Origin of the sequence: Nocardiopsis sp. NPDC050513 (assembly GCF_044457925.1) — a bacterium.
Classification (GTDB): Bacteria; Actinomycetota; Actinomycetes; order Streptosporangiales; family Streptosporangiaceae; genus Nocardiopsis.
In genome coordinates this window covers 1-55882 of the sequence record NZ_JBITHK010000021.1, presented here as the reverse complement: position 1 = coordinate 55882, position 55882 = coordinate 1, and the positions used below count along the sequence as shown (strand labels likewise).

Below are 55882 nucleotides of genomic sequence, written 5' to 3'. Positions count from 1 at the left end.
GCGTACTTGTTGGTCAGCACGGTGCCCTGGGCCTCCAGGACCGCCTGCGGAGCGAAGTTCTCCGAGGCGATCATCTCCAGGGTGTCACGCTGGCGACGCAGCTCGTGGGCGACGGCCTCGGCGATCTCGGGGTCGAGATCGTCCAGGGCGCGGTCGAGGGCCTGGACGCCGGGTGCGGTGGAAGGCAACGAACATACCCCCTATTTGTTGCGCAATACGCAACGCATTCCGTGATTCACAACACGTGTGGATCACAGTGAGGGCTACCCGCAGGTCTGTCAATACCTGAAGGGATAGTTCGCGCGACTTAATCGTCGATTAATCTGAGACTGATATATTAGCGGTTCCGAGCGGGACCCGCCCGCGCCCGGCAGGGCCCCTCACCGACCCACGTAGGCCATCCGCTCCGACAGGTCACGTGCCCCTTGGCGCAGCTCCTCCACGACCTCGGGGATGCGCTTCTTCGAGAGCCGGTACGCGGGGCCGGACGCGCTGATCGCCGCGACCACCTCCTCGCCCGGCCCGAACACCGGCACTGCGATCGCGTGCAGACCCGGTTCCAGCTCCTCGAAGGAGGTGGCGTACGCGTCCTCGGCCACCCGTTTGAGCAGCTCGCCCAGCTCCTGCGCGTCCGTGATCGTGCGTGCCGTGTAGGACACGAGGTCTCCGGCGAGCAGCTCCTCCAGCTCACCCGGGGGCATGAAGGCCAACAGCACCTTGCCGCTGGCCGTCGCGTGCGACGGCGTGCGCTGGCCGATCCAGTTCTGCGCCGCCACCGCCGAGGTGCCCAGAGCCTGACTGACGTTGATCGCGTTCGCCGAGTCGAGCACGGCGACGTTCACCGTCTCGCCGAGACGCTCGGCCAGTTCCTCGCACACCGGATTGCCGATCTGGACGATGTCGAGCTGACCGGCGACGGCGCCGGCGAACCGCAGCATGCCGATGCCGATGCTGAACCTGCCGCGCTCCCCGTGCTGCTCCACGAGCCGTCTCGCCTGGAGTGTGTAGACCAGCCGCGACGCGGTGGACTTGTGCACCCCCAGCTCGGCGGCGATCTCCGTGACCCCCATCTCGCCGCGCGCGAGGAGCTCCAGGATGGTGATCGCCCGGTCCACCGACTGGACCGGCGCCGGCTCACGTTCTTCCGCAGTGTTGCTCATTGTGCAACCATAACCGATACACGCAACTCACCGAAAAATGACCCTGGACAGTCCTTGACGCCACGCCGATGGCCTACCCATCATTGTGTTGCGCATCGAACAAGTCGTTCCTTATAGCGCAACGGAGGTCACCATGATCCCTGCATGTGCCGTGGCGGACCTGCCCGAGGGTGAGGCGGTCCGCATTCCCGGTGAAGTCCCGATCGCGGTCTTCAACGCCGACGGCGAGTTCTACGCCGTCGACGACACGTGCAGCCACCAGGACGCCTCGCTCTCCGAGGGGTGGCTCGAAGGATGCTTCGTCGAGTGCCCGCTCCACGCCGCGAGCTTCGACCTGCGCACGGGCATGCCCACCGGCGCCCCGGCCAAGAAGCCGGTCCGGACGCACAAGGTCGTGGTCGAGGACGGCGTGGTCTACGTGGTCCCGCAGAACCAGGAGGCAGTCGCATGAGAACCGTCGCCGTCGTCGGGGCATCGCTGGCGGGACTGCGCGCGGTCGAGGAGCTCAGGGGGCAGGGATTCGACGGCCGGATCGTGGTCGTGGGAGAGGAGCCGCACCAGCCCTACGACCGTCCGCCGCTCTCGAAGGCCTACCTCGCGGGAACCTGCGCTCCGGAGAGCCTGAGCCTGGCCGACCGGTCCGACCTGGACGACCTGGCCGCGGAATGGCGTCTCGGAGTCCGCGCCGACTCCCTCGACCCCGCCACGCGGTCGGTACGGCTGTCCAGCGGGGAGGAGGTCGTCGCGGACGGGATCGTCGTCGCCACCGGCGGCCGGGCCCGCCAGCTGCCCGGTTCGGAGGGGCTGGCCGGAGTGCACACCGTCCGCACGGTCGAGGACGCGGCGGCCCTGCGCGCCGACCTGGACGACAGCTCGACCGGAGTGGTGGTGATCGGTGCGGGCTGGATCGGCTCCGAGGTCGCCTCGACCTGCCACGCGCTCGGGCGGCAGGTGACCGTGGTCGAGGCGAACCCGACACCGCTCGCGCGCGTCCTCGGCCCGGGCATGGGCGCGATCTGCGCCGCGCTGCACACCGATCACGGCGTGGCCCTGCGCACCGGCGTGGGCGTCGCGTCCCTGACGTCGACGGGCCTCGGCCCGTGGAAGCGCGTCAGCGGCGTGACGCTCGCCGACGGCACGCACCTGCCGGCGGACGTCGTCGTGGTCGGCATCGGCATGCTGCCCAACGCCGAGTGGCTCGCCGGATCCGGGATTCCGGTCGACGGCGGCGTGCTCTGCGACGCCGGATGCGTCACCCCGCTCCCGTCCGTCGTCGCGGTGGGCGACGTCGCCCGTTATCGCGGTCCCGGCGGACCGGTCCGGCACGAGCACTGGACCAACGCCTCCGAGCAACCCGCCACCGCCGTGCGCAACCTCCTGGCGGGCGCGACGATCGAGGAGTACCGGCCGACCGGCTACTTCTGGTCCGACCAGTACGGAACCCGGTTGCAGGTCGCCGGGCACCCCGCGGACGCCGACGAGGTCACCGTCGTCGACGGTTCGCCGAGCGATCGCCGGTTCGTCGCCGAATACCGCCGCCGGGGATCCGCCGTGGGCGTGCTCGCGATGAACAATCCCAAGCTCTTCGGTCGCCTCCGCCGACAACTGCGTGGGCGTGCGGCCCTGGCGTGACACGGCGGCCCCGACCGCGGAGCACGAACGGCGCCCGGCGGCGCCTCGCGGGATCCCCGCGAGGCGCCGTGTCCCCCGCCGCGCCCCCTTGACCCTCCCATCGGTGTGAACGTCGATGATGGTGGGAGAAGCACCGCTCACACCGAGGGAGCACCGATGTCCGACCCCGAAGCGCCGTTCGACCCGCGCGCCCTGCTCGCGGAGAGCCGACTGGGCGTCCTGGCCACGATCAGGTCCAACGGACGCCCGCAGCTGTCCCCCGTCATGCCCTTCTACGACCGGGACGCGGAGGTCCTGTACGTGTCGATGACCGAGGGCCGGGCCAAGACGGCGAACCTGCGCCGCGACCCGTGGGCGGCGCTGGAGGCCACCGCCCCCGACGGGAGGGCATGGGCCACCGCCGAGGGCCCGGTGGTCCTGACCGGCCCGGGCGCCGACCCCCGCGGACCCGAGGTCGAGGCGCTGGTGGACTACTACCGCCGCGCCGCCGGGGAACACCCGGACTGGGACGAGTACCGGTCGGTGATGGTCTCCGACCGCCGGGTGCTGATGACCATGGCGGTCGAGCACGTGTACGGAGACAGCATCCGCTGAGCCCGCCCGGGACCGGGGCGGCCCCGGGTGACCCGTGCTGGCGCACGTGCGCCAGGATCTCCCCCATGCCCTTCACCCTCAGCCACGCCGCGGCCGTCCTGCCGCTGGCCCGCACCCGGCTGCCCACGGCCGCGCTCGTCGTCGGCGCGCTCGTGCCCGACCTGCCGTACTACCTGCCGCTGCCGCTGGCGTCGGCGCACACCCACCACCCGTGGGGCGTGGGCACGGACGTGCTCATGGGCGCGGTGGTCCTGGCGCTGTACCGCTACGTCCTGCGGGCGCCGGCGCGCGCGCTCACCCCCTGGGGCGGCGCCGGGACCGGCGGTCGGCCGGGACCGCCCCTGGGCAGGGCGGCGCTGACCGCGGCGGCGCTGGCGGTCGGGGCGCTCACGCACATGGCGTGGGACTCCTTCACCCAGCTCGGCGGGGCGGCGGTCCGGGCGTGGCCGGTGCTGAGCACGCCGGTCGTCGGCCCGCACCTGCTGTTCAACGTGCTGATGTACGCGAGTTCGGCGGGCGGCCTGGCGGCGGTGGCCTGGTGGGCGGCGCGCCGCGCCCGGGCCGGGGAACGGGGCGACGCGGGGCTGGGCCCGCGGGTGCGCGGCGCCGTGCTCGCCGGGATCGCTCTGTGCGCCGGTGCGGGCGCGGTCGTCGGGGTGCTGGCCTCCGCGCCCGCTCCGAGCCTGTACGACGCGGTGCGCGACGCGCTGATCGGCCTGGTCACCGGCGGCTGTGCCGGGCTCGGCGGCTACACGGCGGCGTGGTGGGGGTGGCGCGGCGCCCGTGCCGGGTCCGGGGCCCGCGGGCGGGGACCGTCGGGCTCGGCGCCCGGCCCGCCCGTCACCCGTCCCGGCGTGCGGTGACCGCGTCGAAGTCCCGCACGAAGCGCGTCAGGAGCCGGGCGAGCGCGGCGCGGTCGTCGGCGGGCCAGTCGGCCGTGGCCTCGGCGACGGCCCGGCGGCGGAAGTCACGGATCCGCGCCAGGACACCTCTCCCCTGAGGGGTGGGCGCGAGCAGGGAGCGGCGCCCGTCGTGCTGGTCGGCCACGCGGCGCACCAGTCCGGCCGCGACGGCCTGGGCGGCGAGGCGGCTGGAGCGGGGTTGGTCGACGCCCAGGACCGCCGCGGCCTCGGTGACCGTGAGCGCCGTCTCCTCGTCCGCGGCGGACGCGACGGCGTCGAGGAGTTCGAAGACGCCGTCGGGGAGTCCGGTCGCGGTGTGTTCGCCGCGCCGTTCCGCCAGCCGTGCCAGCGCACGGCGGCGACGGGATCGGTGCAGGGCGTTGACGGCTGCCTCGATCTCCGCGCCGTCGACGTCGGGGTTGCCGTCCACGGCACCTCCATGCATAGTAGAAAACAACTACATGTCATTCTACATGCATATCTGCGCGGAGGCGGCGATGGACGTGCCCAGACCCATCGGATACTGGCTCAAGCACCTGCACGACCTGCTGGAGAGGCGGTTCGAGTCCACCCTCGACGACCTCGGCCTCGGCCGTCGGCACTGGCAGGTGCTCACCACCCTCAGCCGGGGCCCGTCCTCACGTGACGACCTGGAACGGGACCTGGCCCCGTTCCGGGCACGGGGCGCCGCGGACCTCGACGCCGTGCTCGCGGAGCTGGCCGATCGGGGGCGGATCCGGCGGGACGGGGACGGCCTCGCCCTCACCGACGAGGGCCGTGCCGTCCACACGGCCGCCGCGGCACGCGTCGAGGACACCCGCGCCGCGCTGCTGACGGGTGTGACCCCGGAGCAGTACGCCGAGACCGTGCGGATCCTGTCGGTCATGGCCGCCAACGCCGAGGCCGGCCTCCTCGCCCGGTCGCACCCCGAACGCGAACCGCGCCCGGGGCCCGCCCGATAGGGGCGGGAACGGGGGCACGGACATCGTCGGCCCTTGCGCCGTGGACGGGATTGCTCCACGATCGTCACCAGCCCGCTCCCGGCGCCGCCGGGGTGGGCGCCACCGACGACCCGCGACGGCGATGGAGTCCCACGTGCCGAACCCCCTGAACGACCGGGAGTCCGCGGCCGGGCTGGCGCGGCTCCAGTCCCTGGCGGAGGACGTCCTGGCGAACCTGGCCGAGCTCGAACGCGACCTCCCCGGGTTCGTGGACGGGTTGGGCGAGCGTCTGGCGGCCGAGCGCACCGGCCCCGCCCGGATGTACGCGCTGCGGGCCAACGCCCTCCTCCCGTCCGCCCTGTACGCCGAGGGTCTGGCGAGGTTGTCCCGGAACGACCACGCCGGAGCGGAGATCCTCCTGACCGCGGCGGCCCGCCGCCAGGACGAGGCGACCTCGCGGCTGCGGGCCTGGTCCGAGGCGGTCCCCTCGCTCCGGAACGAGGCGGAGGCGAGCGAGCGGCGCGGGTGGACGATGCGGTGGGAGACCAGCAAGGCCCTGCGCGGCCTCGGCCGGTGGCACGAGGCCCATGAGGTGCTGTCCGCCGTCCTGGAGCACGTCAGGCTGGACGGCCGCTTCGGCGAGGTCGGCAGGGACCTGGAGCTCGTGGAGGCCAGGATTCGCCAGGCGGACCTGGCGGCGGGCGGGCGCGGCGTGCGGGCCGCCCTCCAGGGGATGCGGCCCTCCTCCCGGAAGGCGGGCCGCCCTGGGCTCACCCCGGAGGGGTACGTGACCGCCACGGGGGAGGCGCCCCGGAGCCGCTCGCCCCTTCTGAGCACCCGCCCGCGGCCCGAACGCGAGCTGCGCCCGAGACGGGCGCGGTAGGGAGCGCCCGCCGGAGCCCGCCCCTCCTCCCGCCGCGGGCTCGGTGATCCCTGGAACCCCTGCGGTGACGGGCTTCCGGCCCCCTCCCACTCCGAGATCACGTCTTCGCAGGTCAGTGGCTTGCCCTGGTGAACACATGCGCTAGAATTCGTACATAAGTTCGATTTCGGTACTTCTTCCCCACCGACCACACCAGTGCCATGACCCGGGGAGGGAGTCCATGCCGCACGACCTCGGGCACGTGGACTTCGCGCACCTCAACGCCGTCTCCTCGGCCTCCATGCGCCACGGCGCCGTCGCACCGCACCACCTGGTCGAACGCGCCGCCGAACTCGACATGGACCTGCTCGCCCTCACCGACCGCGACGGCGTCTACGGCGCGGTCAAGCACGTGCGCGCCTGCCAGCGGGCCGGGCTGCGCCCCGTCCTGGGCTGCAACCTCGCCATCGCCTCCCCCGGCGGCGGGCGCGTCACCCTCCTGGCCCGCGGCGCACGCGGCTGGGCCTCCCTGTGCCGCCTGGTCACCCGGGCGCACACCGCCAAGCCCGCCGCCCCCGGCGCCGTCCCCGCCCTGTCCCCCGGCCTGCTCGCCGAGCACGCGGAGGGGATCGTCGTCCTGGTCGGCCCCGACTCCGACGTGGGCGCCGCCCTGGCCGACGACCGCCCCGGACGGGCCCGGCGCCTCCTGGAGCGGTGGCGGGCCAGCGCGACCACGGCCGTGGAGATCGTGGACCACTACCTCCCCGGTCAGCGGCGCACCGCCCGGGCCCTGCTCGACCTGGCCGCGGACACCCGGACCCTGGCGGTCCTCACCAACGCCGTGCGCTACCCGCGCGAGACCGACGCCGAGATCGCCCACGTCCTGGACCAGAGCGTCCAGTGGAAACCCGGCGGCGCCCGCCCCGGGCCCGCCACCAACCAGGCCCACCTCAAGAGCGGCGCCCACATGCTGGAGGTCGCCGAACGCGTCTGCGGCGACACCGCCCAGGCCCGCCGCCTCATCGCCCACACCCTGGCCCTGGCCTCCTCCTGTGCCCTGGACCCCGACGCCGACCTGGGGATGGACCGCGTCCACCTGCCCGACGTCCCCGAACCCCGCGAGCGGCTCTGGCGCGACTGCGACGACGGCCTGCACCGGCTCGGCCTGCACCGCGACCCCGGCGCCCGGCACCGCCTCGCCCAGGAACTGGAGGTCATCGAGTCCAAGGGCCTGTCCGCCTACTTCCTCACCGTCGCCGACGCCGCCGGGCGCATCCGCGACAAGGGCATCCGCTGTTCCATCCGCGGATCGGGCACCGGCAGCCTGGTCAACCACCTCCTGGGCGTGTCCGCCGTCAACCCGCTCGACCACGGGCTGGTCATGGAGCGCTTCCTGTCGCACAGCCGCACCGGGCTGCCCGACATCGACCTGGACGTGGAGTCGGCCCGCCGCCTGGAGGCCTACGACGCGGTGTTCGCCGCCTACCCCGACACCGCGTGCGTGTCCATGGCCGAGACCTACCGCGCCCGCAGCGCCATCCGCGACGTCGGCGCCGCCCTGGGCCTGCCCCCGCACGAGGTCGACACCCTGGCCAAGTCCTTCCCCCACGTGCGGGCCCGACAGATCCGCGCCGCCACCGAGGACCTGCCCGAACTCCACCACCTGCGCCGCGGGGAGGGCGGCGCCCCGGCCCACGCCCTGTTCCGGCTCGCCGAGCGGCTCGACGGGCTGCCCCGGCACATCGCGATGCACCCGTGCGGACTGGTGGTCTCAGGACCCTCCCTGCGCGACCGCGCCCCCCTCGAACCCAGCCGCGCCGGGTACCCGATGGTCCAGTTCGACAAGGAGGACGTGGAGGAGATGGGGATGATCAAACTCGACGTCCTCGGCGTGCGCATGCAGTCGGCCATGGCCCACACCCGCGACGAGGTGGAGCGCACCACGGGCGAGCGCCTCGATCTGGACGCCCTGCCCCAGGACGAGGCCACCTACCGGATGATCAGCGCCTCCCGGACGCTGGGCTGCTTCCAGATCGAGTCGCCCGGCCAGCGCGAACTGCTCAGCCGTCTGCGGCCGTCCGCCATGGGCGACCTCATCGCCGACATCTCGCTCTTCCGCCCCGGCCCCGTCAACAGCGACATGATCACCCCCTTCCTGTCCGCCCGCGACGGGCTGACCCCGCCGCAGCACCCCTCCCCCGTGCTGGCCGAGGTGCTCGCCGAGACCGGCGGCGTGGTCGTCTTCCACGAGCAGGTGATCGGCGTGCTGCACGCCATGACCGGCTGCGGGCTCGACCAGGCCGAGACCATGCGCCGCCAACTCAGCACCGAGGAGGGCCGCGCGAGGGTACGGGCGACGTTCACCGCGATGGCCGTCGAGTGCGGGCACGGCCGGGACACGGTGGAGAGGGTGTGGGACGTGCTGTCCTCCTTCGGGTCCTTCGGGTTCTGCAAGGCCCACGCCGCCGCCTTCGCCCTGCCCACCTACCAGTCGGCGTGGCTCAAACGGCACCACCCGGCCGCCTTCTACGCCGGGGTCCTCACCCACGAGCCCGGCATGTACCCGCGCCGCGCCATCGTCGAGGACGCCCGCCACTTCGGCGTGCCCGTGCTGGGCCCCGACGTCAACCGCTCCGACGCCCGTTGGCGGGTGGAGCCGGTGGACGGCCCGGCCGGTCCGGTCTGGGGGGTGCGCGCGTCCCTGGCCGACGTGCGCGCCATGACCGGGGCCGAGGTCGAACGCGTGCTGGCCGAGCGCCCCTTCCACTCGCTCGCCGACACCGCCGACCGCGCCCGCCTGTCGCGCGGGGTCCTGGAGAACCTGGTGCGGGTGGGGGCCTTCGACGCGCTGTACCGGATCGGCGACGACCCCGCCGCTCCCCGCCGACGCGACCTGTTGTTGCAGGTGAGCGCGTTGGAGCGGGCGGGGCGGACGGCCGCCGATCCCGGTCAGGTGCCCCTACCGATCCGGGACGGCGAGCGGCACCCGGGCGCGCGGACCCTGCCCGGGATGACCGACGACGAGGTGGTCCGCGCCGAGCTGGAGGTCCTGGGCTACGAGATCGGCCGCCACCTGCTCGACTCCCACACCGGGCTCCTGTCCGCCCTGGCCGCGGGGCACGGCCTGGTGCGCACCCGTGACCTGCACCGGGTGCCGAACGGCCGGGAGGTGCTGGTGGCGGGGGTCAAGGTGGCCACGCAGACCCCGGCGGTGCGGTCGGGGCAGCGGATCATCTTCAGCACCCTGGACGACGCCACCGGGCTGGCGGACCTGACCTTCTTCGAGTCGGTGCAGGGCCGGTGCGCGGCCACGGTGTTCGGTTCGTGGCTGCTGGTCGTGCGCGGACGGGTGCGCCGGGCGGGGTCGGGGATGGCCACGCTCACCGCCACGGACGCCTGGGATCTGAACGACCTGTCCCGGGTATGGGAGGAGGAGGGCGCACCGGGGTTGGACCGCGCGCTGCGGTCCACGGCTCCCTCCGCGCGCCTGGCGAGGGTGGGCGGCCACCGCATCCGCTACGCCAGCGGGTTCCGGGTGTCGGCCTACGCCGACCTGCGCTCGCCCGGCACCGCGCCGCGCGGACTGTGGCACGCCAGCCCCGGGAGCTCCGGCGGCTAGGGCCCGCTCAGGAGGCGGGCGAAGGCCGCGTCGACCGCTCCGGGCAAACGCGCGGGATCGTCGGCGGCCTCGGCGCGGCCGGTGTGGAAGCACGCGAGCGCGAGCTCGGAGGCGAGCACGGCGGTGCCCGGGTCGACTCCCTGGTCGCGCAGCATCCGGTCCATCGCCTCGGCGTAGAGGCGGTACTTGGTGAGGCTGCGGGCGACCAGTTCGGGGTGCGCGGCGACGAGGCGCTCGTGGCGCAGGTAGACGTCGTGCTCCTCGACCAGTCGGGAGACCAGGGCTGCCACGACCCAGCGCAGGTGGACCAGCGCGGCCTCCAGGGAGTCCCCGACGGGCTCCTCGGCGGGCGCGACGAGTTCGCTCAGGACGGCGGGGTCGGGCTGCTGTCGCGCGCTGAAGATCACCTCCTGTTTGTCACCGAAGTACCGGAAAAACGTCGCCCGGCCGACCTCGGCCCGTTCGGCGATGTCGTTGACGGTGACCCGGTCGAAGCCGCGCTCGGCGAACAGCGCGTGGGCGGCTTCGATGATCGCTTCACGGGTGCGCCGTTGCTTGCGCTCGCGAAGTGACTCTGGGCGTGGGAGCGGTCGTTCCATGTCACCATCCTAGAACTGGAGACCCCGACCCAGGAGATATCGAGTATCACATGGGGACTCGTCGCGCGTCGCGCAGGCACCCCCTCTCCCGTCCATCGCACCACTCCCCGTCGGCGAGCGGGAGCGGGTGTCGGCCCCCTGCCCGGCCGTTGGGGACACCCGGTGGTGGATGACCCGGTCGCCCGCGTACCCGCCGCGTCCGCGATCCGGGACGCGGGCTCCCTTACGCCCAAGAATACGCCGGTCGGCCCGGCCGCGACCCGCTAGTGGTCGTCCCAGTGTCCGTCGTGGAGTGCGTGCCGGTGCCCGTCGTGGACGTAGTCGACGTGGTCCTGGTGCGGGACCGCCACGTGGCCGCAGCCCTCACCGTGTTCGTGCACGTGTCCGCTGTGGGCGGTGTGCTCCGCGCCCGGCTCGCACTCGTCCACGTGGTCGCCGTGCTGACGGTGCAGATGCCCGTCGTGGGCGTAGTCGACGTGGTCCTGGTGCGGGACCGCCACGTGGCCGCAGCCCTCACCGTGACGGTGGGTGTGGCCTTCGTGGACCAGGTGCTCTGTCGCCATGTTCTGTCCCCTCAGAACGCGGGCGAAGCGAGAACGAGGGCGCTCCGCCCTCCTTTTCTCCAGCGTAACAGCGGGCTCCGGAAAGCGCGGAGAACAACATTCGCCGCACATCCCGGCAAGAATGGTTGCCCGTCGCATTCATTTCCGTCACCGCTCGCAGGCGGGACAGACCCCGAAGAGTTCGAAGGAGTAGTCGACCGACCCGAACCCGCTCGCGCGCCCGACGCGTTCGACGACCGGTGTGAGCTCCCGGGGTTCGGGGATCTCCTCCACCCGGCCGCAGACCCGGCAGACCAGGTGGTGGTGGCGGATATCGCTGCCGCACAGGCGGTAGAGGCGTTCGCCGTCCGGCGACTGGACGGTGTCGAGGACGCGTTCGCCCGCCAGGCGGCGCAGTGTGCGGTAGACCGTGGACAGGCTCGGCGGTCGCGCGGCCCCGGCCAGCGCCGCGGCGACGAGCACGTGCACCTCCTGCGCGCTGCGGAAGCGGGGATCGCGCCCGAGCGCGCGCAGGACCGCGGCGTCGTACCTGGCCAAGGAATCCTCCGGACATCGCGCGCCGAGGCGGGCCCGTTCCGCGCCCGGGGGACGTCTGCGCGGAGCGGGACCCACATGAGAATGATAATCATATCTATACGACGCGGCGCTCCGCATCCCGGTCCTCCCGCCGCGTCCGCCGGTTCCGCGTCGGTCTCCGTCCCCACCCGCCAGGGGGCGTGAACGCGGGACGCCCGCCCGGGGGAGCAGGCCGGGCGGGCGTCCACAGGGGGCGGGGGTCCTCGGGGCTATCCGACGAGCTCCTCGGCCTCGTCGCTGCGCCGGTCCTCGCCGCGCAGGTGGGCGAGGAAGCGGGCCAGCTCCTTCTTGACGATCGGGGCCAGCAGGTACAGGCCGATGATGTTGAACAGCGCCGCCGCGAACACCAGGGCGTCGGCCATGTTCAGGACCGAGCCCAGGGTGAGGACGGAGCCGACCACCAGGGCCCCGCAGTAGACGGTGAGGTAGGCGCGCTCACTGCGCCGGCCGGCGCCGAACAGGTGCGTCCAGCCCTTGAGACCGTAGTAGCACCAGGTGATGACGGTGCTCAGCGCGAACAGGACGACCGCGACCGTCAGGATGTAGGGGAACCACGGCATGACGGTGGCGAAGGCGTCGGAGGTCAGGCTCACGCCTCCGGGCAGCTCCGCGCCGCCGGCCGCCGCCTCGCGGGCCGCCAGCCACGACTGCGGGGAGGCGATGACGATGGTCACCGCGGTCATGGTGCAGATGAGGACGGTGTCGATGAACGGGGCCAGCATGGCGACCAGGCCCGCGCTGGCGGGGTAGTCGGTCTTGACCGTGGCCAGAGCGATCGGGGAGGACCCGATCCCCGCCTCGTTGGAGAAGGCCGCGCGCTGGAAGCCGACGATCATCGCGCCGAGGGCACCGCCCGCGACACCGGTCGGGGAGAAGGCGCCGTCGACGATCTGCGCGATCGCGTCGGGCAGCAGGGAGACGTTGACGCCGATGACGACGAGGCAGCCCGCCACGTAGATGAGCGCCATGGCCGGCACGAGCTTGCTGGTGACCTTGGTGATGCTGGCGATGCCGCCGATGACCACCACGCCGACGAGCACCGCGAGGACCACGCCGAAGGCGAAGGAGCCGAGGCCGCCGCCGAGCGGACCGCTCTCGCCGCCGGTGACCGTGCGCAGCTGTTCGAGGGTCTGGTTGGCCTGGAACATGTTGCCGCCCGCGATGGCGAAGATCAGCACGAACAAGGCGGTCAGGCCTGCCAGGGCCTTGCCGAGCGGGGCCATCCCGAGCTCGGCGAGCCCCTTGGCGAGGTACTTCATCGGACCGCCGCTGACGCGGCCCTGGGCGTCGATCTCGCGGTACTTCACGCCCAGCGTGCACTCGGCGAACTTGACGGCCATCATCAGCAGACCCGCCAGGATCATCCAGAACGTGGCTCCGGGGCCGCCGATGGTGACCGCGATCGCCACACCGGCGATGTTGCCGAGGCCCACGGTGCCGGAGACGGCGGCGGTCAGCGCCTGGAAGTGGGTGACCTCGCCGGGCGCCCTGCCGCCGAGCCCGCGCCGGGCGATCCGCACCGCGGTGAGCGGCTGCCGGAACTGGAGGAATCCGAGGTAGAGGGTGAACACCACGCCCGCCCCGATGAGCCAGGCGACGATCCAGGGGAACTCGGTCCCGAAGACGGGGACCTTGGCGAACACCACGTCGCTGAGGAGGGTCGCGATCGGGTCGAAGACCGCGTCGACCGCGCCTTCGACGGTGTCGCCGATGCTCTGCTGGGGAGCGGCGTCAGCGCTGGTCATGGAGCGCACCTTTCGGCCGGGGAGGACGGTCGGAGCGACTCCGCGGACCCGGTGTGCGGGCCGCACGGGACCCTTCGGCCGCCTCGTGGGCGGTCGGCTCCGGTCCGTCGAACGGGCTTGGCGAAGTCCGGTGCCGGGGATGGCCGGGCGTTTAGCGCACCTACGGGCACGCTTTAGCCGAACTTCACTTTCGGGATCCTAAGCCCGAAAGAGTGGCAAGTGACACAAAAGCCGCGAAGCTTTACTTTCACCCCAAAAGACACACTGGGCGGACACGGTGTGTCATCACTGTTGACTTCGGAGTGGCCCGGAGCACGGCAGGCCCGGCGGGGCGGGGGCTCCCGCACGCCGCCGGACCCCGCCCGCCACCGCGACCGGATCGCACCGGCACGACCTGGCGGTATACCGATTCGTTATCCCGCGTGCCCCCGCCTCAGGAGCCCTGGGCGGCGCGGACGAGGATGTCGTAGGTCTGGGTCGTGTGCTCCAGCCGGACGCCGAGCCCCCGGGCCCACGCGTCCAGCTCCGCCTGCACCGCCGAAGCGTCGCGGTCGTCGTCCGCGACCACCTCCAGTTCCAGGAAGGCCCCCAGGTCCGCCACCTCGTCGACGCAGACCAGCATCTCCCGCAGGACCCCGATCCGCCGGTACTTGACGATGCGCAGGCTCGGCACGTACCCCATGCGCAGCACGGCGGCGTGCATCTGTCCCCGGTCGGCGACGGCCGTCTCGTGCTCGGTGTGCTCCATCGGGTCGGCCGTCGGCGTCTTGGTGGTGAAGACGTGCAGGCCGTCCTGGGTCCGCAGGCGGCAGAACGTCCGCCCGATCCGGGGCGCGCCCGGCTCCCAGTCCGCGGGGGCGTAGGCCTGGTCGTCCTGGAGGACCGCCTCCCCCATGGCGACCCCGGCCCGTTCCAGCGCGACCAGCAGCGCGTCGGGATCCGCCACGCGGTACCTGACCTCGATCTCCCGCATCGCGAGCCCCCTCGCGCCGCCTACCATCCCGAGCCCTCGACGAGAGCGCGCAGGGCCGGGCGGGCGGCGTCGAGCACGGTCGGGAACCACACCGAGAACGGCCGGTCGCCCATCATCCGCTCCAGTTCGGCGGGGTCGACGAAGGCCGTCTCGGCGATCTCGTCCGGGTCCGGACGCGGTTCGCCGGCGACCAGCCCGACGAACAGGTGGTTGTACTCCTGCTCGACCAGCTCCGAGTCCGGGTCCCGGTGGTTGTAGCGCACGGTCCCGGCCTCGCGCATCAGGGCGGGCGCCGCACCCAGCTCCTCGCCGACCCTGCGGGCCGCGGCCGCGAACGGCGGCTCCCCCGGGTACGGGTGGCCGCAGCACGTGTTCGACCACACTCCGGGCGAGTGGTACTTGCCCAGGGCGCGGCGCTGGAGCAGCATGCGGCCGCGGTCGTCGAGGAGGAAGACCGAGAAGGCCCGGTGCAGCCGCCCCGGCGCCCGGTGGGCGGACAGCTTCTCGGCGGTGCCGATGGTGACCCCGTCCTCGTCGACCAGTTCGAGCATGATCGGCTGGTCGGCGCCGCCGTCGGGCGCGGAGAAGGCGGTGGGGCCGGTGGTGGCGGGGCTCGTCGTCATAGCGGTCTCTCGTGTTCGGCGGCGGGGCTGGGACGGGGGGCCGGGTGGCGCGGGCGCCCTCGACTCGGGTCGGAGGGCGCCCGCGCCGCCGCCGGGTCAGACCCGGTCGGCCGCGATGAGCAGGTAGTGGAAGCTGCCCTCCTTGTAGGCGGTCAGGAACGGGTCCTCGACCCCGGTCGCCACCGAGGACTGCGCCCGCAGCTCCCAGTACGGGATCGTCTGGTCGGTGAGGTCGACGACGTTGATCGGGACCAGGTTGTTGGCCGCCATCGCCCGGAAGTACGCGCTCCGCGGGTGGATGTTGCACGTGTAATGCTCGTCGATCCGGCTGACCGCCTTGGAACGGCCACCGGTGACGTCGTTGTAGCAGCCGGTGATCGTGACGTAGCGGCCGCCGTACTCCAGGAGCCGGGCGTGCTCGCGGAACAGCTCGAAGAGGTCGACGTACATGGTGGACTCGTTGTTCCAGCTGGCCCTCAGGGAGCCCGACGCGAAGCCGGTGTCCAGCATGTTCCGGAAGTGGAACGCCACCTTGTCGGCGACGCCGCGCTCCTCGGCCTGGGCGTTGGCGAAGTCCACCTGCTTCCGGGAGATGCTCACGCCGTCGACGTGGCAGCCGAAGCGCTGGTTGGCCATGAAGCTCGTTCCGCCCCGGCCCGAACCGGTGTCCATGATCCGGTCGTCGGGTCCGACGTCGCCCAGGTGGTCGAGGAGCACGTCGGCCTGGGCGGTCTCCAGGCGGTGCAGCTCCTCGATGATGCGCGCGTCGCGGGTCTCCTCCGGGCCCTCCAGGACGGACGGGTCGTAGTCCCCGACCCCGTAGTGGTGGTGGAAGAACCCGTCGACTTCGCCGAGGCGGATGTTGACGGGGTCCTGCTCGGCGTTCCAGTACTCCGCGACGGACTTCTGGTAGTCGGTGCGCAGGACGTGCTCGGAGGAGGGCATGGTCGACGTCATGTAGGAGACTCTCCTTGTCGTGATGTCAGGGTGCGGCCCGGTTCGTGCCGGGCCGGGAATCGGGGCGCGTGCCCCGGGAACCCCCGGGGGTTCAGTCCTCGCCCGTGCCGTGGTAGCGGGCGCTCGACGCGTGCCATTCGCGGCTGCCGCCCAGCCAGGCCCACGTGCTGGCGAAGAACCGGCGCAGTTCCGGTGATCCGGCGGCGGCCAGGGCGGACGCCTCGGCCTCGAAGGTGTGCATGAGCTCGTCGTGGATCTCGACGGTCCGTTCGACGGCCTCGCTCAGGGAGCAGCCGTCCTCGGAGGCGATGAGGCGGGGCAGGCTGAAGTCGCCCGGATCCTCCTTGCCCATCGAGTACAGGTCGTTGACGATCACCGTGGCCGTGCCCGCCAGGGTGAACGCCCTGCGGACCCGGGGGTCGGCGAACTCCCCGTAGGGCAGCTCGTAGCCGGCGATCGCGTCGACCAGCACCATGCACGGGATGAAGCTGTTCTCGTGCCGGTGCATGAGGAACTCCCAGACCGGCGGCCGCTGCCCGAGGTTCTGCCACACGCCTTCCTGGTTGTAGGCGACGAACATGATCCCCAGTTCGTGGCGCAGGCGCCGCACCTGCGACGTCGTCGCCATGGTGGCCAGGTTGTTCAGCGCCGACCGCAGCGCGACGGCCACCGGGTCGGCCCGTACGACCCTCTCCAACTGCGGCGCGTACTTCATGGGCAGGTTGGCCTGGTCGATGACGGAGTGCAGGATGGCCAGGCGCTGACCGAGCAGCTCCGGGCGCGCCTCCTCCACCTCGCCGTCGACGCAGTGGTCGTCCACGGCCCATTCGGACAGGCCGCACCTGGCCGCCGCGAGCAGGCGGTCGGGGTCGTCGGTCTCGGGATGGGCGAGCATCATCAACCGCCCGAACTCGGCCCTCCTGACCTTGTCGAGCTGGCCGGGGTAGATGCCCACCTCCTCGGCCCACTCGACCAGGCGGTCGTCGACCTCCTTGCCCAGCGCCGGGTCGTCCCGCAGCGCCGGAGGGCAGTACAGCACCAGGTCCTGGCGGCCCTTCCGGGGGAGCGGCTCGGCGGCGGGCGGCTCCGCGCGCTCCCTGACCCGTCCGGCGCGGCCCGGCAGGGTCGGCCCGGGTGGCGCGGCCGGGATCCCCGGCATCGACCGGCCGGGGGCGCCGTCCCCGCGCGGGGAGCGAACCCCCGCGGGGACGGCACGCGGTGCCGGTGCGACGCGCTCGGGGAGCAGGGCCGTGGCCGCCGCGCGGCCGAGCCCCGTGGGTCCGGTGGGCAGCCGGGTCGCGGCCGCCCCCTCCTGGGCCCCCTGCTCGGCCGGGGCGGTCGCAGGGGCGAGCAGATCCGGTCTGGCGGGCCGTTTCGGGTCACGGAGCAGGACGTCCACCAGCTCGACCGCCGCGTGCGTGGCGGTCGAGGCGGACATCCGGGACAGCAGTGACACCGTCTCAGTCCTCCTTCCCTGTCAGCGGCGGTCGGTCAGTCACGCGGACGGACCTCGACGTTCTCCAGGACGCCGAGGGCGTCCGGCACCAGGACCGCGGCGGAGAAGTAGGTGCTGACGAGGTAGGAGATGATGCCCTTGTCGGAGATCCCCATGAACCGCGCGTTGAGGCCGGGCTCGACCTCGTCGGGCAGGCCGGTCTGGTTGAGGCCGATGACGCCCTCGTTGTCCTCGCCGACACGGACGGCGATGATCGAGGAGGTCTGGCCCGAGGAGATCGGGATCTTGCCGCAGGGCAGCAGCGGCACGCCGCGCCAGGCGGGCAGGTGGTGGCCGTTGACGTCCACGGTGCCGATGGGCAGGCCGCGCTTGTTGCACTCCTTGCCGAAGGCGGCGATGGCCTTGGGGTGCGCGAACATGAACTGCGTGTTGCGCCGCATGGTGATGAGGTCGTCGAGGTCGTCCGGGGTGGGCGGACCCTCCTGGGTCTGGATCCGCTGCTTGAAGTCGGCGTTGTGGAGCAGACCGAACTCGCGGTTGTTGATCAGCTCGTGTTCCTGCCGCTCGCGCAGGGCCTGGATGGTCAGCCGCAGCTGCTGCTCCGTCTGGTTCATCGGCTTGTTGTAGAGGTCCGCGACGCGGCTGTGCACCCTGAGCACCGTCTGGGCGACGCTCAGCTCGTACTCACGCGGCTTGAGCTCGTAGTCGGCGAAGGTGGTGGGCAGGTCGGGCTCGCCGACGTGGCCGGAGGCGAGCGCGATCTCCGCCTCTCCGTGGCTGTTCTGCCGCTGCTGGGGCAGGCTCTGGACGCGGTGGATCTGGGCCTGGAGGCTGGGCGAGTCGTCCACCAGGGCGATGAACTGGTCCCGCGGAATCTCCAGCAGCGTGCCCGAGGTCGCGGCCTTGACCGTGAACTCCCAGTTGGGCTGGTGGTCGAGCAGGTAGCGCTCGCCGAACTTGTCGCCGTCGGCCAGGACGCCCAGGCGGGTGGTCTCGCCGTAGGGGCCCTCGGTGGTCTTGTGCACCCGGCCGTGCGCGATCAGATAGAGGTGGTCGGCCGGGGAACCCTCCCGGGCGAGCACGTCGCCGGGCTCGAACTCGCGCTGGGTGAAGCGGTTCGCCAGGGCGTTCAGGACCTCCATGTCGTCGTAGCCGCGCAGGAGGGACAGCTCGCTGAGCTCCTGGGGGATGACCCGGACGTCGGAGCCGTTCTGGTTGAACTCGATCCTGCCGTCGCCGACGGTGTAGGTGAGCCGCCGGTTGACGCGGTACACGCCGCCGTCGGTCTGCACCCACGGAAGCATCTTCTGCACCCAGCGGGAACTGATCCCCTGCATCTGGGGCGCGGACTTGGTCGTGGTGGCCAGGTTCCGCGCCGCCGCGGTAGCCAGGCTCTGCTGCTCGTCGGTTCGCACCTCAGGAGCTGAGTCGATCGACATCCGCCCTGTGTCTCCTCGTCGTTGGTCGCGGGCCCGCCGACGGACGCGTTCGCGTCGCGGCGGGAGGTCCACGGGAGTTGCTCGGGTCGGTCCACGCACGCCGAACCCGCGTCTTTGCTGGTCAGACGCGCTCCGTAAACCGGTGGACACACTAAGAGACGAAACTGCGGGGGCACAAGTGATTCACGAGAATTGACGGCGAACTCAGGAACCGCGCTGTCCGTTTCCCCGTCCCAATCCCGCGGAATGGCGGAGGACCGACCACGTCCTCCGCCAGAACGCCCGCGCCCGACCGACCGGGCTGGGCCACCACGGCCTGCGGCTTCGCATTCTCGACACACGCAGGACACTCAGGGATCACCCAACGCAGGGGGACCGATTTGCGCCGAATATCACGACAAAGACCGTGCTTATGGAAGGGATACCACAGGGATTTTGGGCCGCTGCGGGAAACGAGCTTCCGGCCAAAACGCCCTGCGCATCCGAAGTCGGCAGGAACGACGCGAACACCGCCTCCGTTCCAGCTCGGGGCCCGGACCGGAGAAAACCGGGTGCGCCCGTCGCCCGCCGGAGCTACGGTCCGGGCATGGAACATGGCGACGGATACTTCGGCGAGGCGTGGCGGCCACCTACGACGAGGAGCCGGCGGAGATGTTCGCGCCCGCGGCGGTGGGTCCGGCGGTCGACGTCCTGGCGGAGTTCGCGGTCGGCGGGCGGGCACTGGAGTTCGGAATCGGGACGGGACGCCTCGCCCTGCCGCTGGCCGGGCGAGGCGTCCCGGTGCACGGGATCGACCTGTCGCGGGCGATGGTCGCCCGGATGCGCGCCAAACCCGGCGGCCGGGCGATCGGCGTGACGGTCGGCGACTTCGCCACGGCCCGGGTGGAGGGGACCTTCTCCCTCGCCTATCTGGTGTTCAACACGATCACCGACCTGACGACGCAGGACGCCCAGGTGGACTGCTTCCGCAACGCCTCCCGCCACCTCGCGCCCGGCGGGCGCTTCGTGGTCGAGGTGGGCGTGCCCGACCTGCGGCGTCTGCCCGAGGGGCAGGAGGCGGTGCCGACGCGCGTGAGCCCCACCCGCTGGGCCTTCGACCGGTACGACGCCGCCACCCAGTCGATGAGCTCGAACTGCGTCGAGGTGGTCGACGGGCGCGGCAGCTACTGGTCGATCCCCTTCCGCTACGTGCGGCCGGCCGAGCTCGACCTCATGGCCCGGCTCGCCGGAATGCGGCGCCTCGCCCGGTGGGACGGGTGGACGCGGGCCGCGTCAGGCCAGGGCCCGCAGGGACTCGGCCAGCGGCGTGGTCGGACGGCCGATCAGCCGGGCGAGCTCGCCGCCGGTCGCGGCCAGCTCGCCGTCGCGCGTGTTGCCGTCCAGGGCGACCACGAACCCCGCGGTGCCTTCGTCCAGCCCCGCGCCGGTGAGCACGGCCAGGTGCTCCTCGGGGGTGACGTTCCGCGCGGCCACCTCCCGGCCCAGGACCTCGGTGAGGGCGGCGGCGAACTCGTCGAGGTTCCAGGCGCTGTCACCGGACAGCTCGTAGACCGCGTCGGCGTGCTCGGCCGGGTTCCGCAGGACGACGGCCGCGGCGGCGGCGTAGTCGCGGCGGGCGGCGCTGGCGACACGGCCCTCCCCCACGCTCGCCACGACGGCGCCCGTCTCCCGGGCCTGGTGCACCTGCTGCTCGTAGTTCTCGTGGTACCAGCCGTTGCGCAGGATCGTGTACGTCAGGCCCGACGCGGTGAGGATCTCCTCGGTCGCCTTGTGCTCGGGGGCGAGCACCAGGCTCGTGGTGGTGGCCCTGGGCGCGCTGGTGTAGACGAGGTGGCCGACCCCGGCGGCGCGGGCGGCCTCGATGGCGTTGCGGTGCTGCTCCACGCGCTTGCCGACCTCGCTTCCGGAGACGAGCAGGACGGTCTGGGCGCCCTCGAAGGCCGCCTTGAGCGAGGCGGGGTCCTCGAAGTCGATGCGGGCGGTGGCCACACCGCGCTCCGCGAGCGCGGCCAGCCTTCCGGCGTCACGTCCGGCGGCGGTGATCCGGTCGGCGGGGTGGCCGGCGGCGAGGAGTTCCTCGACGACGAGGCGGCCCAGGTGTCCGGTGGCCCCGGTGACGACGACGCTCATGGTGTGGTCCTTCCACGGACGGACCGGGCGGTTCCCGGTCGCTGTCTGGTGGCAACCGGGCCCGTCATCGACACATTCCAAAAGTCTTGTACCCACTTTTTGGTAAGTTAGGAGCATGAGCGACGACGCACCACCGCGCATCCTCGGCACGTGGCCCCGCGGACGGGCCCTGGCCGCCGACTGCCCCTCCCGCCGCCTGCTCGGCGACGTCACCAGCAAGTGGGGCGTCCTGGTCCTGGTCTCCCTCCACCGGGGACCGCTGCGCTGGAGCGAACTGCTGCGCGGCATCGGCGGCATCAGCGAGAAGATGCTCGCCCAGACCCTGCGCACCCTGGAGCGCGACGGGATCGTCCTGCGCGAGGCCCGGCCGGTCGTGCCTCCGTACGTGGAGTACCGCCTCACCGACGAGGGGCGGGAGGTCACCGACCTGCTGTTGCCCCTGCTCGACTGGGCGGAGACCCACGTGCCGCTGGTGGTCGGCGGCCACGGGGCGCCCGAGGACGGGGGATAGGGCCCCCGACCCCCGCGTCGACGAGATGAGTTGGTTAGGCTAACCTAACGGCGTGCGGTCGGCGTCCGGCCGCGTCCCCCGTTCAGGAGAGAGGCCCCGTGCGCGTCGAACAGCCCAGCCATCGCGCGATGCTCCGGACCCGTGTCGTGCGCACGGAGCGGACCAGCAAGAACTTCGTCACCGTGACGCTCGGCGGTGACGACCTGGCCGACTTCCCCTACCTCGGCCGCGACCAGTTCGTCCGGATCTTCCTGCGGCGTGAGGGCCAGGACCAGCTGTACATGCCCTCCAGCGCCGACCGCCGGTGGGTCGTGCAGCTGTACGCGATGCCCAAGAGCAGACGCCCGCACGTGCGCAACTACACCGTGCGCCGGTACGACGCCGAGCGGTGCGAGCTGGACATGGAGTTCGTCGACCACGGCGACGCGGGCCCCGCCTCCGCCTGGGCAGGCGCCGCGCGCCCCGGCGACGAGATGGGCATCCTGGCCGAGGGCGTGTACTACCAGCCGAGCGCGGGCACCGACTGGCACCTGCTCGTCGGCGACGAGAGCGCCGTCCCCGCCCTGGCGGCGATCCTCGAACAGGCCCCCGGCGACCTGCGCGCCCAGGTCTACCTGGAGGTCCCCTCCGAGGACGACGTCCGCGAGCTGACCGCCCCGCCCGGCGTGTCCGTGCACTGGCTCCCCCGCACGGACCCCCACGCCGTCCCCGGCGCCCTCGCGCTGGAGACCGTCCTGGCCGCCGACCTGCCCGAGGGCCGCCCCTACTGCTTCGTCGCCGGGGAGAACGCGCTGCCCACCGGGCTGCGGCGGCACCTGGTCCGCGAGCTGGGAGTGCCCAAGGCCGACATCTCCTTCATCGGCTACTGGCGCCACGGCCGCGCCGCCTCGGACTGACCCGCCTCCGGGTCCTCCGCGCCGAATCCCGCGGTTTCCCCACGCCGCGCGGCGTCCTGGGCGACAATGGCCCGAGTCGAGGTGGATCGGGGGACCGGGGATGGAATCCTTCAACGGCGCCGTGGACCCGGAGCGGGCCGAGCACATCCAGGCGCGCGCCAGGGCGGCCTCCCTCCTGCCGGGGCTCGTCGCGGCCGAGGCCGAGCACGAGCTTCCCCTGGTGGAGTGGCGGCTGGGCCCGCGCGGATCGCTGCTCGGCACGGTTCCCGGCGGCGGCGCGGACGCGGCGCACGCGTGGGCCCATTTCTTCGGCGCCCCCGTGCACGACGTGCCGGACCTGGACACGGGAGCGCCCACCCCGGAGGTGGCGACCGGTCTGGACGACTACCGGGGGGTCACCGTGGTCGTGCGGTCGCGGCTGTGAGGCCGCGCCCGGTCCCGGTGAGCTGACGCGGCGGTCGCCCCGGTCATCCGTGCCGCTCCCACGCGGGTCGACGCGGTGCGACAATGCGGGGTGTGACACACCAGCGCTCCGCACAGCCCGACCCCGCCCAGGACGACCCCCGGGTGGGACCGCCCAGGACGAGCGCCGTGGGTCTCCCGGCCGTCCTCAACAGCGTCCGCCAGGTCGGCGAGCACGCGGGGGTGCGGCGCGGGGTGCCCGCCATGCTCGCCGTCAACCAGAAGCGCGGGTTCGACTGCCCGGGGTGCGCCTGGCCCGAACCGGAACGGCGGCACCGGGCGGAGTTCTGCGAGAACGGCGCCAAGGCCGTCGCCGAGGAGGCCACGACCAGGGCCCTGACCGCCGACTTCTTCGCCGAGCACCCGGTCTCCGAGCTGGCCGGACGGTCCGGCTACTGGCTGGGACGGCAAGGTCGTCTGACCGAACCGATGTACCTGGCCGAGGGCGCCACCCGCTACGAGCCCGTGACCTGGGACCGGGCCCTGGACCTGGTCGCCGAGGAGCTGCGCGGGCTGGACTCGCCGGACGAGGCCGTCTTCTACACCTCCGGGCGCACCAGCAACGAGGCGGCGTTCTGCTACCAGCTGTTCGCCCGTGTGCTGGGGACCAACAACCTCCCCGACTGCTCGAACATGTGCCACGAGTCGTCCGGGTCGGCGCTGACCGAGACGCTGGGGGTCGGCAAGGGGAGCGTGTCCCTGGCGGACGTCCACCGGGCCGACCTGGTCATCGTGGCCGGGCAGAACCCGGGCACCAACCACCCCCGGATGCTCACCGCCCTGGAGCGCGCCAAGCGGTCCGGCGCGCGGATCATCACGGTCAACCCGCTTCCCGAGGCGGGGATGCGCGACTTCCGCAACCCGCAGACCGCACGGGGGCTGGTCGGGCGCGGCACCGAGCTCACGGACCTGTTCGCGCAGATCCGGCTGGGCGGCGACCTGGCACTGTTCTCGGCGGTCAACCGGCTGCTGCTGGAGGCCGACCGGCGCGGGGAGGAGGTCCTGGACCGGTCGTTCGTCGACACGCACACGCACGGGTTCGAGGAGTTCGCGAAGGAGCTGCTGTCCGAGCCCGAGGAGGAGTTCTGGCCGCGCGTGGAGCGGGCCACCGGGCTGGACCGCGGGCTGGTCGAACGGTTCGCGCGGATGGTGACCGAGTCCGAGCGGATCGTGGTCTGCTGGGCGATGGGGCTGACCCAGCACAGGCACTCGGTGCCCACCATCCGCGAGGTGGTCAACTTCCTGCTGCTGCGCGGCAACGTCGGGCGGCCGGGCGCGGGCGTGTGCCCGGTGCGCGGGCACTCCAACGTGCAGGGCGACCGCACGATGGGGATCTTCGAACGCCCGGCGGACGCGTTCCTGGACGCCCTCGGGGCGGAGTTCGGGTTCGAGCCGCCGCGCGAACACGGACTGGACACCGTCGACTCCATCCGCGCGATGGCGGAGGGCCGGGTGCGGGTGTTCTTCGCGATGGGCGGCAACTTCGTGGCGGCCACGCCCGACACCCTCGTCACCGAGGACGCGATGCGCCGGGTGGGACTCACGGTGCACGTGTCGACCAAGCTCAACCGGTCGCACGTGATCACCGGAGCCCGTGCGCTGATCCTGCCCGCGCTGGCCCGCAGCGACCGCGACCTGCGCGACGGCCGTCCCCGCTGGGTGACGGTCGAGGACTCCATGGGGACGGTGCACGCCTCGCACGGGGTGTTGGCGCCGCTGTCGGAGCGGATGCGCTCGGAGGTCGACATCATCCGCGACCTGGCGTCCCGGGTGCTCGGCGAGAGTCCGGTGGCCTGGTCGGAGCTGGCCGACTACGACCGCGTCCGCGACCACGTGGAGGCGGTCGTGCCGGGGTTCGACGACTTCAACGCCCGCGCACGGCGCCCGGGAGGGTTCGCCCTGCCGCACGCGCCGCGCGACGACCGGAGGTTCCCCACCGCGACCGGGCTGGCCAACTTCACCGTCAACGGACGGTACGCGCCGGAGGTCCCCGAGGGGCGGCTGCTGCTCCAGACGCTGCGCTCGCACGATCAGTACAACACCACCGTCTACGGCCTGGACGACCGCTACCGGGGCATCCGCGACGGGCGCCGGGTGGTGCTGGTCAACCCCGAGGACGCGCGGGAGCTGGGACTGGCCGACGGCGCCTACACCGACCTCGTCAGCGAGTGGGCGGACGGCCGGGACCGGCGCGCGCCGCACTTCCGGGTGGTGCACTACCCGACCGCGCGCGGGTGCGCGGCGGCCTACTTCCCGGAGACCAACGTGCTGGTGCCGTTGGACTCGACCGCAGAGGTGAGCAACACCCCGACGTCGAAGTCGGTGGTGGTGCGGTTCGAGGCGGACTCGGGGCCGTCGGCCCCCTAGGCCGGTCAGCGTCGGGTGGCCGCGACGGAGTTGGCGGCGACGATCACCGCCACCGCCGCCCAGGAGGCAGCGTCCAGGTGCTCCTGGAGCACAGCCATCCCCACCAGCGCCGCCAGCACCGGGTTGACGCTCATGAAGACGCCGAAGAACCGGGCGGGCACACGGCGCAGGGCGAGCAGATCCGCGAGGAAGGGCACGGCGGAGGAGAGCACACCGGCCGCCAGGGCGCAGGCGAGCGCGGCCCCGGTGGGCGGGTGGTGCCACAGCGCCACCGCGCCGACCGGCAGGTAGAGCAGCCCGGACACGGCAGCCGCCGCGGCCGAGCCCTCCACGCCGGGCACGCGTGCGCCGACCTCGCGGTTGAGCAGGATGTAGCAGCCCCAGCAGACGGCGGCGAGCAACGCCAGGCCGACGCCGAGGTGGTCGCTGCTGGGCTGGGGGCGGACGAGGACCGCGACCGCCCCCACCGCGGCCAGCGCCAGGGCCACGTCGGACCGGCGACGCGAGGTGGCCAGGGCGACGGCCAGCGGGCCGAGGAACTCCAGGGTGACCGCCAGGCCCAACCCGACGCGGTCGATCGCCGCGTACAGCGAGAGGTTCATGGTCGCGAACACCACGGCCAGTCCCAGGACGGGGCGCCACTGCGCGGCCGTGAACGTCCAGGGCCTGGGGCGGCCGACGCACAGCAGCACGACCGCCGCCACCCACTGCCGGACGGCCACCGTGCCCACCGGCCCCACCACCGGGAAGGCGAACGCGGCCACGGACGCGCCGACCTGGTTGGACAGCCCGCTGCCGAGCATCAGCGCGATCCCGCCCCAGGGGCCGGTGGGCGTCGGCCGTCCCGTGGCGACCGCGGCCGCTTCGTGTGTGGACATGCCACGAGTCTCAGCGCTCCCGATCCATACGCAAAATGCATCCGACACACGTTCTATACGCTGTACGTATGGACGGGAAGTCAGAGATGGAGCTGCGCCACCTGCGCTGCCTGGTGGCGATCGTCGACACCGGGGGCTTCAGCGACGCCGCGCTCGAACTCGGGGTGTCGCAGGCGTCGGTCTCGCGCACGCTGTCGGCGCTGGAGCGGATCCTGGGCGTGCGCCTGCTGCACCGCACCAGCCGCGTGTGCACGCCGACCACCGCGGGGGTGCAGGTGCTGGCACGGGCCCGCCACCTGCTCGCGGAGGCGGACAACCTGCTGCGCGAGGCGACGACCGGACACACGCGGCTGCTCCTCGGACACGCGTGGTCGGCGATGGGCCGCCACACCGCCGAGTTCCAACGCCGCTGGAGCGAACTGCGCCCCGACGTCGAACTGCGCCTGGTCCGGAACAACTCGCCCACGGGCGGCCTCGCCGAGGGCACGTGCGACCTGGCCGTGGTGCGCACCGCCGTCGACGCGCGCCGCCACGACCACGCCCTGGTGGGGTACGAACCGCGCTACGCGGCCCTGGCCGCGGACGACCCGTGGGCGCGCCGACGGTCGGTGCGCCTGGCGGAGATCCGCGAGCGCACGCTCGTGGTGGACCGGCGCACGGGCACGACCACGGTGAACCTGTGGCCCGAGGACGGCCGCCCGGCCCTGGAGTACACCCACGACATCGACGACTGGCTCGCCGCGATCGCCACGGGGCGGTGTGTCGGTGTCACGCCGCACTCGACGGTGACCCAGTACCGCCGCGACGGGATCGTCTACCGCCGGGTGCGCGACGCGGCCCCGGTGCCGGTGCACCTGATCTGGCGCCGCCACGACCCGCATCCCGCCACCCACGCGGCGGTCGCACTCCTGGCCGACCTGTACCGGGAACGGCGGTGAGCGCGGGCGGGCACCGCCGGCTCGCCGCCTCGGGACTTCCCGGACCGCGCTCCTCACCCGGGGTCCAACCCGCGGTCCATGGCCAGATCCTGCTCGACCTGGCGGAAGCGACGCCACAGGGGCCACGGGTGGTAGTCGTCCGCCAGGACCAGTAGCGAGGCCGCCAGGCCGTAGCGGGTACGGCCGCCGTCGGCGACGACCGACCACCGCGCGTCGACGCCTGGACACGGGACGGTCGGGTCCTCCAACCGCCGCAGCTCAGCGGCGAGAGCGTCCACCGCGGTCGACTCACCCAGGAGGCCGACCAGCAGGCGGCAGTGCTGGACGGTGACGGTCCACACGTAGGTGTGTCTCTGGAGTTCCCTCCGGGTCTCCTCCCGATGTACCTCGTGCCGTCGCGCGGACTGCACGTCATGCACGACCGTGTGGGAGGAGCCGACCCAGCGCGGCGTGCCCCCGCCTACGTTCCCGTCGGGGCGGGCACGGCGCGGCCTCCGCGCCCGCGCGAGCAGGACCAGCAGCGCCCCGACGGCCAGAACCGCGACGCACGCGGCGATGCCGCGGACCGTCGACCCGGTCGCCGCACCGGGGTGCGCAGCCAGGACCGTGACGGCCGCGGCCCCGACCGCGGCGTCGGCCATGAATACCGCGAACCACCACCCAGGGGGGCTTGAGCGGCGGACGTGGGCGGGCGGCAGGGGGATCGGAGCGGCGACCGTGGCCGAACCGAGCGGACCGGACCGGTACGGGGGCAGCGGGAGATCGGCGTACCGTTCGAGCGAACGCAACGCCACGGTGTGCGTGGTCCGGATCTGGACCCGGCGCTGGTCGAGCCACCAACGGCTGAACGGGGGCGGCTCCCCCATGCGTTCGACCCAGGGCGGGCGGTTCATGTGGGCTCCTCGGGTGCGGGATCCCTGTGGTACTGCCAGTTCATCCGCTGCTCGACCCGGTCGAACCGAACCCGCACATCCCCTGGGTCCAGCTCGGGGATCGCCCGGATGACCTCGGCCAGCGGGCCCAGCCCGGGCACAGGCTGACGGATGTTCTCGAAGAACTGGTAGAGCCGCTCCACGTCCTCCGCGCTCATCTCGGCGGCGCGTGGCGGGGCCGTGTCTCCTCCGACTCCGTTCACTCCGCGGGCGGGGTTCCCGTGGGCGCCGTTGCCGTTCGGGGCGTGGAAGCTGTCGGGCGAGGCCATGCCCCGCAGGGTCGGCGACTCCCACCCGGCCCGACCGTGGCGAAGACGGGCCGGGAGAATCATCCGCGACCAGGCACGCCCGAGCTCCCTGCGGGCCATGGTCAGCCCCTCGTCGCGCAGGGCGCGCATCCCGCGCCAGGCCTCCTCGTACTCGGTGACGGCCTCGGCGGCCTCCTCGCAGAGGCGGTCGGCCTCGCCGCGCCGGTCCTGGTAGGCCCTCTCCAGGGACCGGTGGCGGTCCGCGTAGGGGTTGCGCGAGACGATCTCCAAGCCCATGAGGGTCAGGGCCATCAGGAGAAACAGGAAGACCGCCTCGACGGGGGCCTCCTCCTGTCGGGCGCCCACGTCGACGGCGAAGCGGAGCATCGCCCAGTAGGCGAAGACGAGGATCGCCAGCACGGGGAAGGCGACCAGGAGCCAGGGCCAGAGCCCTCTCACCCACCGCCGTCGGGGCACGCCCTCCGCCCCGTCCTCCACCCTCCGTGCCGCACGGTCGGCCCGCCAATGGGCACGCAGGTCGCGGACAGGACCGGCGAGCAGGTATCCAGCGAGGTAGAGTGCCGCGCCGATCACTCCGCCGACCAGGGCCCCCACCCACTTCAGCGGGTCATCCTCGGCGAGGCCCAACAACCGCGAGAAGAGCGACTGGAAATACCACGCGTCGAAGACCACCAGGATTCCCAGCACGGCCGCGGTGAGGATTCTCAGCGGCCGGCCAGTCGGCGCCCTGTCCGCCTGGTTGTAGTGGGCGTAGTCGCTCTCCAGCGCGGACAGACGCCGCGCCGCGCGGATGAGCTCACCGCCCTCGCAGTGCCGTTCGAGGCGGGCGACGGCGCGGGAGGCCCTGGACCGGGCTCGCTGGGTCTCGACGGGACCGGCGACGAACCGGTCCCGGGATTCGTGCAGCATGATGCTGGCGCGTTCGCCGGCCTCCACGAGCGCGGCCATTTCGCCGTTGTCCAGTGCGTCGGGGTGGTGGGCGTTGACGAGGGATCCGTAGACGGTCAGTTCGTGGAGTCCGCAGTTGCACCCGTGGTGGCAGGGGAAGGGCAGCATGTCCCATCGTTCGGGAACCGGGTCGCGGCTCGCCCCAGGATCATCGTAGGTCACCTTGTTCACTCCTGTTCGAAGCGGATCTCAACGCGTCTGTTGAGTCGGCCGCACGCGTCGTCGAACTCCCCGTCCGGCCGGTCATCGCAGATGGGTTCGCCGCTCCCCCGCCCCATCGCGGTCACGTCGGTGAATCCGAGGTCCCGCAGGTAGTCGCGCACGGCCTCGGCCCGGCGGGTGGACAGGCGGTCGTTGTGCCCGGGAGAACCGCGCGAGTCGGTGTGTCCGGTGACGGTCACCGGCGCGGAGCGGTCGAGCGCGTCCCCGTAGGCCTCCAGGACCGTGGCGACGCTGCTCTCGGCGGCCGGCTTCAGCTCGGCGGAGTCGGTGTCGAACAGCGCCTCGGCGTCGATCACGAGCGGCTGGTCGGGGTCACCGCGGACGATCACCGGGGGGTCGTCGGGCAGGTCGCGTTCGGGGGCCTGGACCCAGTCGTGGGCGGCGGCGACGGCGTACGGTCCCGGGGCGCCGGTCAGCCGCTCCCCCACTCGGTCCCAGAAGGCCCTGAGCTCACCGAGGGTCTGGGTGCCGCTGAGGTCGCCGACGACGTGCAGACCGGCCCCGGTTACTCCCACCATGCGCAGATCCGTCCCTGCGGGAAGGGCGCCCGGCCATTCGGTGCCGCACTCCTCGGCGAGGGCCGCGGTGTCGGTCTCGGTCAGGACCCGGTTGAGGTCCAGGCAGCCCACGTTGCTCTGGCCGTCGGTGACGACGGCGAGGGTGGAGGCGGATGCCCCGGTCAGGGCGTTCGCGCCGGCGGCGACCGCGGCCAGCACGTCGCTTCCCGGGGTCACCGGGACATCTTCGACCTGGGCGTTCAGCTCAGCGACGACACAGTCGCCGAGCTCCTCGACCTGTTCCTCCTGGCGTTGGTCGAGTGGCCGGGGTAGGGGGGCGCTGCGGATCGGGAGACGGATGCCGGAGGCGTCTCCGGAGAACAGTCCGAGGGTGAACGTCCTGTCGTCGTCCTCATGGAAGTGCTCCAGGGCGAGTTCCCGGACGATGCGCGCGTAGTCGGGGATCTGGCCGGTGTCGGAGGTCCAGACGGAGGCGGACAGGTCGACCATCACCACGGTCTCGGCGGTGGCCTCCGCGCCGGACAGGGTGGTGTCGGTCCAGCCGCACGCGTCCTGCTCGGACGCGCCGCCGGAGCCTGGCGACCCCATGGCCCAGCAGCCGGTGAGGGTCAGAGCGGTGCACACGGCGATCGCGCCGACGGGCGGCAGGGGCGGGCGCGTGAACAAGGTCGACGTCTCCTTCACGGTCGTGCTCCGTTCGGCGAGGGCTCCGACCCGGTCTCCTCGGGGACCGGGAGTCCCAAGGTGACGAACATCTGCCGGAGCGCGTGGTCGGAGTCGAGCATGAAGGCCACGTGGTCGACGTCGCCCTGGGCGTGGCCGTCGATCATGGACTCCAGGTGGCGGAACAGCTCTTCGGCCTGGGACTCGCGCTTCCTGAGCAGCCGTTCGAGCTGGTGTGTCGCGTTCGCCGGGGATTCGGCCAACCGCAGCGCGTAGGGGGCCAGCCAGGTCGCGCGGGCGGTGTCGATCTCCCCCGCGCCCCGCAGCGCGTCCAGGAACAGCTCCTCCCACCGGGCGCGCAGCGTGCGCAGCTGTTCGATCCGCGCCTCCTGGTACCAGCCGTCGGCGTCCAGCCGGATGAGGGCGTCGCTCTTCTCCGCGAGCATCGCGCGCACTGGATCGCAGACGTCCACCGTCACGCGCGGGTGGCACTGGACGCGTCCCTCGTTGAAGCAGCCCGCCAGGTGTGAGGGCAGGGCGTGTTCGACCTCGGCGGCCCGGTGCGGGGCGAAGCGGCGGGTGACGGGGCGGACCTCGCGGGCGACCCGCTCCTCGATGTCCGCGCGCAGGTCGCGGATCTCCCTGTCCAGCGCCGTGTAGGTCGGGAGGTACAGGTCCTCGTCGAGGATCGTGGCCTCGCCGACCCAGTCGCAGCGGACCTCGACCTCGAAGTGGTAGCCCTCGCCGCGGGCGGGCGAGCTGATCCGCACGACGTCGTGCTGGCCGTCGTGGTACACGCGGTAGGGGGAACGGGACGCGTCGCGTTCGGCGTGGCCGAATGCGGGCTGACCGGGCTGGCCGAACGCGTCGTCCTCGCCTGGTGCGGTGTGGGCGCCGGAGGTCGACGGCGCGCGCAGCCAGGCGAGAATCGCGCGCCAGGCGCCGCCTCCGGGGGGCGGGTTGGTCATGTGCACTCCTTGGTTCGGTCGGCACCCCGGGCACGTCCCGGGCCGCCGCGGTGGTCGCGGAAGGCGAGGTAGAGGTGGACACGTGCGCTGAGCGCGCGGATCGCGCCGAGATGGGAGAGCAGGTCCTCCACGAGGTCGCGGGCAGGACCCGACACCGGAGCCGACTCGTCCCAGCGGGTGAGCCGCTCCCAGGCGGCACCGGCCAGATCGGGGTCGACCAGAGCGGTCGCCCACAGCGCGGCGACCGACGCGGTGGGAGTCGGACCGAGGACGCCGTGTGCGAGCCGGTCGAGCAGGTCGTGGCCCCGGTCCAGGGGCTCTCCCGTAGGACCTCGGGCGTCGGGCGTGTCCGCGCCGCTCGGGACGGCGGCGACGCGGACGAAGGTCTCGGGAACCTCCTTGGGGGTCTCACCCGGAAGCCTCAGCAAGCCGAGGAGCTCCTCGATCACTGCGCGCCGGTCGACGTCCGTGCCGCCTGTGTAGATCTCGGCGAGGGCGGCGGCGGCCAGGACGGCCAGTGGCGCGTTGCGCTTGGCGAGTGCGCGTGTGGACCGTGCGGCGGGTCCCGTGGAGGCGCCCGCGTCCCGTGTCCGCGCGCCGCCGGTGCCGTCGTCCGGTCGGCGCCCGCGCCGGGCGCGATGGGTGCGAGCGCGGGCGCGGAGAACGGCTTCGTGGATGCCCTTGAGCGCCTCGTCCGGGCGCTCACGACCGATCTCGGTGGCGTAGGCGCGCAGAGCGACCGCGACCTGCGACCACAGCCCCGAGCGGGACCACGAGCGCAGCAGCGCGCGCACCTCCCCTTCCCGCACTCCGTCCTTGTAGGCCTTCTCCAGCACCCACGAGACGGCCTGGTGGTCCCGGCCCCTCACCTCCTTCGCCAGGGGCACCACGACCCGGCGCTTGATCTCGGGCAGGTCCAGCCCGGCGAGGCGTCCCAGCGCCTGGGCGGCGCTGATGCGGACCCGGGCGTCCTGGTCCGAGCACAGGTCGAGCAACCACGAGACGAACGCGTCGCGGGTGGCGTCGAACTCGCTCCAGAGCACGTCCAGCAGGGCTCCGGCCAGGCGTGGGTGGCGGAGTCGGGCGACCGCTCGTGGCGAGGTCCCTTCCGCGGTGCGGTCCCCGACCTCCACACTGACGTGGCGGATGCGGTGCAGGAAGGAGTCGAACACCTCCCGGCCGCGCTCGCCGTCCGCACCCTCGATCCGACGGAATCCGCGGTCGAGCCGCTCGGCGGCACGTACCACTGTGCTGACCGCGTGTCCGTCGAGGACGGCGGTGGCCAGCACGTAGGCCTGGTGGGTCGGTGAGTGGGACGTGTGGGCGGCCCACAGCAGGCGCCGGGCCCAGGCGCACATCAGGCGGTGCCGGTGTTCGAGGATCGGCGCCTCCCCCTCCCCTCCCGCATGCCACCAGTCGGCCAGGCACTCGGCGAGGGCGACCGCCTCGGCGGGGGTGCTCATCTCCGCCGTCCAGGAGCGCAGGTGCGGATGGTCCCCGACCGCGGCCAGCACCCGCTCCGCCTTGCTGTCGGCCAGGCGCGACTCCAAGGCCCCGTGGTGGATCCGTTCGGGCTCCGGGGGTCGGTGGTGCACCAGGTAGCGGGTGACCGCTGGGGCGGGGACGGGGGTGTCGACCAGCACGACCAAGGCGCTCTTCTCCCTGTCGAGCACGGAGCGCACCCCGTCCAGCTCCGCCTGGGTGAGGGTGTGCGACCAGTCCTCCCCCGTGGCGTCGACCAGGTGTCCCGTTCCCGCGCGCAGCCGGACCGTGAGTGAGGCGAATTCGCCGTCGGGGGCCAGAATCGAGACGCGGGGCCCGCCGCCGTCCGTGCCCGCCAGGTCGGACCAGCGGGACAGCGCGACCGTGGCGCTGGTCGAACGGCCGCCGTACTCGCGGCCGTTGAGGAAGACGAGTCGTTCGGTGACCAGCGCGTGGGTGAGGTGGACGTCGACCGGGGCGGACACGTAGGAGTCGGTGAGAGCCCGAAGCTGGTGGGCGGAGACCTGACCGACGGCCGGGGTCCCTTGATCGGGCCCGGTGGACCCACCGAACCTGACGAGTCGGCCGTCGTGGACGTGGACCGCACCGATGTAGGTGCTCGCGTCGAAGCCGGCGACCCGCTGCCGGAGTTCGTCACGCCTGCGGGCACGTGCGTCCGCCGAGAGGTCGCGCTCGTCGTCGCTGACGGCGTCGGGTCCTTCGAGGAGGCCGTCCTCCCCCTCGAAGGACCCGGTGTCGGCGGCTGGCCCCGCCTCGCCCGAGGTCTTCTGCTCCTCGGAGGGCTCCGCCGCGTCCGGTCCGGGGCCGTCCTCACGGACGTCGTCCCGGGCGTCGGTGTCGGGCCGTGGGTCGGCCTCGACGACGTCGTGCTCGGTCACGACCCCTCCCACCGTCCGCCGTGGTCGTGCTTGCCGCCGACGTTCATGGTCCCCGGCTGGTTGACGGTCACGTGGTCGTAGCGGTCGCCGTGGTGGTCGCCGTGGTGGTCGCCGTGCCGGTCACCGACGTTGTCGCGGTACCGGTCCCCTGTGTGGTCCCGGAAGCGGTCGCCCCGCTGGTCGCCGTTCTGGCTCCCGTACTGGTCGCCGTGGTGGTCGCCCTGCTGGTCGTGGATGTTGACGTCCCGCGTGTCGCGGGCCGCCACGGCCTCACCGGACACGTCGCCCTGTGTGTTGGTCACCGTCGACCGGTCCGTCCGGTCGGCGGCCCTGCCGGGCAGGGCGACCCAGGCGCGCTCGCGGAACCCCTTGGCGGGGTCGTCGACCCTGACCTCACTGAAGTCGTCGGCGAGCAGCTCGTGGAGGTTTTGGCTGACGACGTCGTTGAAGATCCGTTCGGAGACGATCACGACGAGGTCCGCCCGGGGGTTGTCCGTCAGGGCCTGCTTGGCCGCGCTGGCGTTGCACAGTCGGGTGAGGGTGACAACGGCCTCGCCCGCGAAGCCGTTGTCGGCCGCGTAGACGATCCCCTCGTGCACCGCCAGGCGGACCCGCAGGCGTGCCTCGTCGTTGCGGTCCCGGTTGTAGTGGTACAGCCACGCCCGCAGTTCGCGGACGAGGCCGTTGAGGGTCCAGGCCTCGTCGATGCCGGGTGGCAGGAGGGCCAGTTCGCCGTCACCCTGTTCCTGGCGGATCCAGTGGGCGCGGTCAATCCGGGCCCGCTCGCAGGCCGTGCCCAACCCCGTCGTCAGGGCCCTCTGCACCTCGATCTGCCCCAGAGCGTCGCGAGTGCTGTAGGAACGGGCGTCTCCGAACACGCACATCCGGCGGATGCCCGGGGAGGGACGGTCGGCTGGAGCGAGGGACTGGTCGAACATGAGGTTCCTTCCGGTGTTCCGGGGCGCCCCGTCGGTGCCCGTCGAGAACAGGGAAACCCGGAACCGGAGACCGAAACCTCATCGTTCTATGGGTTTGACATGACTTTGTGGGGATCTCCAGGCATTCCGGCGATGTGCGCGAGGGCGGACAGGTCCAGGATCCGGAACCGCCGGTAGGAGGTGGCGACGACCCCGTCCCTGCGTAGGGTCGCCAGGGCCCGGTGGACGGCGGGCTCGGAGGCCGAGACGAGACCGGCCAGCTCCGGCTGGGTCAGCGAGACCGACAGCTCGATGCCCGCCGGGGTCCCGCGGCCGTACTTCAGGGCGAGTTCGCACAGGACGCGGGCGACCCGGACCGGGATGTCCCGTCCGTGGAAGTCGACGAGCTTGTTCACCGCTCCCCGTAGCTTCATCGCGATGGACGAGCCCAGGCGCAGTGACGCCTCCGGGTGGACCTCCAGGTACCGGTGGAACTCGGCCCTGTCGAGAACGCGTGCCGCGACCGCGCCCCCCGCCGTGACTGTGGCGATGCGCGGGTTGTCGTCCATGGCCGCCAGCTCGCCGATGAGATCTCCGCCGACGCGCAGCGCGAGGAAGGTGGTCGTCCCCTCCTCGCCGCTCGCGGTCACCTTGGCGTAGCCGTCGATGAGGACCACGACGTGGGTGTCCGTGGCCCCCTGGCGCACCATGACTTCACCCGCCTGGTACTGGCGACCTCGACCGCGGGCGAGGAGGTCGTCACGCGCCTTGTCGTCCAGTGATTCCAGGAGGCTGTTCTCGGGCCAGGGACCGGTGTACGTGACTCGCTCGCGCATGCTCTTCCCGGGGGGTCGTGAACGGGGGATGCCCACCGATCCGCCAACGGGAAACGGTGGGACGGCACTGGCAGAGTAGGAATTCACGCGCCCGCGATCAAGGCGGGCATTCGCCGCGGCGCCATCCGACTCCCACCAGGAGAAAAGGGACTCTTCCCCCCTTTTCCGATCCGAAACACGCGCACGGTGACCGGGGAAGGGAAGAGCGGAACGGCAGATAAGAACGACGTTCAGTGTGACCGACGGGGTTCTTCGCCCGCACCGCGCTTTCTCACCCTGAAGCAAAGAAGACCATCCCCGGCGGTGAGGAAAGCCAGACCGGAGCGCCAACCTCGGAACTGCTCCGAATAACAGCCCGAACCGGTAGGGAACACATGTTCCACCGGAATCCACCGGGCCATTCGACCGAGGGCCTCAGCCGGGCCGGTGGCGGCCGAACAGGTGGGCCAGCGCGCCGTCCAGGTCGGGGTACCGGAACTCGTGCCCGGCGGACCGCAGCCGGTAGGGGACCACGCGCTGGTCAGCCAGGGCCACCTCGTGGGCGCCCTCGCGTCCCAGCAGCAGGGCCGGTCCCCAGCCGGGGACGGGCAGGACGGCGGGACGGCGCAGCGCGGCGGCCAGGGCGCGCGCGTGGTCGGCGCCGCGGACGGGGTTCGGGGCCACCCCGTTGACCGGTCCGGACAGGTTCCCGTCCAGCACGGCGCGGACGTAGACGTCGGCGAGGTCGTCCACCCCGATCCAGGACAGCCACTGGCGGCCGTCCCCGATCCGTCCGCCCAGTCCGGCGGCGAACAGGGGGTACTGCACCCCCAGCACGCCGCCCGCCGGGGTCTGCACGACGCCGGTGCGCACCTGGACGCACCGCAGGCCCGCCTCGGCGGCCGGGCGGGCGGCCTCCTCCCAGTCGGCGACCAGGTCGGCGAGGAAGCCGTCGCCGCGCGGGCTGTCCTCGGTGAGGACCTCGTCGCCGCGCGCGGGCCCGTAGTAGCCGATCGCCGAGGCGCTGACGAACACGCGGGGACCGTCGGCGGCGTCCGCGGCGGCCTCGGCCAGGGCGCGGGTCGGACCGACGCGGCTGTCGCGCAGGGCGGCCCGGTGGGCCTCGGTGAACCGTCCGAACAGCGGCTCCCCCGCCAGGTGCACGACGGCGTCCACGCCGTCGAGCAGGCCCGGGGCCGGTGACTCGGGGTTCCAGCAGCGCTCGTCGGGGGACTCCGGCGCGCGTCGGACGAGGCGGACCACCCGGTGCCCGCCGGTGGTGAGCAGCGCGCACAGGGTGCGTCCCACGAGCCCGCTCGCCCCGGTGACCGCCACGGTGACCGGGGCGTCGTGCCAGGCGCGGGCGCGCGCGTTCGCGGCGAGGTCGTCGGCGAGCTGGGCGTGCCGGTAGACGAACACCGGCCGCAGCAGGGTGTCCGGCAGGGTGGTGGCGACCCGGTCGGTGACCAGGGTGCTGTGGTCGGTCTCGGCGGTGAAGGCGTGGACGTGGGTCCAGCGCAGCAGCGGCGCCAGGGGGCGGGAGACCAGTCGGTCGGCGAACCGGCGCGGGGGGTCGTAGCGTTCGGGCAGGTGGACGGCGACCCAGCGCACCCCGCCGGGGAGGGCGAGGACGGTGGTGCCGTCGCTCAGGGAGTCGGCCTCGGAGACCGGGCGCCACGGCTGCCAGGGCGGCGCGAGCCGGGCGAACGCCCCCGGGCGGGTGTGCCAGTCGAAGACCTCGTCCCGTGGCGCGGGAACCACGCTCGAATACCGGAAGACCATGACCCTCCTCGCTCTCGCCCTGGAGCCACGCTAACCCGCCGCCGCCTCGCGGGGTGGGACCCGCGCCCCCTACCGCGAGCGGCGTTCGGCGTCGCGCCGCAGGACCGCGCGCAGCGCCAGCTCGTAGCCGAACACCCCGCACCCGGCGACGTAGCCCGCGGCGACGGGGGCGGTCACGGAGGTGTGCCGGAACTCCTCGCGGGCGTAGACGTTGGAGATGTGCACCTCCACGACGGGCGCCTCGACGGCGTCGACCGCGTCGCGCAGCGCGATGCTGTAGTGGGCGTAGGCGCCCGGGTTGAGGACCACCCCCGCCCAGTGGCGCGCGGAGTGGACGTGGTCGACCATCGCGCCCTCGCTGTTGCTCTGCGCGCACACCACCTCCACGCCCAACTCCTTGCCCAGCTCGACCACGCGCCGCTCGACCTCCTCCAGGGTGGCGGTGCCGTACTGCCCGGGGTCGCGCGTGCCCAGGAGGTTGAGGTTGGGGCCGTTGAGCAGCAGGACGGTGCGCGCGTGGTCGTGGGCGTCGGTCATGGGCGGGTTCTCCTCCAGGGTCGTCGGATCCCCTCAGCCTAGGGCGTTGCGGTGTCGCCCCCGGCGCGCGAGGACCCCGGTCGGTTCCGCGCTCCCCGGAGCGGCTACCATACCGACCAGTCGGTTGACATCGTTGAGGAGGCGGCCGTGGCATCCACCCTGTTGTCCGCGCGCGACGTGCGGTTCCTGTTGTACGAGTGGCTGGACGCGGAGTCGCTCGCCGAGCGCCCCCGGTACGCCGAGCACTCCCGAGAGACCTTCGACGCCGCGCTCGACCTCGCCGAACGGGTGGCCACCGACCACTTCGCCCCGCACAACAAGGCCGGCGACGCCGACGAACCCCGGTTCGACGGCGAACGCGTCCACGTCATCCCCGAGGTCCGCAAGGCCCTGGAGGTGTACGCCGAGACCGGCCTGATGTCGATGTCCATGGACGCCTCCGTCGGCGGCGCGCAGATCCCCCAGGTGGTCGCCAGCGCCTGCAGCGCCTACTTCCAGGCCGCCAACCTGGCCACCTCCGCCTACCCGTTCCTGACCGCGGGCAACGCCCGCCTGCTGCTGGCGCACGGCACTCCGGAGCAGGTCGACACGTGGGTCCGGCCCATGGTCGAGGGCCGCTTCACCGGCACGATGTGCCTGTCCGAACCGCACGCGGGCAGCTCCCTCGCCGACATCGCCACGCGCGCCGAGGACGCCGGGGACGGCACCTACCGGATCTTCGGCAACAAGATGTGGATCTCGGCGGGCGACCACGAACTCACGGAGAACATCGTCCACCTGGTGCTGGCCAAGCTGCCCGGCGGCCCGCCCGGGGTCAAGGGCATCTCGCTGTTCGTCGTGCCCAAGTACCTGGTCGGGGCGGACGGGTCGATCGGCGAGCGCAACGACGTCGTCCCGGCCGGAATCAACCACAAGATGGGCTACCGGGGCACGGTCAACGCGCTGCTCAACTTCGGCGAGGGGGCGCACACCCCGGGCGGCTCCCCCGGCGCCGTGGGCTACCTGGTCGGCAGGCCGCACGAGGGTCTGCGGTGCATGTTCCACATGATGAACGGGGCCCGGATCGGCGTGGGCGCGGGCGCGGCCGCCGTCGGCTACACCGGCTACCTCAAGTCGCTGGCCTACGCCCGGGAACGCCTCCAGGGGCGCCCGCTCGGCGAGAAGGACCCGACCCGGCCGCAGGTGCCGATCATCGAGCACACCGACGTGCGCCGCATGCTGCTGGCCCAGAAGAGCTACGTGGAGGGCGCGCTCGCCCTGGTGCTGTACTGCGCGCGGCTGGTCGACGAGGCGGCCAGCGCCGGGAGCGACGCCGAGCGCGACCGCGCGGGCCTGCTGCTCGACGTGCTCACGCCGATCGTCAAGAGCTGGCCGTCCCAGTGGTGCCTGGAGGCCAACAGCCTGGCCGTCCAGGTGCACGGCGGGTACGGCTACACCCGCGAGTACGACGTGGAGCAGCACTACCGCGACAACCGGCTCAACGCGATCCACGAGGGCACGCACGGCATCCAGGCGCTGGACCTGCTCGGCCGCAAGGCGGTCCTGGACGGCGGCGCACGTCTGCGGGTGCTCCTGGAGACCGCCGGGGAGACCGTCGCGCGGGCGCGCGGGCTCGGCGGCGCCGAGGCCGAGTACGCGGAGCGCCTGGCCGGAGCCCTGGACCGGGTCGCGCGGGCCGCCGCCGACGCGTGGGCGGACGGCGACCCCGCCGTGGCGCTGGCCAACGCGACCCCCTACATGGAGGCGGCGGGGCACGTGGTGGTCGCGTGGCTGTGGTTGGAGCAGCTGGTCGCGGCGCACGGCCGCGAGGGCGCCTTCTACGACGGCAAGCGCGCGGCGGCGGCGTACTTCTTCCGGCACGAGCTCCCCCGCACCGGGCCGTGGCTCGACCTGGTCGCCTCGCGGGACCGCACGGTGCTGGACGTGTCGCCGGACGTGCTCTGAGGGCTCAGGCGCGCCGGAGCCGACCGGTCTCGGGCACGTCCAGGACGAAGACGTGCCCGAGGGCGACCCGCTCGTAGCCGACGTCGTCGTTGGCCACCCGCATCCGGCGCGGTGAGACCTCCACGATGCGCACGCTGATCGGCGTGTCCTGGTCGGGCACCGACAGCAGCCACCGGTCGGCGAGGTAGCCCAGTCCGTGGGAGTCCAGGACCGCTCGGGCGGCGTGCTCGTCGTCGGGCTCCCCCATCGGATAGCCGAAGGGGGTGACGGGCACGTGCCGCTCCCGCTCGTCGGGGACGAGGTAGCCGAGCAGCTCACCGTCCTCCTCGCGGTGGTGCGGTCTCCAGTGGCCGGGGATCACGGGGTCTCCTTCACGGTGTCGGCGGTCGTCGGCGTCCGCTCCGACTCGGGACGACGCTAGGACGGCGCCGACCGGTCGGCAACGGATTTTCTCCCGATCTCCGGCAGGGCGGAACTTCGCGTGCCCGCCCCGCGTCGGACCGTGGCGAGCACCCTCGACACCCCCGCAGAGAGTCCGCCATGCCTTCGCGACGCCGCGTGTTCCTCCCCCTGCTGTCCCTGACCGCCCTCGTCACGGCGGTCGGCTGCGCTCCCCCGCCCGACCTGGACGCCAGCGACCGCCTCGACGCGCTGCTGCTCGGCGCCGACGCCTACCCCACCGGGTTCACCGTCCAGACCGTCGACACCGGTGACCTCGCCGACCTCGACGGGACCGCGGTGTCCGGGGCGTCCTTCGACCGGGTGGAGCCCGCGGAGTGCGCCGACGCGGTGGACGGCGGCGCCGCGGCGCTGCCGGTGGGGGCGGTCGAGGGCGCCGGACAGGTCGCCACCGCCTCCGCACCGCCCCTCGTGTACACCTACGTCCTGGTCTCGGGTGACTTCCCCGAGGGCGGTGCCGCGGTCCCGGGGTGGTCGGAGCTGCTCGAACGGTGTTCGGAGACGACGGTGGCCACGGAAGCGTTCGAGGCGCACGGCGGTCTGACCGCGGAGGGGTCTCCGTCCCTGCCCGAGGGCGGCGGCATGTTCGCGATGAGCCTGACGGGCGACGGGGTGGACCTGTTCTCCCGGGCGGCCTGGGGGCAGGTGGGCGACGTGTACTTCGTCCTGATGTCCCTGGACCTGGACCCCGCCCCGGAGGTCTCGACGCCGGAGCTGGTCGACGCCTGCATCGAGGACCCGGCGGACACCGACTGCGTCGGGGAGCAGCGCCGGGAGCTCGCCGACCAGGCCCGCGCGGAGGCGGCGGCGGAGTTCGAGTCGGTGCTCTCCCGGGCGGTCGACACCCTGGAGGAGGGGGCCTGAGGCGTCCGCCGGAACCGCTCAGACGGCCTCGCGGCGCTGCAGGTAGGAGAACGCCCCCCAGCCGGGCAGGACCGGGAACCAGAACGTGAGCACCCGGAACAGCAGCACCGCTGGCAGGGAGACCGCCGCGGGCACCCCCGCCACGGTGGTCAGGCCGCCGATCAGCGCCGCCTCCACCGCGCCCAGACCGCCGGGGGTCGGCGCGGCCGACCCGATCGCGTTGCCCGCCAGGAAGACCACCGCGACCGCGACCAGGCTGACCCCCGTCCGCGGCCCGGCGAAGGCGAGCACCGAGAAGTACAGGCACAGCACGAACCCCGCGGTCAGCAGCACCGTCCCGCCCAGGCCGAGCACCAGGCCGGCCGGGCGCTGGAGGGTGTCCAACAGCCGGGGCAGCACGCCGCGCAGATACGGCCCGACCCGTTCGGCCACCCCCCGCCGCAGTCCGGGCAGCAGCAGGACCGCGCCGACGGCGGCCGTGCCCGCGATGCTGACGCCGATGACGGTCGGCGAGGGGGTGAAGCCCGTCCAGTAGGAGGTGCCGGTCAGGTAGGCGCACACCAGCAGGAGCGGCACGTGCACGAGGAAACCGACGAGCTGGCTCAGGCCGACCGCCGACAGCGCCAGCGGCGTCGGCGCGCCCGCCCTCACCACGAACCGGCTGTTGACCGCGATCGACCCCAGTCCGGCGGGCGCGGCGATCCGCACGAACGAGCCCGCGTACTGCACCAGCACCGTGCGCCACCACGGAAGCCGGATCGGGACGAAGCCGATGAGGACCATCGCGCCCGCGGCCATGCACAGGGTCGCCATGGCGAACGCCGCGGCGGTCCACCCCGGGTCGGCGTCGCCGATGCCCCGCAGGTCGACGCCGGCCAGCTGGTAGACCAGCACCAGCCCGACGACGGTCGCCACGATGACGCTGACGATCGTGCGCGGGCGCATCCGTTCCAGCCGAGCGGGGGCGGCGGGCGCCTCGGGGGCGATCTCGACGACGCGCGCCCGCAGGTCGCTGAGCAGCTCCGACCGCCCGCGCACGCGCTCGCGCAGGGGGTAGGGCAGCCCGGCGGCCTGGAACAGGGGCAGGACGGCGGCGATCGCGGGGACGCCCAGGGCGCGCACGGCCGAGGCCACGGCGCGCTCGGGCCCGACCCGCAGCGCGAGCAGCGTCACCATGGCGGCCGTGTCCAGGGAGGTCTTGAGCTGGTGCGCGGCGACGGCGCCCCGGTCGACCCCGGTCAGGGCCACGGTCCCGTACCCGTCGTCGAGGACGCCGACGGCGGCCGGACTGAGGTTGCCGTGCGCGATGCGGCGGCGGTGCAGCGCCCCCAGCGCCGACCAGCAGCGGTCGAGCAGGTCGTCGGTGAGTTCGGCCTCGTCCAGGGTGTCGAGGGTGCGCACGGGGAGGAGTTCGCGGGCCAGCATGACGGTGCCGGGGCCGAGTTCGCCGACGGCGAGGACGCGGGGGACGGTGACGCCCGCCGCACGGGCCGAGAAGCTCATGAGCGCGGCGTGCTCGGCGCGGCGGCGCACACCGTAGAGCATCTGGGGGGCGACGGGGCCGCGCAGGAGCATCAGGTCGCGCAGTCGCCGCCAGAACCCCGCGGTGTTCTCGGAGCTCATGAGAGCCAGTTCGACGCGGGTGCCGTCGGCGAGGTCGGCGACATGGCGCGGGTTGCCCTCGTCGTCGGCGCCCGCCTGGCGGATGTCGGTGGTGGTCATGCCGAACCGGTGCATCTCGGCGTGGATGCGGCCCTCCACGCGCGGTGCGGGACCCGCCCCGACGGCGTAGCGGGCCAGCGCGGCGCACACGAGGCCGACCAGGACGGTCAGCACGAGCGCGAGGACGCTGGTGACCAGGGCGAGCAGGGCGCACCCGGCCACGAGGACGACGCCGGTCCACAGCAGGGCCCGGACCCGGGGCTGGCCGGTGGGCATCGTGCGGGCGAAGGCGATGGCGGCGGCGACGTAGCCGAGGGTGGCGTTGGTGAAGACGTCGTCGGGGATGCCGGTGAGGGTGTCCAGCACCTCGCGGGAGCCCAGGAGCGCGGCCAGAGCGGCGTTGATCAACGACGCCAGGGCGTAGGCGCTGACCGCCGCGGTCACGGCGCGGGCGAGGTCGCGCATGCGGCCGTGCAGCAGTGTGCGCAGGACGACGAAGCACACCAGGACGATGAGCAGGAGGTTGGCGCCCACGGCGACGAGGAGGAGCAGCCCCAGGGGCAGCAGCGCGCGCAGTTCGGCCGGCCCGGTGACCGGCTGGCCGTCGGAGAGAACGCGGACGGCGAGCAGGATCGCGGCGACGGCGAGCAGCCCGGCCGTGCCGACGAGCAGGTCGACGGGGCGGCGCGGGGCGCGCGCCGTGCGGGGGCCCGGGCTGGGGGCCTGTGCGTGGGTCGGGGTGGTCACGACCCCCAGAGTGCCCGACTGGTGGTGGTTCGCCGACCACGTGACGGGGCGTTTCGCGGTCGGCGTGCCGATTGGGGCGCCGAAGCGCTCCTTTGGCACGCCGGGCGGGCCGGAGTCCGGCGGCCTGGCCCGGATCGGCCGCCCCGTCCGGGAACGGGCCCGGGGCCCGTCCCGGGGAACCGGAGTCGCCTAGTCGGGGGCGGGCAGCAGGCCGCGCCGGTAGGCCCGCACGAGGTGGCGGGGGACGAGGTGGTCACGGCCGCCGATGGTCACGGGGACCAGTTCGGGCTTGGCGGCCTTCCACCGCGCACGGCGGGTGCGCGTGTTGGCGCGGGACATCCTGCGCTTGGGTACGGCCATCGGAGGGTCCTTCCTGTGGGGTGCGGTGCGGGGGCCGGCGCCCCCGCGCCCGCGGTCAGCGCTGGTAGCGGCGGTTGAAGCGCTCCACGCGTCCGGCGGTGTCCACGACCCGGGCGGTGCCGGTGTAGAACGGGTGGCTGGCGCTGGAGATCTCGACGTCGATGAGCGGATAGGTCCGCCCGTCGGTCCATGCGATGGTCTTCGCGCTGGTGGCGGTCGACCGGGTGAGGAACGCGAAGTCGGCCGCGCGGTCGCGGAAGACCACGGGGTGGTACTCGGGGTGGATTCCGGGTTTCATGTCGCCTCCTGGCGGTGGGTCAGCGTTCCTCGCGGAACTCGACGTGTCGGCGGACGCGCGGGTCGAACTTGCGCAGGACCAGGCGGTCCGGGGTGTTGCGGCGGTTCTTGCGGGTGACGTAGGTGTAGCCGGTCCCGGCGGTCGACCGGAGTTTGACGACGGGTCGGACGTCGTTGCGTGCCATGGATGCCTCCTTCGGAGCTCGTCACTGGAACATAATGATAACCGTTTTCATTCCCATCTTGGACGACACGCAGATCGGGCGCGACGTGCGCCCGATTCGAGACCGAGTGTGCTTCTCTCATCACGGAAAGCAGGGTTCGGGGCCGGAGTGATGGCGCTCCGGGACGAGGAGAGGGCCATGGCTCACCACACGAACGACGACGCGCACCTCAGCCGCAGGGCCGCTCTGCGCACCGGTGCCGGGCTGGGCACACTGGCCGCCGCGACACTGGCCGGGATCCCGTTCTCCCCGGCCCACGCGGCGCCGGCGGACGGCGCCGAGGTGACCTTCACCCCCGTGCCCATCGGCCGCGACGACGGGGTCACCGTCCCGCGCGGCTACACCGCGCAGGTCATCGCCCCCTGGGGCGCGCCGCTGCACTCCTTCGGCCCGAAGTGGCGGCCGGACGCCTCCAACCCCTCGGCCGAGGCCCGGCTCCAGGTCGGGACCGGGCACTCCGGACTGCACTACTTCCCCGTCAACCCCAGCCGTGACGGCGCCCGCAGCGGACTGCTCGTGATCAACCACGCCGCCGCCGACCCGGTGCTGCTGCACGCCGACGGCGGACGCGCCGCCACCCCCGAGCGCACGGCCAAGGAGATGGTCTCCCTGGGGGCGACGGTCCTGCGCGTCAGGTTCTCCAACGGCCGCTGGCAGGTCGTGGGAGCGGACGTCAACCGGCGGATCACCCCGTCCTCGCACGTCACCTTCTCCGGCCCCCTGCACGGACACGACACCATCGCGGGAGGCGCGGGAGCACGAGGGATCCTCGGCGGCGCCGCGCACGCGGTCACCCCCTGGGGGACCTACCTCACCGGTGAGAACACCCTCGCCGACGCCTTCGGCACCGAGGACCGGGGATGGCGCCCCTCCCGGATCCACCGCTGCTACGGACTGACCGACGACAGGTCTCCCTACGGCTGGCACCGGCACGAACCCCGGTTCGACCTGGCCGCGACGCCGGACGAGCACTACCGCTTCGGGTGGACGGTGGAGATCTCCCCCTGGGACCCGGTCACGCCCCCCGTCAAACGCACCGCCCTGGGCCGACTCGCGCTCAACGGCGCCGCGGTCACCGAGTCACGCGGCCGGGCGGTCGTCTACATGACCGATGACGCGCGCGTGTACAAGTTCGTGGGCGAGCACCCGTGGCGGGAGGCGCACACCGCGACCGCCAGCCCGCTGGACGAGGGGACGCTCTACGTCGCCCGCTTCGACAGGGACGGCACCGGCCGGTGGCTCCGGCTCGAACACGGCGTCGACGGGCTCGCCGAGGGCTTCCGCGACCAGGCCGACGTGCTCCTGAGGACGCGCGAGGCGGCCCTCGCCGTGGGAGCGGCCCAACTCCGCGCCCCCGGGCGGCCGACCGTGCACCCGGAGACGGGAGAGGTGTACGTGCCCGAGGCCCGCGCGGACGGCGGCGGCCGGGTGCTGGCGTGGACCGAGGGGGCGGGCGACGCCGGGGCCACCGTCCTGAGCTGGCGCGAGTTCGCCCGGCCCGACACCGCCGACGACGCCGACCGGGCGGCGTTCGCCGCGCCCGGCGGCGTCCACTTCGGGGACGGCGGCCGACTGTGGATCACGACCGACGTCCCGCGCCTGGGAACGGACGACCAGCGCGCCGCCCTGGGCAACAGCGCCCTGCTCTGCGCGGACCCCGGGTCCGGGCGGATCCGCAGGTTCCTCACCGGACCGCGCGGCAGCGGGATCTCCGGGGTCAGCACCGCGCCGGACCAGCGCACGCTGTTCGTGACCGTGATGGGACCGGGATGGTCGGGATCGCCGCTGGGCGACCCGACGGCGGCCGACCCCAGGGCGGTGAGCAACTGGCCGGGCCACGACCGCGGAGGCCGGCCCCGCTCGGCCGTCGTGGCGGTGCGGCGCGAGGACGGCGGGATCATCGGCACCTGACCTCCGGCGCCCGGAGCCGCATCCCGCCGGGCGCGCCACCCGACCCCGGTCGGGTGGCGCCCAGGACTGCCCCGTGTCCGCTCCGGACACCCGGCGCCCCGCTCCGGAAGGGAGGTCCGGGTGCCGACCGCACCCGGCGCCGCGCGACGCGTGTGCGGTCCCTGGCCTTCGCCTCCAGGACGAGAGGCGCTCAGGGAACCCCTCCGCGCCTCGCGACGTCTCACCGGTATGAACTCCACGACGCCCGCGGCCCCCGCACCCATGGGCTGTGTCAGCAGGATCTTCGTCTGGGCGATGATCGCCGTCCTCCCCGTGTTCACCATCGCCGTCGGCCTGTACTTCGTCACCGACGGCCTCTCCGGCCGCGACGCACTGGCCACCGGACCGGTGGGCACGTTCACGCCCGTGGACAGGACGTGCGGTCGGGGAGGCTGCGCCCTGGAGGGGACGTTCACCAGTGACGACGGTACGATCACCCGCCAGGACGTGGACCTGAGGGACGCGATGCACGTCGGTTCCGGCGATCCCCTGCCGCCCCCCGTCGACGACGTGCGTCTGGACACCGGCGCCAGCGGACCGACCGCCTACACAGCCGACTACTCCTGGCCGTGGGCCGTGGTGAAGGGGGCCGGGTTCCTCGTCGCGGGACCGGTGTTCTCGATCGGTCTGGCCGTGGGGACGAAGCGGTACCAGGCCAGGGCTCTGGCCGCCCAGCGCCACGACCGCCGATCCTGACCCCTGGGTCCTCGCCCGGTGAATCGCGGCCGTGCCGCTGTCAGGCGGCCGGTGGGACGCGTTCGCGGAGCAAGTCGGGATCCGCTCTCCCGTGCATCCGGCGTTCGAGCGTCCTGAGCCGGTCGACGTGGCCCTCGACCACCCCGGGCCGTGGGGCAGGGCCGATCCGACCAGCACCCCGTGCCCGGGTCACGCTGCAGTCCCGGACGAACCGGCGATGAAAAAGATGGGCTGATGATGGATAAATGACGGTTTCTGCTCCTTCAGCGGCACGCAGGACCGAACTACCGTTGCACCCAGGTAAAGGACCTGGCCGTCGGCTGCCCGGTGATCCCTTGGCTGCGTGAGAGCACCTGTGCGAGCCGCGGTCCAGTTCAGACGGCGCCTGAAGGGAGAGGGCGATGGTGTCCGCGGAACTGCTCATCGGAAGCCGATGGCGAGCGTCAGCGAAACCAGGCCGGACCAGGGAAGTGACATCGCCCTTTGACGGTTCGGCCGTGGGAACCGTGGCGCTCGCCGCGCTTGACGACGTCGACACCGCCCTGGCCGAAGCAGAGCGAGGGGCGGCAGTATGGCGCCGTACGCCAGCTCATGAGCGGATGCGGATTCTGTCGCGAGCCGCTGAACTGGCCGACGAGCGGTCCACAGGCATCGCGGAAACCATCAGCGCCGAATCGGGCAAGACCATCACGGAGGCCAGCGCCGAGGCGTCGCGCTCCGGAGAACTGATCCGACTGGCGGCCTTCGAAGGCACTCAGCTCTACGGAGAGACGCTGCCACTGGACGCCAACCACGGCACCGGCCTGGACAAGGTCGGCTTCACGATGCGCCAGCCGTGCGGTGTCGTGGTGGCCGTCACCCCGTTCAACTACCCGGCGCTGCTGGTACTGCACAAGCTGGCTCCCGCGTTGGCTGCCGGGAACGCGGTCGTCCTCAAGCCGGCCTCCAGCACCCCGCTGACCGCGCTGGCGCTCGCCGAGTGCTTCGTGGATGCCGGGCTCCCCGAAGGTGTGCTCTCCGTCCTCGTCGGCTCCGGTGGGGCACTCGGGGACGCACTCGTCTCCGATCCCCGGGTGCGGAAGATCTCCTTCACCGGCTCCACGACCACCGGCGAGCACATCACACGGGTCGCCGGGGTGAAGAAGCTGTCGCTCGAACTGGGCGCCTCATGCCCCGTCGTCGTGCTACCGGACGCCGACATCGAACTCGCCGCGGGCGCCGTCGCGCTGGGCGGGTACGTCAACGCCGGGCAGGTGTGCATCTCCGTGCAGCGGGTGATCACTCATCCCGACGTGACGGCCGACTTCCTGGACGCCCTCGTCCCGAAAGTCGAGGCCATCCGGACCGGGGACCCCTCGTCCCCGGAGACGGCGATGGGCTCGCTGATCACGGCGGCCGAGGCCGAGCGGGTGGAACGGGCCATCGCGCGGGCCGGGGCGGACGGCGCACGCGTGCTGACCGGCGGTGAGCGCGACGGGGCCGTGGTGAGCCCCGCCGTCGTGGCCGATGTGGACCCCGACTCCCCGTTCAGCCAGCAGGAGCTGTTCGGCCCGGCCGTTGCCGTCAGCTCCGCCGTGGACTGGGAGTCCGCCATCGCGCAGGCCAACGGAACGGCGTACGGGCTGGGGGCGGGGGTGTTCACCTCCGACGTGGCCGGAGCCGTCCAGGCGGTACGGGAGATCGACGCCGGTTCCGTGCACATCAACTGGACGCCGCTGTGGCGCGCGGATCTGATGCCGTACGGCGGTCTGAAGGGCAGCGGCTACGGCAAGGAGGGGCCGCGTGCGGCGGTCGCCGAGATGACCGAGGCCAAGACCGTCGTGCTGCACGGCCGACCGTGGTGACCGTCCGCCTCCTCCACCCACTCCCGCGCGGCCCGCGTGCCGCGGCACCCGTCGACCAGGAGATCCACACATGAGCGTCCAGACGCGAGAGCGCACCGTGCGGCTCACCGTCGCGCAGGCGGTCGTCACCCACCTCTCCCGCCAGTACTCCGTCGCCGACGGCGAGCGTCGCCGTCTGATCCCCGCCGTGCTGGGCATCTTCGGCCACGGCAACGTGGCCGGGCTCGGGCAGGCGCTCGACCAACTCAGCGATGACCTGCCGTTCGTCCAGGGCCGCAACGAGCAGGCGCTCGTCCACGCGGCGACCGCCTACGCCAAAGCCACACGCCGCCATGCGACACTGGCCGTGACCGCCTCCATCGGGCCGGGCGCTCTGAACACGGTGACCGGCGCTGGCCTGGCGACGGTCAATCGGCTGCCGGTCCTGCTGCTGCCGGGGGACACCTACGCGACCCGGCGCCAAGGGCCCGTCCTACAGCAGTTGCAGCACCCCGTCGAGGCAGACGCCTCCGTCAACGACGCCTTTCGGCCCGTCGCCCGGTTCTTCGACCGCGTCACCCGGCCCGAGCAGCTGCTGACAGTGCTGCCCGCGGCGATGCGCGCGCTCACCAGCGTGGACCCCGGCGCCGTCGTCGTGTCCCTCCCCCAGGACATCCAGTCGCATGCCCACGACTTCCCGGTGGAGTTCCTCGCCGAGCGGGACTGGCCGATCCGGCGTCCGGCGCCGGACGCCGACGAGGTCGCGGCGGTGGGGCTGATGCTCGCCGAAGCCGAGAAGCCGCTGATCATCGCCGGCGGCGGGGTGGTGTACTCCGGCGCCACCGAGGAACTGGAGTCCCTCGCCGACGCGGCGGGCATTCCGGTCGCCGAGACGTTCGCGGGCAAGGGAGCGGTCCAGCGCCGTGCATGGTGGCGGTTGGGAGGCATCGGCCTGGAGGGCACTCCGGCCGTCAACGCCCTGGCGCGCGAAGCGGACCTCGTCCTGACCGTCGGCTCGCGCCTGACCGACTTCGCCACCGCCTCGCACTCCCTCTTCCAGAACCCGGACGTGCGTTTCGCCAGCGTGAACGTCAACGTCGACGACGCGGGCCGTCTGGGCGCCACCGGCATCGTGGCCGACGCCAAGCGGGCACTGGCCGCGCTGACCGAGGCGGTCCGTCAAAGCGGCACGACCACGTCGGCGTCTTGGCGGGAGAAGGTGCGCACCCTGGACGAGCAGTGGTGTGAACTGCGCGCCGCCGTCCTGGACCCGGACACGCCCTTCGACCTCACGGCACTGCCCGAGGACTCCGACGTCGTGCCCGACACGGATGCCGTCCTCACCCAGGGCCAGTTGATCGGGTTGCTCCACGAGCACGCTCAGCCGGGTGACACGATCATCGCCGCAGCGGGCGGTCCGCCCGGCGACCTGCTGAAGGTGTGGGACGCCACCGAGGGCCGTCACGCACACCTGGAGTTCGGCTTCTCCTGCATGGGTTACGAACTGCCCGCCGCGATCGGCGTACGGCTCGCCGAACCCGATCGCGCCAGGCGGGTGCTGTCCCTGCTGGGCGACGGCACATTCCTGATGGCGCCGACCGAGCTGGTCACCGCCGCCCAGGAACGGCTCCCGCTCACGGTCGTGATCCCCGAGAACCACGGTTACCAGGTCATCCACCGGCTGCAGATGGTGCGTAGCGGGCGAGAGTTCGGCAACGAGTTCCGCTACCGCGAGAGCGGCCTGCGCATCGCGCAGGACAGCGGCGACACCAAGTCGGCCCGGCTGGAGGGCGACTACCTCCAGGTCGACCTCGTCCAGATCGCGACGGGACTCGGGGCCCGCTCGACGCGTGCGACCACCGCCGACGAGGTGCGTTCCGCCCTGGCCGAGACCCGTGGCCACGACGGACCCGTCGTCATCGTCGTCCCGGTGATCCCACACGCCGACCTGCCCGGAGCAGGAGCCTGGTGGGACGTCGCCCCGGCCGAGGTCTCCGAGCAGGAGACGGGCACACGACTGCGCACCGAATACGAGGAAGGCCTGACCTCCCAGAGGTGGTACGGATGAGCGGCACCACGACGACCAGCACGGCCCCGCCGTCCCCCCTCGACCACGGCCGCCTGCGGGACCGCCTCGTCACCGGAGGGACCGCCCTGGGCATCTTCGTCGGCACCGCATCCCCGGTCACGGCCGAGGTCTGTGCCGCGGCGGGAGCCGACTGGCTGCTGCTCGACCTCGAGCACGGCGCCGGAGGTGAGGAACAGGTCCGGGACGTCGTACCCGCGGCCGGAGCCTACGGCGTGCCGACCGTGGTCCGGGTGGAGTCCGCGGCCCGGATCCGCATCGGCCGAGTCCTGGACCTGGGCGCCGCCGGGATCATGCTGCCGCGTCTGGACACGGCGGCCGAAGTGCGGGAAGCGCTACGGCACATGAGCTATCCGCCCACGGGCGACCGAGGCGTGGCCACGTACAACCGGGCCTGCCGATTCGGGCTCGACCCCGCCGCCCTGGACCGCGACGACGAGACCCTCGCTGTCGTCCAGATCGAATCGTCGCGCGCGTTGGCGAAGGTCGAGGAGATCGCCGCCCTGGACGGCGTCGACGTCCTGTTCGTCGGACCCCGCGACCTGAGCCACGACCTCGGTGTGCCCGGCGAGTTCGGCGCCCCCGTCTACCAGGATGCCCTGAAGCGGGTACGCGAGGCGGCCACCGCACACGGCAAGGCGTGCGGGCTGCTCGTGCCGGACGGTGCGACCGCCGCCGCCAAGCGAGCAGAGGGCTGGACCTTCCTCGCCATCGGCTCCGACTCGACCGTGCTGGCCGCCGCCCTCTCGGCCGAATTCGGCCGGGCCCGGACAGAGAACTGACACCGCCTCACATACTCCGCAGGAGATGAACGCTCATGGCTGAAACAACCCCAGGCGCCGCCCGCGAGATCGGTGTCGGGCTCATCAGCGTCGGCTGGATGGGCAGACTCCACAGCCGCGCCTACCAGGCCCTGCCGTCCCTCTACCCCGAACTCGGCCTCAAGCCCCGGCTCGTCCACGCCGCCGACACCGCCCCGGACCGGGCGGCGTACGCCCGTGACACCCTGGGCTACGAGAAGGCCGACACCGACTACCACGCCGTCCTGGACGACCCGGACGTCGAGATCGTGTCGATCTGCGCGCCCAACGTGCTCCACCACGAAATCGGCACCGCGGCCGCCGACGCGGGCAAGCCGTTCTGGATCGAGAAGCCCGTCGGACGTGGCGCCGAGGAAACCGCCGAGGTCGCCGCCGCCGCCCGCAAAGCCGGGGTGGTCACCTCTATCGGATACAACTACCGCCACGCCCCGGCGGTCGAGCGGGCCCGCCAACTGATCGCCGAGGGGAGGCTCGGACGGATCACCAACGTGCGCGCCACCTTCTTCTCCGGCTACGCCTCCGAGCCCAGGGGCGCCCTGTCCTGGCGCTTCAAGAGAGAGCTTGCCGGCCACGGTGCGCTGGGCGACCTGATGAGCCACGTGGTGGACCTGGTGAGCTACGTCGTGGCCCCGATCCGCGAGGTCTCCGCGCTGACCAGCACCGTCTACACCGAACGCCCCATCCTGCCCATGGGATCGGGGACCCATTTCGCGGTCATCGAGGACGGCGAGACGGGCACGGTCGAGAACGACGACTACACCGCCGCCCTCGTCCGCTTCGCGCCGGGCTCCCACAGTGCCGGCGCCGTGGGAACACTGGAGGCGTCGCGCACCATCGTCGGTCCGCAGTGCGGTGTCGGTTTCGAGGTCTACGGCACTGACGGCTCGGTCACCTGGAACTTCGAGCGTATGAACGAACTCCGTGTGGCCCTCGGCCGCGGCGGCCCCCACCAGGGCTACACGACGGTGCTCGCCAACGGCCGGATGGGCGACTACGCACGTTTCCAGCCCGGCCCCGGCAACAGCATGGGCTACGACGACCTGAAGGTCGTCGAGGCCAAGAAGTTCCTCGCCGCCGTGATCGGCCTGGAGCGCCACAACTCCACAATCGAGGACGCGCACGCCGTCGCCGAGGTCATCGCGGCCGCGGCCGCCTCCGCGGAGAGCGGATCATGGTGTCCGGTGCCCGAGGTGGCCGGGGCGACCTTCGACCACCCGGTCCGGAGGTGATCACATGTCCCAGCGCATCGTGGTGGCCCTGGGCCCCGTCGATTCCGACGCGGTCGGCGACATCCTCGGCGACGAGGTCAGCTTCGTCACCGATCCCACACCCGACGACCTCGCGGTCGCGGAGGGAGCCATCGTCCGCGCCGACCGGCACGTCGACGAGGACTTCCTGGATCGAGCGCCGCGGCTGCGGGTCATCGCCCGCACCGGCGTGGGCGTGGACCTGGTTGACCTGGCGGCGGCCTCCGCCCGCGGCATCCCCGTGGTCGTCACACCGGGCAGCGGCAGCCGAGCCGTCGCCGAGGGCGTCCTCGCCATGACGTTGCACCTGGCCAAGCGGCTGCGCCCGCTGACCGACCTCGTCCGGGAGGGCCGTTGGAACGAGCGGTCCTCCGTGCCCGTCGGCGACCTGGACGGCGCCACCATGGGCATCGTCGGCTACGGGCGCATCGGCCGAAGGGTGGGCGAACTGGCCGCGGCGTTCGGGATGCGTACCCTCGCCTACGATCCGGTCAACCCGCCGCCCGCCGACATCGCCTGCCCCGATCTCGGCGCGCTGGCCGGGGCGAGTGACGTGCTCACCCTTCACGTGCCCCTCAACGAGGACACCCGGCATCTGGTGAACGAGGAGCTCCTGTCCCTGGTGAAGCCCGGGGCGGTCCTCGTCAACTGCGGCCGGGGCGGACTGCTCGACCTGGACTCGGCCCTGGCCGCTCTCGAGGTGGGTCGACTGTCTGGTGTCGGCCTCGACGTCTTCGACCCCGAACCGGCCCGCCAGCACCCGTTGTTCGACCACCCCGATGTCGTCCTCACACCGCACCTGATGGGTATGACGCGCCGAGCGATGGCCCTGACCTTCGCCGACGCCGCCCACGGCGTCGCGGACGTCCTCGCCGGCCGCCCGCCCGCCGCGGTCGCCAACCCCGCCCAGAACCACCGAAAGGCAACGTCATGACCACCACCCCGCACAACGACGAGAGGCAGACGAGCAGAATCGCCGGAGCACCCATCTCGTGGGGCGTGTGCGAGGTTCCGGACTGGGGCTACCAGCTCACGCCCGAGCGTGTGCTGAAGGAGATGCGGGAGATCGGCCTGGCCGCCACCGAGATCGGCCCCGAGGGCTTCCTGCCCGCCGAGCCCCAGGCCATGGCCCGGGCCCTGGCCCGCCACGGCCTACAGGCGGTGGGAGGTTTCACCCCGCTGCTGCTGCACGTGGCCGGACACGACCCGCTGCCCGAGGTGGAACGGCTCCTGGAGGGCTACGCCGCCTCCAACGCCGACACCCTCGTACTGTCAGCGGTCACCGGCCTCGACGGCTACGACACGCGCCCCGAACTCGACGCCGAGGGCTGGAAACTCCTGCTGTCCAACCTGGACCGGCTGACCGCCCTGGCCGCCGAACACGGTGTCCGCGCCGTCCTGCACCCGCACGTGGGCACCATGGTCGAGAACGGTGACGAGGTGCGGCGAGTCCTGGAGGACTCGGCGGTCTCCCTGTGCCTGGACACCGGCCACCTGCTCATCGGCGGTACCGACCCCGCCGAACTGACCCGCCAGGCGCCCGAGCGGATCGCCCACACCCACATGAAGGACGTGAACGCCGCGCTCGCCGCCAAGGTCCAGTCGGGCCGTCTGACCTACACCGAGGCCGTTCGGGAGGGCATGTACCGGCCCCTCGGAGCAGGCGACGTCGACGTCGAGGCCATCGTCACCCACCTGACCAGCCGCGGCTACGACGGATGGTACGTCCTGGAACAGGACACCGTCCTCACGGAGGAGCCCACCGCCAGGGGACCGGTCGAGGACGTGTGGGCCAGTGCCGAGCACCTGCGCTCCGTCCTTCGCGACTCCGGCTGAGTGAAAGGAAGCAGAGATGGCTGTTGAGGACCTTGTGGCCACGTGCTGGACCACCGCGGGTGACTCCGCTCCCGGGCGGCCCGACGAGCGCAGCCCGTTGACGCTGCGGGAGCGGGTGGAAGCGGCGGCGACCGCCGGATTCAGGGGCTTCGGACTGCTGTACGCGGACCTGGTGGAGGCCGAGCGTGAGTACGGGCTCCCGGGCATCCGAACCTTGTTCGAGGACAACGGACTCGTTCACGTGGAACTGGAGTTCCTGACCGACTGGTGGACCGACGGGCCCCGGCGTGCCGCGTCGGACGCCGTACGCCGGGACCTCCTACGGGCCGCCGAGACACTCGGGGCACGCCACATCAAGATCGGTCCCGATGTCGAGGACGGGCCGTGGGACCTCGATCGCTGGGCCGGGGAGTTCGCCGCGCTCGCGGAGCAGGCCGACGGTGCCGGCGTTCGGCTCGGGATCGAATTCCTGCCCTGGTCCAACATCAGGACAGTGCACGACGCGCTCAGGCTCGTCGAAGCCGCCGGCCACCCCGCGGGCGGCCTCGTCATCGATGTCTGGCACACCGAACGCGCCCTCACACCACCGGCCGACCTGGCGCGTGTGCCCGCGTCACGCATCGTGGCCGTGGAACTCGACGACGCGGACAGCGAGGTGGTCGGCACGCTCTTCGAGGACACCGTCCGGCGTCGCCGACTGTGCGGCGAGGGCAGCTTCGACCTGCCCGGAATCATCGCCGCGCTCCGCGCCGCAGGATGGTCCGGCCCCTGGGGAGTGGAGATCCTCTCCGACGCGCACCGCTCGCTCCCGGTCCGGGAAGCCGCCGCAGCGGCGTATCGCTCCGCCGTTGCGGTGCTGAAGTAGAGCGGCCGGGGAAAGGGGGGCGAGACCGCGGTCTCGCCCCCCTTTCCTCGTCCCGCCGTGCACCCGGCAACGGTTCACGGGTATTCGGAAAAGGCACCGGACCTTTTCGGGCAGTCGATTCCTGTGGGTTCTCGAGATTCGCCGCCCCCGTCCCGTCACGTTCGGTAACGTCCCCGTCGTGCCAACCATCGAACACGAGTTCCTGGTCGAACTCTTCCAGAACGAA

General features: G+C 72.7%; 50 protein-coding genes and 2 pseudogenes. 24 read left to right on the top strand and 28 right to left on the bottom strand.

All coding sequences use genetic code 11. The features are described 5' to 3' along the window. Nucleotides 1-188, bottom strand: a pseudogene (locus ACIBFB_RS26055) (serine hydroxymethyltransferase); the annotation flags it as partial. Nucleotides 189-380: 192 nt separating this feature from the next. Beyond that, entirely contained in the window at nucleotides 381-1160 is a 780-nt protein-coding gene (locus ACIBFB_RS26050; protein WP_397234584.1) for an IclR family transcriptional regulator, read from the bottom strand. A gap of 133 nt (nucleotides 1161-1293) precedes the next feature. Here ACIBFB_RS26050 and ACIBFB_RS26045 point away from each other — a divergent pair, with 133 nt between their 5' ends. The 4 genes from ACIBFB_RS26045 (at nucleotide 1294) to ACIBFB_RS26030 (ending at nucleotide 4249) form a co-directional block, all read left to right on the top strand. After that, the gene (locus tag ACIBFB_RS26045) at nucleotides 1294-1611 is read left to right on the top strand and encodes a bifunctional 3-phenylpropionate/cinnamic acid dioxygenase ferredoxin subunit (RefSeq protein ID WP_397234582.1); all 318 of its coding nucleotides are present in this window, start codon (nucleotides 1294-1296) and stop codon (nucleotides 1609-1611) included. Further along, on the top strand, nucleotides 1608-2792 hold the full coding sequence (locus ACIBFB_RS26040; RefSeq protein ID WP_397234581.1) for an NAD(P)/FAD-dependent oxidoreductase: 1185 nt from the start codon (nucleotides 1608-1610) through the stop codon (nucleotides 2790-2792). Before ACIBFB_RS26045 ends, ACIBFB_RS26040 begins: the two co-directional genes overlap by 4 nt. A gap of 156 nt (nucleotides 2793-2948) precedes the next feature. Further along, complete coding sequence (locus ACIBFB_RS26035) at nucleotides 2949-3386, top strand: PPOX class F420-dependent oxidoreductase (RefSeq protein ID WP_397234579.1); 438 nt, start codon at nucleotides 2949-2951, stop codon at nucleotides 3384-3386. Nucleotides 3387-3451: 65 nt separating this feature from the next. Then, on the top strand, nucleotides 3452-4249 hold the full coding sequence (locus tag ACIBFB_RS26030; protein ID WP_397234577.1) for a DUF4184 family protein: 798 nt from the start codon (nucleotides 3452-3454) through the stop codon (nucleotides 4247-4249). Here the strand turns inward: ACIBFB_RS26030 and ACIBFB_RS26025 are convergent. Beyond that, nucleotides 4227-4718 carry a MarR family winged helix-turn-helix transcriptional regulator gene (locus ACIBFB_RS26025; protein ID WP_397234575.1) on the bottom strand — a complete coding sequence of 164 codons (492 nt, stop codon included), beginning with the start codon at nucleotides 4716-4718 and terminating at the stop codon, nucleotides 4227-4229. The two genes, ACIBFB_RS26030 and ACIBFB_RS26025, sit on opposite strands and share 23 nt — an antisense overlap. A 31-nt stretch (nucleotides 4719-4749) precedes the next feature. On the opposite strand from ACIBFB_RS26025, the gene ACIBFB_RS26020 reads away from it, so the two are divergent. From ACIBFB_RS26020 to ACIBFB_RS26010, 3 genes are all read left to right on the top strand, one after another. Next, entirely contained in the window at nucleotides 4750-5250 is a 501-nt protein-coding gene (locus ACIBFB_RS26020; protein ID WP_397234573.1) for a MarR family winged helix-turn-helix transcriptional regulator, read from the top strand. A gap of 133 nt (nucleotides 5251-5383) precedes the next feature. Beyond that, on the top strand, nucleotides 5384-6112 hold the full coding sequence (locus ACIBFB_RS26015) for a hypothetical protein (protein ID WP_397234571.1): 729 nt from the start codon (nucleotides 5384-5386) through the stop codon (nucleotides 6110-6112). Between the two features lie 220 nt (nucleotides 6113-6332). Then, complete coding sequence (locus tag ACIBFB_RS26010; protein WP_397234569.1) at nucleotides 6333-9710, top strand: DNA polymerase III subunit alpha; 3378 nt, start codon at nucleotides 6333-6335, stop codon at nucleotides 9708-9710. On the opposite strand, the gene ACIBFB_RS26005 is transcribed toward ACIBFB_RS26010, so the two are convergent. The 9 genes from ACIBFB_RS26005 to ACIBFB_RS25965 form a co-directional block, all read right to left on the bottom strand. After that, complete coding sequence (locus tag ACIBFB_RS26005) at nucleotides 9707-10309, bottom strand: TetR family transcriptional regulator (RefSeq protein WP_397234567.1); 603 nt, start codon at nucleotides 10307-10309, stop codon at nucleotides 9707-9709. The genes ACIBFB_RS26010 and ACIBFB_RS26005 overlap by 4 nt on opposite strands. Nucleotides 10310-10572: 263 nt before the next feature. Further along, a complete protein-coding gene (locus tag ACIBFB_RS26000) occupies nucleotides 10573-10872 on the bottom strand; it encodes a hypothetical protein (protein ID WP_397234565.1) in 300 nt (99 codons plus the stop codon). A gap of 147 nt (nucleotides 10873-11019) precedes the next feature. Next, nucleotides 11020-11409: a Fur family transcriptional regulator gene (locus ACIBFB_RS25995; RefSeq protein ID WP_397234563.1), complete on the bottom strand. Its 390-nt coding sequence runs from the start codon at nucleotides 11407-11409 to the stop codon at nucleotides 11020-11022. Between the two features lie 248 nt (nucleotides 11410-11657). Beyond that, nucleotides 11658-13193 carry an alanine/glycine:cation symporter family protein gene (locus tag ACIBFB_RS25990; protein ID WP_397234561.1) on the bottom strand — a complete coding sequence of 512 codons (1536 nt, stop codon included), beginning with the start codon at nucleotides 13191-13193 and terminating at the stop codon, nucleotides 11658-11660. Between the two features lie 433 nt (nucleotides 13194-13626). Continuing rightward, nucleotides 13627-14166 (bottom strand): class IV adenylate cyclase, encoded by a 540-nt coding sequence (locus ACIBFB_RS25985; protein ID WP_397234559.1) that lies wholly within the window; start codon nucleotides 14164-14166, stop codon nucleotides 13627-13629. Nucleotides 14167-14186: 20 nt separating this feature from the next. Continuing rightward, entirely contained in the window at nucleotides 14187-14789 is a 603-nt protein-coding gene (idi, locus tag ACIBFB_RS25980; protein WP_397234557.1) for an isopentenyl-diphosphate Delta-isomerase, read from the bottom strand. Between the two features lie 96 nt (nucleotides 14790-14885). Then, complete coding sequence (locus ACIBFB_RS25975; RefSeq protein ID WP_397234555.1) at nucleotides 14886-15746, bottom strand: geranyl diphosphate 2-C-methyltransferase; 861 nt, start codon at nucleotides 15744-15746, stop codon at nucleotides 14886-14888. A gap of 91 nt (nucleotides 15747-15837) precedes the next feature. Then, nucleotides 15838-17202, bottom strand: coding sequence for a family 2 encapsulin nanocompartment cargo protein terpene cyclase (locus ACIBFB_RS25970; RefSeq protein ID WP_397234553.1), 1365 nt, complete (start codon nucleotides 17200-17202; stop codon nucleotides 15838-15840). A gap of 35 nt (nucleotides 17203-17237) precedes the next feature. After that, nucleotides 17238-18641: a family 2B encapsulin nanocompartment shell protein gene (locus tag ACIBFB_RS25965; protein ID WP_397234551.1), complete on the bottom strand. Its 1404-nt coding sequence runs from the start codon at nucleotides 18639-18641 to the stop codon at nucleotides 17238-17240. Between the two features lie 246 nt (nucleotides 18642-18887). Here ACIBFB_RS25965 and ACIBFB_RS25960 point away from each other — a divergent pair. Continuing rightward, a pseudogene (locus ACIBFB_RS25960) lies at nucleotides 18888-19598 on the top strand (methyltransferase domain-containing protein); the annotation flags it as partial. Nucleotides 19599-19913: 315 nt separating this feature from the next. On the opposite strand, the gene ACIBFB_RS25955 reads toward ACIBFB_RS25960, so the two are convergent. Next, nucleotides 19914-20771, bottom strand: a complete 858-nt coding sequence (locus ACIBFB_RS25955; RefSeq protein WP_397234549.1) for an SDR family oxidoreductase — start codon at nucleotides 20769-20771, stop codon at nucleotides 19914-19916. Nucleotides 20772-20886: 115 nt separating this feature from the next. On the opposite strand from ACIBFB_RS25955, the gene ACIBFB_RS25950 reads away from it, so the two are divergent. The 4 genes from ACIBFB_RS25950 (at nucleotide 20887) to ACIBFB_RS25935 (ending at nucleotide 25007) form a co-directional block, all read left to right on the top strand. Continuing rightward, on the top strand, nucleotides 20887-21282 hold the full coding sequence (locus ACIBFB_RS25950; RefSeq protein ID WP_397234547.1) for a winged helix-turn-helix transcriptional regulator: 396 nt from the start codon (nucleotides 20887-20889) through the stop codon (nucleotides 21280-21282). A 98-nt stretch (nucleotides 21283-21380) separates the two neighbouring features. Then, nucleotides 21381-22178: a siderophore-interacting protein gene (locus ACIBFB_RS25945; RefSeq protein WP_397234545.1), complete on the top strand. Its 798-nt coding sequence runs from the start codon at nucleotides 21381-21383 to the stop codon at nucleotides 22176-22178. Nucleotides 22179-22278: 100 nt separating this feature from the next. Next, nucleotides 22279-22602 (top strand): hypothetical protein, encoded by a 324-nt coding sequence (locus ACIBFB_RS25940; RefSeq protein ID WP_397234543.1) that lies wholly within the window; start codon nucleotides 22279-22281, stop codon nucleotides 22600-22602. Nucleotides 22603-22685: 83 nt separating this feature from the next. Next, nucleotides 22686-25007: an FdhF/YdeP family oxidoreductase gene (locus tag ACIBFB_RS25935; RefSeq protein ID WP_397234540.1), complete on the top strand. Its 2322-nt coding sequence runs from the start codon at nucleotides 22686-22688 to the stop codon at nucleotides 25005-25007. A gap of 5 nt (nucleotides 25008-25012) precedes the next feature. Here ACIBFB_RS25935 and ACIBFB_RS25930 read toward each other — a convergent pair whose 3' ends face one another. Continuing rightward, the gene (locus ACIBFB_RS25930; protein ID WP_397234538.1) at nucleotides 25013-25885 is read right to left on the bottom strand and encodes an EamA family transporter; all 873 of its coding nucleotides are present in this window, start codon (nucleotides 25883-25885) and stop codon (nucleotides 25013-25015) included. Between the two features lie 68 nt (nucleotides 25886-25953). Between ACIBFB_RS25930 and ACIBFB_RS25925 the strand changes: the two genes are divergently transcribed. Beyond that, nucleotides 25954-26823: a LysR family transcriptional regulator gene (locus ACIBFB_RS25925; protein WP_397234536.1), complete on the top strand. Its 870-nt coding sequence runs from the start codon at nucleotides 25954-25956 to the stop codon at nucleotides 26821-26823. A gap of 53 nt (nucleotides 26824-26876) precedes the next feature. On the opposite strand, the gene ACIBFB_RS25920 is transcribed toward ACIBFB_RS25925, so the two are convergent. The 9 genes from ACIBFB_RS25920 to aroQ form a co-directional block, all read right to left on the bottom strand. Next, entirely contained in the window at nucleotides 26877-27716 is an 840-nt protein-coding gene (locus tag ACIBFB_RS25920) for a hypothetical protein (RefSeq protein WP_397234534.1), read from the bottom strand. Continuing rightward, nucleotides 27713-29134 carry a hypothetical protein gene (locus tag ACIBFB_RS25915; protein ID WP_397234532.1) on the bottom strand — a complete coding sequence of 474 codons (1422 nt, stop codon included), beginning with the start codon at nucleotides 29132-29134 and terminating at the stop codon, nucleotides 27713-27715. Before ACIBFB_RS25915 ends, ACIBFB_RS25920 begins: the two co-directional genes overlap by 4 nt. Before the next feature lie 5 nt (nucleotides 29135-29139). Continuing rightward, entirely contained in the window at nucleotides 29140-30378 is a 1239-nt protein-coding gene (locus ACIBFB_RS25910; RefSeq protein WP_397234530.1) for an OmpA family protein, read from the bottom strand. A 14-nt stretch (nucleotides 30379-30392) separates the two neighbouring features. Next, the gene (locus tag ACIBFB_RS25905) at nucleotides 30393-31343 is read right to left on the bottom strand and encodes a hypothetical protein (protein WP_397234528.1); all 951 of its coding nucleotides are present in this window, start codon (nucleotides 31341-31343) and stop codon (nucleotides 30393-30395) included. Beyond that, nucleotides 31340-33724, bottom strand: coding sequence for a hypothetical protein (locus tag ACIBFB_RS25900; RefSeq protein ID WP_397234526.1), 2385 nt, complete (start codon nucleotides 33722-33724; stop codon nucleotides 31340-31342). Before ACIBFB_RS25900 ends, ACIBFB_RS25905 begins: the two co-directional genes overlap by 4 nt. Continuing rightward, nucleotides 33721-34662, bottom strand: coding sequence for a hypothetical protein (locus ACIBFB_RS25895; protein ID WP_397234525.1), 942 nt, complete (start codon nucleotides 34660-34662; stop codon nucleotides 33721-33723). Before ACIBFB_RS25895 ends, ACIBFB_RS25900 begins: the two co-directional genes overlap by 4 nt. Nucleotides 34663-34748: 86 nt before the next feature. Continuing rightward, on the bottom strand, nucleotides 34749-35477 hold the full coding sequence (locus ACIBFB_RS25890) for a Crp/Fnr family transcriptional regulator (RefSeq protein ID WP_397234523.1): 729 nt from the start codon (nucleotides 35475-35477) through the stop codon (nucleotides 34749-34751). Between the two features lie 414 nt (nucleotides 35478-35891). Continuing rightward, nucleotides 35892-37238: a TIGR01777 family oxidoreductase gene (locus tag ACIBFB_RS25885; RefSeq protein WP_397234521.1), complete on the bottom strand. Its 1347-nt coding sequence runs from the start codon at nucleotides 37236-37238 to the stop codon at nucleotides 35892-35894. A 69-nt stretch (nucleotides 37239-37307) separates the two neighbouring features. Further along, nucleotides 37308-37775, bottom strand: coding sequence for a type II 3-dehydroquinate dehydratase (aroQ, locus tag ACIBFB_RS25880; protein ID WP_397234519.1), 468 nt, complete (start codon nucleotides 37773-37775; stop codon nucleotides 37308-37310). Nucleotides 37776-37922: 147 nt separating this feature from the next. Between aroQ and ACIBFB_RS25875 the strand changes: the two genes are divergently transcribed. Next, nucleotides 37923-39719: an acyl-CoA dehydrogenase gene (locus tag ACIBFB_RS25875; RefSeq protein WP_397234517.1), complete on the top strand. Its 1797-nt coding sequence runs from the start codon at nucleotides 37923-37925 to the stop codon at nucleotides 39717-39719. 4 nt (nucleotides 39720-39723) lie between these two features. On the opposite strand, the gene ACIBFB_RS25870 is transcribed toward ACIBFB_RS25875, so the two are convergent. Next, entirely contained in the window at nucleotides 39724-40080 is a 357-nt protein-coding gene (locus ACIBFB_RS25870; protein WP_397234515.1) for a hypothetical protein, read from the bottom strand. A gap of 179 nt (nucleotides 40081-40259) precedes the next feature. Between ACIBFB_RS25870 and ACIBFB_RS25865 the strand changes: the two genes are divergently transcribed. Further along, entirely contained in the window at nucleotides 40260-41042 is a 783-nt protein-coding gene (locus ACIBFB_RS25865; RefSeq protein WP_397234513.1) for a hypothetical protein, read from the top strand. Between the two features lie 18 nt (nucleotides 41043-41060). Here the strand turns inward: ACIBFB_RS25865 and ACIBFB_RS25860 are convergent, their stop codons facing one another. From ACIBFB_RS25860 to rpmG, 4 genes are all read right to left on the bottom strand, one after another. After that, the gene (locus tag ACIBFB_RS25860) at nucleotides 41061-43451 is read right to left on the bottom strand and encodes a flippase-like domain-containing protein (protein WP_397234511.1); all 2391 of its coding nucleotides are present in this window, start codon (nucleotides 43449-43451) and stop codon (nucleotides 41061-41063) included. 189 nt (nucleotides 43452-43640) lie between these two features. After that, nucleotides 43641-43811, bottom strand: a complete 171-nt coding sequence (rpmF, locus tag ACIBFB_RS25855) for a 50S ribosomal protein L32 (protein ID WP_397234509.1) — start codon at nucleotides 43809-43811, stop codon at nucleotides 43641-43643. Nucleotides 43812-43866: 55 nt separating this feature from the next. After that, nucleotides 43867-44109 (bottom strand): type B 50S ribosomal protein L31, encoded by a 243-nt coding sequence (locus ACIBFB_RS25850; protein WP_397234507.1) that lies wholly within the window; start codon nucleotides 44107-44109, stop codon nucleotides 43867-43869. 19 nt (nucleotides 44110-44128) lie between these two features. Continuing rightward, nucleotides 44129-44293 carry a 50S ribosomal protein L33 gene (rpmG, locus tag ACIBFB_RS25845; protein WP_075924714.1) on the bottom strand — a complete coding sequence of 55 codons (165 nt, stop codon included), beginning with the start codon at nucleotides 44291-44293 and terminating at the stop codon, nucleotides 44129-44131. Between the two features lie 177 nt (nucleotides 44294-44470). Here rpmG and ACIBFB_RS25840 point away from each other — a divergent pair, with 177 nt between their 5' ends. From ACIBFB_RS25840 to ACIBFB_RS25800, 9 genes are all read left to right on the top strand, one after another. Continuing rightward, complete coding sequence (locus tag ACIBFB_RS25840; RefSeq protein ID WP_397234504.1) at nucleotides 44471-46243, top strand: PhoX family protein; 1773 nt, start codon at nucleotides 44471-44473, stop codon at nucleotides 46241-46243. A 228-nt stretch (nucleotides 46244-46471) separates the two neighbouring features. Next, complete coding sequence (locus ACIBFB_RS25835) at nucleotides 46472-46978, top strand: hypothetical protein (RefSeq protein ID WP_397234502.1); 507 nt, start codon at nucleotides 46472-46474, stop codon at nucleotides 46976-46978. Nucleotides 46979-47379: 401 nt separating this feature from the next. Next, a complete protein-coding gene (locus tag ACIBFB_RS25830; RefSeq protein ID WP_397234500.1) occupies nucleotides 47380-48822 on the top strand; it encodes an aldehyde dehydrogenase family protein in 1443 nt (480 codons plus the stop codon). Nucleotides 48823-48892: 70 nt separating this feature from the next. Beyond that, nucleotides 48893-50869, top strand: coding sequence for a 3D-(3,5/4)-trihydroxycyclohexane-1,2-dione acylhydrolase (decyclizing) (gene iolD, locus ACIBFB_RS25825; protein WP_397234498.1), 1977 nt, complete (start codon nucleotides 48893-48895; stop codon nucleotides 50867-50869). Beyond that, complete coding sequence (locus tag ACIBFB_RS25820; protein WP_397234496.1) at nucleotides 50866-51669, top strand: HpcH/HpaI aldolase/citrate lyase family protein; 804 nt, start codon at nucleotides 50866-50868, stop codon at nucleotides 51667-51669. Before iolD ends, ACIBFB_RS25820 begins: the two co-directional genes overlap by 4 nt. A 35-nt stretch (nucleotides 51670-51704) precedes the next feature. Next, a complete protein-coding gene (locus tag ACIBFB_RS25815) occupies nucleotides 51705-52937 on the top strand; it encodes a Gfo/Idh/MocA family protein (protein ID WP_397234494.1) in 1233 nt (410 codons plus the stop codon). Between the two features lie 4 nt (nucleotides 52938-52941). Then, nucleotides 52942-53889 (top strand): NAD(P)-dependent oxidoreductase, encoded by a 948-nt coding sequence (locus ACIBFB_RS25810; RefSeq protein ID WP_397234492.1) that lies wholly within the window; start codon nucleotides 52942-52944, stop codon nucleotides 53887-53889. Next, a complete protein-coding gene (locus ACIBFB_RS25805; protein ID WP_397234490.1) occupies nucleotides 53886-54791 on the top strand; it encodes a sugar phosphate isomerase/epimerase family protein in 906 nt (301 codons plus the stop codon). Before ACIBFB_RS25810 ends, ACIBFB_RS25805 begins: the two co-directional genes overlap by 4 nt. Before the next feature lie 16 nt (nucleotides 54792-54807). Continuing rightward, nucleotides 54808-55656 (top strand): sugar phosphate isomerase/epimerase family protein, encoded by an 849-nt coding sequence (locus tag ACIBFB_RS25800; protein WP_397234488.1) that lies wholly within the window; start codon nucleotides 54808-54810, stop codon nucleotides 55654-55656. Nucleotides 55657-55882 lie beyond the last annotated feature (226 nt).

Coding starts and splice junctions, on each gene's coding strand:
- ACIBFB_RS26050 (WP_397234584.1), bottom strand. CDS start 1,160: ATGAGCAACACTGCGGAAGAACGTGAGCCGGCGCCGGTCCAGTCGGTG.
- ACIBFB_RS26045 (WP_397234582.1), top strand. CDS start 1,294: ATGATCCCTGCATGTGCCGTGGCGGACCTGCCCGAGGGTGAGGCGGTC.
- ACIBFB_RS26040 (WP_397234581.1), top strand. CDS start 1,608: ATGAGAACCGTCGCCGTCGTCGGGGCATCGCTGGCGGGACTGCGCGCG.
- ACIBFB_RS26035 (WP_397234579.1), top strand. CDS start 2,949: ATGTCCGACCCCGAAGCGCCGTTCGACCCGCGCGCCCTGCTCGCGGAG.
- ACIBFB_RS26030 (WP_397234577.1), top strand. CDS start 3,452: ATGCCCTTCACCCTCAGCCACGCCGCGGCCGTCCTGCCGCTGGCCCGC.
- ACIBFB_RS26020 (WP_397234573.1), top strand. CDS start 4,750: ATGTCATTCTACATGCATATCTGCGCGGAGGCGGCGATGGACGTGCCC.
- ACIBFB_RS26010 (WP_397234569.1), top strand. CDS start 6,333: ATGCCGCACGACCTCGGGCACGTGGACTTCGCGCACCTCAACGCCGTC.
- ACIBFB_RS26005 (WP_397234567.1), bottom strand. CDS start 10,309: ATGGAACGACCGCTCCCACGCCCAGAGTCACTTCGCGAGCGCAAGCAA.
- ACIBFB_RS26000 (WP_397234565.1), bottom strand. CDS start 10,872: ATGGCGACAGAGCACCTGGTCCACGAAGGCCACACCCACCGTCACGGT.
- ACIBFB_RS25990 (WP_397234561.1), bottom strand. CDS start 13,193: ATGACCAGCGCTGACGCCGCTCCCCAGCAGAGCATCGGCGACACCGTC.
- ACIBFB_RS25985 (WP_397234559.1), bottom strand. CDS start 14,166: ATGCGGGAGATCGAGGTCAGGTACCGCGTGGCGGATCCCGACGCGCTG.
- idi (WP_397234557.1), bottom strand. CDS start 14,789: ATGACGACGAGCCCCGCCACCACCGGCCCCACCGCCTTCTCCGCGCCC.
- ACIBFB_RS25975 (WP_397234555.1), bottom strand. CDS start 15,746: ATGACGTCGACCATGCCCTCCTCCGAGCACGTCCTGCGCACCGACTAC.
- ACIBFB_RS25965 (WP_397234551.1), bottom strand. CDS start 18,641: ATGTCGATCGACTCAGCTCCTGAGGTGCGAACCGACGAGCAGCAGAGC.
- ACIBFB_RS25955 (WP_397234549.1), bottom strand. CDS start 20,771: ATGAGCGTCGTCGTCACCGGGGCCACCGGACACCTGGGCCGCCTCGTC.
- ACIBFB_RS25950 (WP_397234547.1), top strand. CDS start 20,887: ATGAGCGACGACGCACCACCGCGCATCCTCGGCACGTGGCCCCGCGGA.
- ACIBFB_RS25940 (WP_397234543.1), top strand. CDS start 22,279: ATGGAATCCTTCAACGGCGCCGTGGACCCGGAGCGGGCCGAGCACATC.
- ACIBFB_RS25935 (WP_397234540.1), top strand. CDS start 22,686: ATGCGGGGTGTGACACACCAGCGCTCCGCACAGCCCGACCCCGCCCAG.
- ACIBFB_RS25930 (WP_397234538.1), bottom strand. CDS start 25,885: ATGTCCACACACGAAGCGGCCGCGGTCGCCACGGGACGGCCGACGCCC.
- ACIBFB_RS25925 (WP_397234536.1), top strand. CDS start 25,954: ATGGACGGGAAGTCAGAGATGGAGCTGCGCCACCTGCGCTGCCTGGTG.
- ACIBFB_RS25920 (WP_397234534.1), bottom strand. CDS start 27,716: ATGAACCGCCCGCCCTGGGTCGAACGCATGGGGGAGCCGCCCCCGTTC.
- ACIBFB_RS25905 (WP_397234528.1), bottom strand. CDS start 31,343: ATGACCAACCCGCCCCCCGGAGGCGGCGCCTGGCGCGCGATTCTCGCC.
- ACIBFB_RS25895 (WP_397234525.1), bottom strand. CDS start 34,662: ATGTTCGACCAGTCCCTCGCTCCAGCCGACCGTCCCTCCCCGGGCATC.
- ACIBFB_RS25890 (WP_397234523.1), bottom strand. CDS start 35,477: ATGCGCGAGCGAGTCACGTACACCGGTCCCTGGCCCGAGAACAGCCTC.
- ACIBFB_RS25885 (WP_397234521.1), bottom strand. CDS start 37,238: ATGGTCTTCCGGTATTCGAGCGTGGTTCCCGCGCCACGGGACGAGGTC.
- aroQ (WP_397234519.1), bottom strand. CDS start 37,775: ATGACCGACGCCCACGACCACGCGCGCACCGTCCTGCTGCTCAACGGC.
- ACIBFB_RS25865 (WP_397234513.1), top strand. CDS start 40,260: ATGCCTTCGCGACGCCGCGTGTTCCTCCCCCTGCTGTCCCTGACCGCC.
- rpmF (WP_397234509.1), bottom strand. CDS start 43,811: ATGGCCGTACCCAAGCGCAGGATGTCCCGCGCCAACACGCGCACCCGC.
- ACIBFB_RS25850 (WP_397234507.1), bottom strand. CDS start 44,109: ATGAAACCCGGAATCCACCCCGAGTACCACCCCGTGGTCTTCCGCGAC.
- rpmG (WP_075924714.1), bottom strand. CDS start 44,293: ATGGCACGCAACGACGTCCGACCCGTCGTCAAACTCCGGTCGACCGCC.
- ACIBFB_RS25840 (WP_397234504.1), top strand. CDS start 44,471: ATGGCTCACCACACGAACGACGACGCGCACCTCAGCCGCAGGGCCGCT.
- ACIBFB_RS25835 (WP_397234502.1), top strand. CDS start 46,472: ATGAACTCCACGACGCCCGCGGCCCCCGCACCCATGGGCTGTGTCAGC.
- ACIBFB_RS25830 (WP_397234500.1), top strand. CDS start 47,380: ATGGTGTCCGCGGAACTGCTCATCGGAAGCCGATGGCGAGCGTCAGCG.
- iolD (WP_397234498.1), top strand. CDS start 48,893: ATGAGCGTCCAGACGCGAGAGCGCACCGTGCGGCTCACCGTCGCGCAG.
- ACIBFB_RS25820 (WP_397234496.1), top strand. CDS start 50,866: ATGAGCGGCACCACGACGACCAGCACGGCCCCGCCGTCCCCCCTCGAC.
- ACIBFB_RS25815 (WP_397234494.1), top strand. CDS start 51,705: ATGGCTGAAACAACCCCAGGCGCCGCCCGCGAGATCGGTGTCGGGCTC.
- ACIBFB_RS25810 (WP_397234492.1), top strand. CDS start 52,942: ATGTCCCAGCGCATCGTGGTGGCCCTGGGCCCCGTCGATTCCGACGCG.
- ACIBFB_RS25805 (WP_397234490.1), top strand. CDS start 53,886: ATGACCACCACCCCGCACAACGACGAGAGGCAGACGAGCAGAATCGCC.
- ACIBFB_RS25800 (WP_397234488.1), top strand. CDS start 54,808: ATGGCTGTTGAGGACCTTGTGGCCACGTGCTGGACCACCGCGGGTGAC.